Here is a 57,671-nt window from a genome sequence, read left to right on the forward strand (position 1 = left end):
CACACGCAACGCCCTGGTTTGCCGGTTGACGGCCGACCAAAAAGGCCGCATCAGCCTGAGCGCTCAACTGCAAAGCCCGCACAAAAACCAAAAGGTGTACCGCATTGACGACCACACGCTGGCCTTGGCCGTGCAAGTGCGCGACGGCGTGCTGCGCGGCGTGAGCTATTTGCGCGTAGATGCCAAGCGCGGCAAGGTGACAGTAACTGACAACCAGATCAAACTAGAAAACGCCGACGAAGCTACTCTCACCCTGACGGCCGCCACCAACTTCGAGAACTATCAGCAAGCCAATGCCCAGCCCGAGAAACGGGTCGAGCAGACGCTACGCAACGTCAGTGGCAAATCCTTCGCCGACCTCAAAACCGAACACATCCGCGACTATCAAGAGCTGTTCAATGGCTTTTCCGTGGACTTGGGGCACAGCCAAAACGAAAAGCTCCCCACCGATGCTCGGATCAAGCAGTTCAGCCCTGCCGCTGACCAGGCGCTGCTGGCGCTGTATATGCAGTACGGGCGCTACTTGCTGATTTCATCGTCGCGGGCGGGGGGGCAGGCTGCTAATTTGCAGGGCATTTGGAACGAGTCGTTGACGCCTTCATGGGGCAGCAAGTACACCACCAACATCAACCTGCAAATGAATTACTGGCCGGCCGAGGTTCTTGGGTTGTCGGCTTGCATGGCGCCGCTGATGCAGCTGATCGGCGAAACGGCGGCGGCCGGTAAAGTCACGGCCAAAGAACACTACAACGCCCGCGGGTGGGTGCTGCACCACAACACCGATTTGTGGCGCGGCACGTCGCCCATCAACGCCTCCAACCACGGAATTTGGGTGACAGGAGCGGCTTGGCTAAGCCAGCACCTTTGGGAGCATTACCAGTTCACGCACGACAAGGAATTTCTGCGTCAGCACTACCCTGTCATGAAAGAGGCGGCCACGTTCTTCCTGGATTTCTTGGTACCCGACCCGCGTACCGGCTGGTTGATCAGCACGCCGTCCAACTCGCCCGAGCACGGCGGCCTAGTGGCCGGCCCCACCATGGACCACCAGCTGATTCGGGAGTTGTTCAAGAACTGCAGCGCCGCCGCGCAGGTTCTCGACACCGATGCCGCTTTCCGGCAAACCTTCACTGAAAAAGCCAGCCAGATAGCCCCCAACCAAATCGGCAAGCACGGGCAACTACAAGAGTGGCTGGAAGACAAAGACGACCCCACTGATACGCACCGCCACGTTTCGCACGTGTGGGGCGTGTTTCCCGGCACCGATATCACTTGGGACACCAACCCCAAGCTGATGCAAGCGGCGCAAACCTCCCTGACGCAACGCGGCGACGAAGGCACCGGCTGGAGCTTGGCTTGGAAAGTCAACTTGTGGGCGCGCTTCAAAGATGGCAACCACGCCCTGCGGATACTGGAAAAGCTGCTCTCCCCGGCCGAAAACGCCACGGGCAGCGAACAGGGCGGCGTGTACAAAAACCTGTTCGATGCCCACCCGCCCTTCCAAATTGACGGCAACTTCGGTGGCGCGACTGGCATGGCCGAGATGCTACTGCAAAGCCACGCCGGCTACCTCGACCTGCTGCCCGCCCTCCCTACCGCCTGGCCCGACGGCACCATCCGCGGCCTGCACGCCCGTGGGGGCTTCGTGGTGGATATGCAGTGGCAGAAAGGCGCGTTGCAACAGCTGGAAATCAAATCAGAAGCGGGCCAAGAATGCGTGCTGCACTACGGCTTTAAGCAAGCGCGCTTCCCAACTAAAGCCGGCAAGACATACAAGTTGACTGCCGATTTGAAGTTGAAATAAAATGCTAGTAGCTAGTTCCTCAGCTGAATTTCGCGCATCAAGCGGCGTGCGTTAAGGGTGATTGTCCCATGCTACAACGATGACTAGTACTAGCTTCTAATTCTAGTTAACCACCCCGGCCTCCGGCCACCCCTGCTTGAAAAAGGAGGGGTGCTAAAACCTAGCTCTAACACATCTGCCATGCCCCGCCTTGCTCTGCCTTCCGTTCTGCTGTTGCTTTCCTGGCTGCTAACTGCCAATGCAGTAGTGGGGCAGTCGGGTCTGCGGGTGGCGGTGCCGCTGCTAGACAATTGGCGCACGGTAGCCGACGACAAAAACCAGCAGGCCTTCAACGGCTTCGAGAAGCCTAATTTCAACGACCAAAGCTGGCAAACCGTGGCGGTGCCCCACAATTGGGACGCCTACGAAGGCTACCGGCGGCTGCGCCACGGCAACCGCCACGGCTACGCCTGGTACCGCAAAACCTTCCCCGTGAAGGCCGCCCAACAGGACGCCCGGTATTTCCTGTTTTTCGAAGGCGTGGGCTCCTACGCGACGGTGTGGCTGAACGGCCGGCCGGTGGGCACGCACGCCGGTGGCCGCACCACCTTCACCCTGGACATAACCGAAGCCGTGCTGCTCGATGGCCGCCCCAACGTGCTGGCCGTCCGCGCCGACCATCCGGCTGGCATCCAGGATTTGCCGTGGGTGTGCGGCGGCTGCTCAGAGGAAAGGGGGTTTTCAGAAGGCTCGCAGCCGATGGGCATCTTCCGGCCGGTACAGTTAATCGTTACCAATCCGGTGCGGATCGAGCCGTTTGGCGTGCACATCTGGGCCGATTCCACCGTGTCGGCGCAGGCGGCGCAATTGCACGTGGATTCGGAAGTGCGCAACTACCATGGCAAGCCGCAGACCGTAACCGTGGTTAATCAACTGTTTGATCGGCAGGGCAAGAAAGTGGCCGAAATTAAATCCAAGCAGAAGCTGGCAGCCGGTAAAACAGTGCAGGTTCAACAGTTGCTGCCGACGCTCACGCAGCCGCATTTGTGGTCATTGGACGACCCCTATCTGTATCGGCTGGTGACGCAAGTGAGTGCGAAAGGAAAAGTGCTCGACGAGCTGGAAACGCCCTATGGAATTCGTTGGATTAGCTGGCCGATTGGCCCGGCTGCCGCCAAGCACAAGCAGTTTCTGTTGAATGGCAAGCCCGTTTTCATCAACGGCATTGCCGAATACGAACACTTGCTCGGCCAAAGCCACGCCTTCGGGGCCGAGCAGATCCGGACGCGGGTAGAGCAAATGAAAGCGGCCGGTTTCAACGCCTTCCGCGACGCGCACCAGCCCCACAACCTGCGCTACCAAGCCAATTGGGATTCGTTGGGCTTGCTATGGTGGCCGCAGTTGGCCGCCCACGTGTGGTATGATAACCCGGCGTTTCGCCAGAACTTCAAAACCCTGCTCGTTGATTGGGTGAAGGAGCGGCGCAACAGCCCATCCATCGTGCTGTGGGGGCTGGAAAACGAAAGCACGTTGCCCGAAGACTTCGCCCGCGAATGCACTGCCCTCATCCGCCAACTCGACCCCACGGCCTCGGCGCAGCGCAAAGTCACGACTTGCAACGGGGGCAAGGGCACCGATTGGGACGTGCCCCAAAACTGGACCGGCACTTACGGCGGCGACCCCAATACCTACGGCGCCGACGTGGAGCGGCAGGTGCTTATTGGCGAGTATGGCGCCTGGCGCACCCTCGATCTGCACTCCGAAGGCCCGCCCGTTTTCAACAGTGGCCCGTTCAGCGAAGACCGGTTCACGCAGCTTATGGAGCTGAAAGTACGCCTCGCGGAAGCGGCCAAAGACAAAACCGCCGGTCATTTCTTCTGGCTGTTCACTTCCCACGACAACCCCGGCCGGGTGCAAGGCGGGGAGGGGCAGCGCGAACTAGACCGCATCGGCCCGGTAAATTATAAGGGCTTGCTGACGCCCTGGGAAGAGCCAACGGACGCGTTCTACATGTTCCGCGCCAACTACGCTCCCAAGGACAAAGAGCCGATGGTCTACATTGCCTCGCACACCTGGCCCGACCGGTGGCTGAAACCGGGGCGCAAAGACAGCCTTGCCGTGTACTCGAACTGCGACGAAGTGGAGCTGTTCAACGACGTGAATGCCACCTCGCTCGGCCGCAAAACCCGCGCTGGCATCGGCACCCATTTCCAGTGGGATGGGGTGGACGTACGCTACAACGTGCTCTACGCCGTGGGCTACGTGGCTGGCAAGGCCGTGGCCCGCGACTACATCGTGCTCAACCACTTGCCTGAAGCGCCCGGCTTCAAGGCGTTTCTAGCCGAGGCGCAACCCATAACGGCGCCGCAGCCGGGCCACAACTACCTGTACCGCGTGAACTGCGGCGGGCCGGCGTACGTGGACCGTCACGGCAGCACCTGGCAGGCCGATCAGCCCCGCACCAACTCCCAAACGTGGGGTTCTGAATCGTGGACGCGGGACTTTCCCGGCTTGTCGCCGTTTTTCGCCAGCCAGCGCCGCACCCACGACCCCATCCGAGGCACCACCGACTGGCCGCTGTTTCAGAGCTTCCGCTACGGCCGCGAAAAACTGCGCTACGCCTTCCCGGTGCCCAACGGCGAATACGTGGTGGAACTGTACTTCGTGGAGCCCTGGCTCGGCACCGGCGGCGGGCTCGACTGCACCGGCTGGCGCTTGTTCGACGTGGCCGTTAACAACCAGACAGTACTTAAGGACCTGGACATCTGGAAGGAAGCGGGCCACGACCAAGCCCTGAAAAAGACGGTGAAAGTGCGCGTGACGGATGGGCAGCTCGTCGTGTCGTTTCCGCACGTAGCATCCGGGCAGGCCCTAATTGCCGGCATTGCCATTGCCAGCCCCGACGCCACTGCGAAGCCCGCGCCCGCCCCGCAGCCCGTTATCAGTGCCCTAACCATTGCCGACCAAGGCTCGGCGGCGCAATGGACAACCCAAACCTGGCTGGATACCGGCAATTTCCCCTATACCAACGACCAAGCCACCTTCAGCAGCTTGCCTTCCGCCTTGTACGGCGCCGAGTGGCTGCAGGCGCCGCTAAACCTAGCTTCCGCGAACAAACCCCGCGCTACCTTCCAAGTAACCACCGCGGCCGACGTGTACATCGGTCTGGATGCCAAGCAAAGCACCGCGCCCGCTTGGCTGCGCGAATACGAGAACACCAAAACCACGCTGGAAATCGACTACGCCGGTGGCCGCACGTTCCGCGTGTACCGCAAGCGGTTTCCGGCCGGCGCTACCGTCGCGCTCGGCCCCGATAGCCGCGCCGCTGCCCCGGACGCCTTGCCTTACCTGGTGGCCGTCAACCGCGCCTCCACCATCGAGCCGGCTTACGACCTGAAGCCCGTGACTGGCTACAAGCCGGCCACGGCTCGCCTCTCGGGCGCCGGCGTGGTGAAAGACGTGGTGCACGAAAAGGAAAGTATTACCTTCAAAGAGGCTGCTGGTGGGGCCGTGGAGTGGACCATCAGCGTAGGCGTTGCCGATACGTATTCTCTGACGTTGCGCTACGCCAACCAGCTAGCTAAGCCACTGAAAGGCAAGCTTTCCGTGGCCCTGGCCGATGGCACGGTGCTCAAGGAAGAAGAGGTGGAACTGGTGCCTTCCAAACCCGGCAAGTGGAACTACCTGGCTAGCTCCACCGGCTCGATGATCAACGCGGGCAGCTACAAGATCAAATTCAGCGGTACTGATGCCGCCGGGCTCAGCGTATCGGGGTTGGAAGTGCAATAAAACCCGGAAAAATCTAGGGAGGCGAAGATGCTACAATAGGAAGGGAAAATCATACACCAACCCTGTAGCAGGGGCAGGTAAATTTGCTATTGATACTGCTACTAATGGTTTCAGGCAAGGATTCTCCGCATTTCGACAATATTGTCTTATGAACAATCTGCGAGTTCTCGACCTGGCCATTATTGCGCTCTACTTGGTGGCTATGATAGCCGTGGGAGTGTATTTCGCCCGCAAAAACAAGAATCCCGAGCAATACTCCAGTGCCTCCGGCTCGATTCCGGGTTGGGCTATTGGCATGTCCATCTACGCTACTTTTCTGAGTAGCAACACCTTCTTGGGCGTGCCGGGCAAGGCATTCGGTACCAACTGGAACGCGTTTGTGTTCAGCGTCTCGATGCCGCTGGCGGCGTGGGTGGCGGCCCGCTACTTCGTGCCCTTCTACCGCAGCACCGGCGAGATTTCAGCTTATACGCACCTGGAAAAGCGTTTCGGGAGTTGGGCCCGCACCTACGCGGTGGTGTGTTTTCTGCTGACGCAGCTGGCGCGCATCGGTTCTATTTTCTTCGGTATTGCCCTCACGTTGCAGGCCCTGACGGGTTTTTCGATGGAGATGATTATGCTGATGACGGGCATCTGCATCATCGTGTACACGGTGCTCGGCGGCATTGAGGCCGTTATCTGGACCGAGGTGGTGCAGGGCGTTATCAAGACCTTCGGGGCGCTGCTGATTCTGTATCTGATTGTCGAGAATATGCCGGGCGGCGTGGCCAACATTGGCACCATCGGCCAGCAAAACGACAAGTTCAGCTTGGGTGGTTTCGCGCCCGACTTCACCCAATCCACGTTTTGGGTGGTGCTGCTTTACGGTTTCTTTATCAACCTCAACAATTTCGGGGTTGACCAGAACTACGTGCAGCGCTACCACACGGCAGCGTCGGCCAAGCAGGCCGCCAAATCCATTTGGCTGTGCGTGCTACTGTATCTGCCGGCTTCGCTGCTGTTCTTTGTTATCGGTACGGCGCTGTTTGCTTATTACCAAGTGCACCCCGAACTGATTGAGGCCGTGAAGCTGAAAGTGGCCGCCGAACGGTTGCCGCTCACCGCCACCGCGGCCCAAATCAGTCAGACGGCCGCGCAACTGCTCCCCACCGACTACGGCGACAAGGTGATGCCGCACTTCATGGTCACCAAGATTCCGCCGGGCTTCGTCGGGCTCATCGTGTCGGCCATCCTGTCGGCAGCCATGAGCACCATTAGCTCCGGGATGAATGCCTCGGCCACCGTCTTCACCGCCGACATCTACGAGCGGTACTTCAAGCCCAACCTCAGCGGCCGCCAGACGATGCGCATGCTGCACCTCGGCACGGTGGTGGTCGGACTGATGGGCATGGGCACCGGCATTGCCATGATTGGGGTGAAGAGCGTGCTGGACGTGTGGTGGGAACTGTCCGGGATTTTTGCGGCGGGCATGCTCGGGTTGTTTCTGCTGGCCGTCATTAGCCGCCAGACCCGCAACCACGAAGCCCTGACGGCCACCGCCATTGGCGTGCTGGTTATTCTTTGGATGACGTTTTCGCCCAGCCTGCCCGAGAGCTTTGGCCCGCTCCGTAACCCGTTGCACAAAAGCATGATTATCGTGGTCGGTACGCTGACCATCTTTTTAATTGGACTGCTGCTTTCCCGGCTCCGCAAAAGTCCGGTGGTAGCCAGCCGGCCCGAGGAAATCGAGCTGCCCGTCCACTAAGCGCCCACTTGCTAACCTGATAGGCCCTGCGCGGCCCCACTACCAGACAAGTCGTCTACCCCAACCATGGAAAAAACGCCGAAGGGATTTATCCCCGTTATGCTCATGCCCTTTCAAAACGACGGGCAAATCGATTATCCTGCGCTTACTCGCTTGACAGAGTTGTACTTAGAGGCCGGCGCCGCCGGTTTGTTCGCCAATTGTTTGTCCAGCGAAATGTTCGAGCTGAGCGCGCAGGAACGGCTTGAAACCATCCGCCACGTGGTGGATGTGGTGGGCGGCGCCGTGCCCGTAGTAGCTACCGGCACCTTCGCCGGCGCCCTCAACGAGCAAGCCGACTTCGTAAAGAAAGTATACGACGCCGGCACCGAAGCCGTCATCGTCATCACCGGCCTACTAGCCACCGAGCAAGAGTCGGACGCCGTGTTCGACGAGCGAATCTTCCGGCTCTTGGATTGGACGCCGGGTATTCCTATCGGTTTCTACGAGTGCCCCGAGCCCTACAAACGCGTGTTGTCGGCCAAGCAGCTCGGGCAATTTGTAGACACGGGCCGCGTAACCTACCACAAAGACACCTGCCTCGATATCGAGCAGGTGCGCGCCAAACTCGCTGCGGTGGAAGGCCATCCTTTCGGCCTTTACGACGCCTACATGGGCCACGCCGTGGAGTCGTTGCGAGCCGGCGCGGCGGGACTGTCCTGCATTCAAGGCAATTTCTTCCCCGAACTCATTGTGTGGCTCTGCAACAACTACGACAACCCCCACGCCGCAGCGGAAGTGGAGGCGGTACAGCAGTTCTTCGTCAAAAACATGGACGTGATGCACAACGTGTATCCCATTGTGGCCAAATACTCGCTCAAGCAGCGGGGCATGGATATTTCCACTTTTACCCGCCGTCGAGTAGGCACCTTCACCAGCTCGATTCGGCAGGGCGTGGAAGCTCTCTGCGGGGATTACAACATCCTAAGCAGAAGCCTGGAACTAGTGTAAAAGGGGCACTGGTGTGAGAGGAGAAAGGCCATTATGCTGAGCACCGCTCACGCATAATGGCCTTTTTTACGTTGCTGCGCTTAAGCCGCGGCCAGCTCTTTGTAGCTGTGCAGGTACTTCTTCTTGTACTCAAGCGGCGTCATTTTGGTGATTTTCTTGAAGTGCCGGTAGAAGTTGGACACGTTGTTGAAGCCGCATTCAAAACAGATTACCTCGGTAGGCAGCTTGTCCTCGATTAGCAAGCGGCAAGACTGACTGATGCGAATCTCGATGAGGAAGTCGTAGTAGGTTTTCTTGGTGATCAGCTTAAAGTACCGACAGAAAGAAGTCACGCTCAGGTTACTGATAGAGGCAATTTCTTCGAGCGTGATTTCTTTTTTGTAGTTGGACAGCGTGTAGTTGCACACCTTGTTGATGCGCTGCACATCCGATTCGTTGCTTTGCTTGAAGGCGTGGTGCTCGGAGGCAATCGTCTCGATTTCCGTCGTCTCCGACAGGATTTTGAGAATGGACAAAAAGATGATGATGCGGTCGAGGTCGGTGGCGTGCACGGCGGCCAGCATCAGCGGCGCTAGCCGGGTCTTGGCTTCCCCGCTCAGAATCAGGCCGCTTTTCGCTTTCTCGAACAGCTTGGGTATCAAGTAGGCTTCGGGCAAACCCAGCAAGTAACGGCCTAGGCACTCAGGTAGAAACTGAATTACCACAGCTTCCACTTCCAGCTCCGGATTGCACTGGAAATACTCTTCGTTGCAGCGCCAGGTATGGGGCAGGTTGGCACCTAATAGGATAATTTCGCCCGCCGAAAAGTTGCTGATGTTGTCGCCCACCAAGCGCACGCCTTCCCCCTTAATCACATAGTGCAGTTCAAGCTCCGGGTGATAATGCCAGATGGTACCAAAGTTGGGCTTCCGGTCGTGGCGGATGCTAAAGGAACTCTGGTTGTTAACTGGGATTTTGTGAAAGTGGGCTTTCATGGGAAGGAAGGGTAAAAGTGGAAGGTAGAGCGAGAAATAACCAGCTATAAAGCAGTCTTAGCAAGCAGCGTATTCTAGGATCTTATCTTGGAAGCAAATCCTTGGAGTTGATGCGAAAACAGGGGTGGAAGCGGGGAAGTAACCACTAATATATTTTACGCTATCGATTGCACTCTCCTGTAGTCTACTGCCTTAATCGGTTGTGATAGCTGGAATACTAGAATATCAAGGGCAAATCCAGCTCATCGCAAACCTTTGCGCAACTAGGCAAAAACGGGTTGAATTTTCAGCGCGACTGAGGGCATGATAACATCCTATACTAAGTAGCTAATAACCGCTAGAGACCCCGCCTCCGCGGCTAGCATATTTGTAGAAGAAGTCTTTCCTGCCGTTGCTGCGTCCTGGCCTTGCGAAAACAATCACGGAATTCGTGCCAGTGGCTTTTCAGTTGAGGCGCCGAGCAGCCACTAAAACGAGTTGCTCGGTGGGGAAGAGCTTGTGTAACTGCATCTTCTACCCTCTAACTAGCAGCAAGCGTGAACCTTGTTTCCTCGAAGAAAGTGTTGTTAATCGCCAGCGGTGATTTGCGACTCGCGGCCAACCAGAACTGCTGGGCAGCGCAATACGCCATGGAAGGCCAGTTGGGAGCCGCTATTGCCCGGCAAGGCTGGACGGTGAAGCGGGCCCACACCTACGACTTAGAAAAGCAACACGGCTTCATCGACTCGCAGAAGATGGGCATGGAGGTGTTCCGCAGCATCGACCCGCAGCAGCCGCTCATCGTGGCCGAAAGCGTGTGGCAGTATTCGCACCACGTGCTGGCCGGCCTCACCACCCACCAAGGCCCCATCCTGACGGTGGCCAACTGGAGCGGACAATGGCCCGGCCTGGTAGGCATGCTGAACCTGAACGGCTGCCTCACTAAAGCCGGCGTGGCTTACAGCACGCTGTGGAGCGAAGATTTCACCGATGCTTTCTTTGAAAACAGCTTGCAGCAATGGCTAACCGAAGGCCGCATCACCCACGACCACAGCCACGTCAAGAGCTTTTCCGGCGTGACGTTGCCTTCTGCCGACGAGCTGATTGGCCGCACGTTCGGCCAGAAATTCCGGCAAAACAAGGCCATCATGGGCGTATTCGACGAAGGGTGCATGGGCATGTACAACGCCATTGTGCCCGACGAGCTGCTGCACCCCACGGGCGTGTTCAAGGAGCGCCTCAGCCAGGCCACGCTCTACGCCGCCATGCGCGACGTAACCGACAGCGAAGCCCACACCGTGCTCGACTGGCTGCTAGCCAAGCGCATGAAATTTAATTGGGGCAGCAACGAAGCAACCCAACTCACCCGCGCCCAAACCCTGGAACAGTGCAAGATGTACATTGCCGCCGTGCGCATTGCCGCCGAGTTCGGCTGCGACACCATTGGCATCCAGTATCAGCAGGGCCTCAAGGATTTAACCGTAGCCAGCGACCTGGTAGAAGGCTTGCTCAACAACACCGAGCGGCCCCCCGTCTTCTTGAAAACTGGCGAGGAACTGTACCCCGGCCAGGCGCTGCCGCACTTCAACGAAGTGGATGAGTGCGCCGGCCTCGATGCGCTGCTTACCTACCGCTTGTGGAACGAGCTGGGCTTGTCGGGTGAGACGACGCTGCACGATTTGCGTTGGGGCCAGTCGTTTGACACCGGGGGGGGCGAGGAATTTGTGTGGGTGTTCCTGATTTCGGGCGCCGCGCCGCCGGCCCACTTTATTGGGGGCTACGAGGGCGCCGTTAGTGAGCGGCAGCCGCCCATGTATTTCCGCTTGGGTGGGGGTAGTTTGAAGGGTATTAGCCGGCCGGGTTCACTGGTTTGGAGCCGGATTTACGTGATGAACAACAAGTTGCACTGCGACTTGGGCGTGGGCGAAGCCGTAGCGCTGCCCCCGGCCGAAACCGAGCGCCGCTGGCAAGAAACCACGTCGGAGTGGCCCATTATGCACGCCGTCCTGCGGGGCGTGAGCCGCAACCAGATGATGGCCCGCCATAAAGCCAACCACATCCAAGTGGTGTACACGCCCTACGAAGCCAAGGCGCACCAGGCCTGCCGCATCAAGGCGGCGGCCCTCGCCGAACTCGGTGTGGAAGTGCACTTCTGCGGCGAAGTAGCCGGCATTACGGCCCCGATTATGCAGGCCCAAGCCGTGTTGCCCGGCTAAGCTTTTCGTTGACTTCCCACCTATTGACCCCTCCCGTTTCCAAATCCCCCCATGAAACCATTTATTCCCATTCTGGCGGCTTCCACGCTGCTAGTCAGCGCCGCCCAGGCGCAAACCCGCTCCATCACGGGCCAGGTGCTCGGTGGCGATAAAGCCGAAGCGCTACCCGGCGTGACGGTGCTGGTAAAAGGCACCACCAACGGCAGCAGCACCGATACGGAAGGCCGCTTTACGCTCCAGATACCCGACAAACAGGACGTCACGCTGGTCGTTTCTTACTTGGGCTATAAAAGTCAGGAACTGCTGGTAAAGCCCGACCAAACCCGGCTGGAAGTGCGCTTGTCGCCGGAGTCGGCGGCGCTCGACGACGTAGTGGTGATTGGCTACGGGTCGGTGCGCAAGCGCGACTTAACGGGGGCCGTCGTATCGGTGAAAGGGGAGGAGGTAACCAAGCTGCCCGTCACGACGGTGACGGAAGCATTGCAAGGCAAGATTCCGGGCGCGGATATCACCCGCAGTAACGGGTACGCGGGGCAAGGTTCTTCGATTCGTATTCGAGGCAACCGCTCTATTGCCAACCCTGGCTCTTCCAACAACGTGCTCTACATCGTGGACGGGGTGCAGAACGTCAACGCCTCCGACATCGACCCGAACGATGTGCAAAGCATCGAGGTGCTGAAAGATGCTTCCTCGACGGCCATTTACGGCTCGCGCGGGGCCAACGGTGTCGTGATTATCACCACCAAGCGCGGCAGCACCGGCAAGCCCAAAATCAACTTCAACGCCTACACCGGCGTAACCAAAGTGGCCGGCTACGGCGAGTACTTGAGCGGGCCGCAGTGGATAGATTTCCGCCGCGAGGCCTTCCGCGCCGCTGGCACCTGGAACAGCCCCGCCGACGACGCGGTGGCCTTCAACCCCGCGCAGCGCGAAGCCATTGCCAACGAGCAATACCTGAACTGGCCCGACCAAGTGCTGCACAACGGCATGCAGCAGAACTACCAAGTGGGCCTTACGGGCGGCTCCGAGAACACCAAGGTGTACTTTTCGCTGGGCTACTATGACGAGAAAGGCTTGCTCAAGCTAGACCGTTTCAAGCGCTACACCACCCGCGCCAACATCGACCAAACGGTGAACAAGTGGCTGAAAGTGGGCGTGCAGAGCCAGCTGGCGTACATCAACAACGACATCCGCCGCGACCCGCTCAACCTGGCTTCGCAGGCCATTCCGCTGGGGCGCGTGTACGACGACGAGGGCAAGCTCAACTACAACCTGCTGGGCGGCACCCAAATCAACCCGCTGGCCGACGAGCAGCCGGGAGCCTACCAGCGCAACAACAAAACCAACCGCCTCACCGCCGCGGCCTACGTGGAGCTGACGCCCCTCGAAGGATTGAGCTTGCGCTCCACCTTTGCGGCCAACTACTCCACCTCGGAGCTAGGCAACTTCTACGGTCGCAACACCATTGACGGGCGCGGGGCCAATTCGCAGTCTTCGATTACCAACAACCAAAGCCGCAACCTGAGTTGGGAAAACGTGCTGACGTACCGCAAGGACATCGGCGACCATTCGCTCACGCTTACCGGGGTAGCCAGCGACCTGATTTTCAATAATACCAACAGCTTTGCGCAAGGTCAAAACCAGGTGCTGCCTTCGCAATCGTTCTACAACCTGGGCGCCGCCAACCAGAACATATTCATAGGCTCAGGCTTTTCGCGCAACAATCTGGTGTCCTTTGCCGGCCGCATCAACTACAGTTGGAAAGGACGCTACCTGTTAACGTTTACCAACCGTGCCGACGGTTCTTCTAAGCTGGCGCCGGGCAACAAATGGGCCTACTTCCCCTCGGCGGCCATTGGCTGGCGCATCATCGAGGAGTCGTTTATGCAGAATGCCAAGTTCCTGACCGAGCTGAAGCTGCGCGGCAGCTACGGGGTGTCGGGCAACGATGGAATTGCGGCGTACGCCACCCAAAACTCGCTCACGAACACGCCCTTTGCCTTTACTGACGCCAACGCCACCCCCACCTACACGATTTCGCCGCTTATTGGCAACGCGGAGCTAGGTTGGGAGAAAACCTACACCACCGACATCGGGGTGGACTTCGGCATGTTCGACAACCGCCTGACCGGCACCGTCGACTACTACGACGCGCAGACCAAGGATCTGATCTTCCCGTACACGCAGCCCGCGTTTACGGGCGTGGCCACGGTCAACCGCAACATCGGCCGCACCCGCAACAAGGGCGTAGAGGTGTCGTTGACTTCGCAAAACCTGCGCGGCGACAACCTGACGTGGTCGACGACGCTGACCTACGCCCGCAACCGGGAAACCATTGTGGAGCTGCCCACCGGCGACGTCATTGCCACCGATTACCGCAACTCGCTGATCGTGGGCCAGCCGGCCCAGGTGTACTACGACTACAAGAAAATTGGCATCTGGCAGCTAGGCGAAGAAACCGAAGCCGCCTCCTACGGGACGCCCGGCCAATTCCTGCCCGGCGACATCAAGGTGGCCGACCTGTCAGGCCCGGATGGCGTACCCGATGGCAAAATCACGGCGGCCGACCGCACGGTTATTGGCTCGCGGGTGCCGAAGTGGACCGGTGGCCTAAGCAACGACGTGCGCTACAAAGGCTTCGATTTGAACGTGCTACTGGTGGCCCGCGTGGGGCAGTGGATCAGCTCCGACTACTACGCCAAGTTCAACCGGAGCGGCAACAACAACAACGCCATTGTAGACTACTGGACGCCCGAAAATCCCACCAACGACTACCCCCGTCCGCACTCCACCCGCGCGCTGAGCTACGTCACCACCCTCACCGAGCGCGAGGCTTCGTGGGCTAAAGTGCGCAACGTGACCTTGGGCTATACCCTGCCGAAGAGTTTGGTAAGCAAGGGCAAAATCGACAACGTGCGGGTGTACGTGTCGGGCCGCAACCTCTACACCTTCAGCAACCTCGATGATTTCGACCCCGAGGGAGAAGGTGTTGTGGACCAGCCGCTGAACCGCGCCTACGTGGTAGGCCTGAACGTGGGCTTCTAATTCGACCAGACCATCATGTACAAAAAAATCCGCCCCCTAACGTTTGCCGTGTTGGCGCTGGCTGCTTCCGCTTGCCAAGGGCAACTCGAAGAATTCAACCCGAGCGGTGCCACCGCCGAGGCCGTCTTTACCACCCCCGAAGGCTTTGAAACCGCCATCACCGGCGCCTACACCTACAACCGCACCATCTACGGCAAGGAGTCGGGCTACGCGCTGCTGGAAATGGGCACCGACATCTGGACCAATGCCGAAAGTAACGGTGCCACGGCCGTAGCCGGCGTCAGCCCGCAGCCGCCGTTGGTGAACTACCAGGGCCTGAACACCGACAACCTGTGGGTGAGAAACAACCTGTGGCAGCCCTGCTACGCCGGTATCAACCTAGTCAATCAGGCCCTGCAAACCATCAACACGGCCGGGCTGAGTACAGCGCGCCGCGCTTCGGCTGAGGCGGAGTTGCGCTTCATGCGCGCTTGGTACTACTACCATTTGGTGGAAAGCTTCGGGCCGGTGCCGCTGCGCCTCGAGCCCACCAGCGGCGTGGTGGCTACGGCCACCCGCGCTTCGGTGGAAGAAGTGTACGCTCAGATTCTAACTGATGTGGACTTTGCCGTAGCCAACCTGCCCGTAACGCTGGCGCAGTATCCGGCCCCGGCCACGGCCACCGACTACGGCCGCATCACGCGGCCCGCGGCCGAGGCCTTCGCGGCCAAAGCGTATCTGTCGAGCGGGCAGTACCAGAAAGCGGCCAACTTCGCCCGCAAGGTCACGACGGCCTATACCGGGCAGGGTATCCGGCTGGTAGCCAACTACGCCGACCTTTGGAACATCACCAACCAGCGCAACTCCGAGGTGCTGTGGGCGGTGAACTACTCCACCAATCTGACCTTCAACGCGGGCAGCAACACGGCGCACCAGTGGTTTTTGATGAAGTACGACGACCAGCCCGGCATGACGCGCGACGTAGCCAACGGCCTACCGGGTGTGCGCTACATGCCTACGCGCTTCCTACTCAACCTCTACAACGAGCAAAACGACGCCCGCTACGTAGGGTCGTTCAAGCAAGCCTGGATTGCCAACAATGCCGCCAACATTCCGCGCTGGTCGGCGGCCGAAGTAGCCCAAAATGCCGCCTTAGCGCCGCTGCTCAATCAGCCCAAATTCACGGTTGGCGACACCGCGGTGTTTACCACCAAGCGCAGCATCGATGATTTCCAGCAGCGCTACACCCGTCGCTACCGCTACAAGGTGTACGACATCGACGACCTCTACAACGCCAACGGCTCGTTGAAGGGTGAGCGGCGCTACTACCCCTCGTTGCGCAAGTTCGACGACCCCACCCGCGCCACTGCCACCGTAACGGAAAGCTCCCGCGACGCCTTCATGCTGCGCCTAGGCGACATCGTTCTCATCGGGGCCGAAGCGCAGGTTCGCCTCGGCAAAGCCGATTCGGCTGCTTACTACGTGAACCTGGTGCGCACCCGCGCCGCCCTGCCCGGCCGCACCAACGCCATGCAAGTAACCGCCAGCCAAATGACCCTGGACTTTGTGCTCGATGAGCGGGCCCGCGAGTTGGCCGGCGAGCAAGTGCGCTGGCTGGACCTAAAACGCACCGGCAAACTTGCCGAACGGGTCCGCCTCTACAACCCCGACGCCCGGACCAGCATTCAGGATTTCCACGCGCTACGCCCCATTCCGCAGAGCGACCTAGATGCCGTGACCAACAAGGCCGAGTTCCAGCAAAACCCGGGGTACTAAGTTCTGGCGGGCGCCTCATTTACCGTCCCCTACAGTAATGACTAGCACTAAGCACACATGAACAAGCGCCTTCTTTTCCTTTCCGTTCTTGCTTCTACCGCCGCCCGACCCGCGCTGGCGCAGTACCCCAAGATTCCGCCGGAAGTGCAGGCCAAGGCTGATGCCGCCCTGGTCGAAGCCGAGAAACGCTCGGACGAAGCCTGGAAAAAGGCCCTGCCCATCATCGAAGCCGAGGCCAAAGCCGGCAAGCCCTACGTGCCGTGGGCCGCGAAACCGTCGGATTTGCCGCAGTCGAGCCGGCTGGCGTTTCCGGGCGCCGAAGGCGGTGGTGCGCACGTGTTTGGCGGGCAGGGCGGTAAGGTGTACGTGGTGAAGAGCCTGGCCGACAGCGGCCCCGGTACCTTGCGTGAGGCGTTGGAACAGGGCGGAGCCCGCATCATCGTGTTCAATGTGGCGGGCATCATCAAGCTGCAAAGCCCCATCATCATCCGGGCGCCTTACGTAACCATAGCGGGCCAAACCGCGCCCGGCGACGGTATCTGCGTGGCTGGCGAATCCATCTGGATCAACACCCACGACGTGGTGGTGCGCTACCTGCGCTTCCGCCGCGGCGCCACCGACGTAGCGCGCCGCGACGACGGCTTGGGCGGCAACCCGGTGGGCAACATCATCATCGACCACGTGTCGGCGAGTTGGGGGCTGGATGAGAACATGTCCATCTATCGGCACGTCTACCACAACCCCGAAACCGGTAAGGCCGACAAGCTGCCGACGGTGAACGTGACCATTCAGAACTCGATTTTCTCGGAAGGGCTGGATACCTACAACCACGCGTTTGGCAGCACCATTGGTGGGCTTAACAGCTTGTTCACCCGCAACCTGTGGGCCAACAACATCGCCCGCAACCCCTCGGTGGGCATGTACGGCGACTTCAACTTCGCCAACAACGTGGTGTTCAACTGGTGGAACCGCTCGGCCGATGGCGGCGACAACCACTCGGAGTACAACTTCGTGAACAACTACTACAAGCCCGGCCCCATCACGCCCGCCGGGGAACCCATCAGCTACCGGATTCTAAAACCTGAATCCGGCCGCGACAAAGACGCCAAGAACCTGTTCGGCAAAGCCTACGTGGCCGGCAACGTGGTAGCCGGCAACGCGACAGTTACCCAAGACAATTGGGCTGGTGGCGTGCAGGTGGAAGGCGTGCCCGAAGCCGATAAAATTGTGGCTGCAATTAAAGCCGACAAGCCGTTCACGCTGCCCAACATGGGCACGGTGCTGTCCGCTCAGGAAGCCTACCAATACGTGCTGGCCAACGTTGGCTGCACCCTGCCCAAGCGCGACGCCGTGGATGCGCGCATCGTGGAGGACGTGCGCACCGGCAAAATCACATACGCCAAAAACGCGCAGCCCACCCCGCCAAGCCCCTACATCAAGCGCCGCCTGCCCGCCGATTCCTACAAGCAAGGCATCATCACGGACCCCGCGCAGGTAGGAGGGTACCCCGTGTACGCCGGCAAGCCCTACGCCGACGCCGACAACGACGGCATGCCCGATGCGTGGGAAAAAACGCACGGCCTGGACCCTAAAAACGCCGCCGATGCCACTCAGGACCGCGACAAAGACGGCTACGCCAACATCGAAGAATACCTCAACAGCGTGGTGCCGTTGCAAAACGTGCGGCCCGCTGCCGGCAAAGCAAAGTCATAGCTGAAACCAATTAAAAGGCCGTCATGCTCGATCTAGCGTCCGCCTGCCGAAGCATGACGGCTTTTTAAGCTTATTAGGAGCAATACCATCACGCAAATGCCCAAAAAGCCCCGCAATTTCTTCGTGCTTTTCCTGCTAGTATCGCTCACGGCGTGGGCGCCAGCCGTTGAGCCAACGGGCAAGTTGAAAGTAGCTTCCAACGGCCGGTACTTGGCCACCGAAGCCGGCAAGCCGTTCTTCTGGCTCGGCGACACCGGGTGGCTGCTCTTCAACAAGCTTAAGCGCGAAGAAGCGGAAACCTACCTCGAAGACCGGCGCAAAAAAGGCTTCAACGTCATTCAGGTGATGGTGCTGCACCAAGTGCCGAGCGCGAACGTGTACGGCGATTCGGCGTTGGTGCGCGGCAACGTAGCGCAGCCGCTGCTTACGCCCGGCAGCACCGCCGCCGACGCCGCGCAGTACGACTTTTGGGACCATGTCGATTACATCATCGACCTAGCCGCCAAGAAAGGGCTGTACATGGGCCTCGTGCCGGTGTGGGGTACCAACGTGAAGGCCGGCAAAGTCAATCAGCAGCAAGCCAAAACCTACGCCACTTTCCTGGCCGAGCGCTATAAGAACCGGCCCAACATCATCTGGCTAAACGGCGGCGACATTGCCGGCTCGGATTCGCTAAAGGTGTGGAACACGATTGGCAGCACGCTCAAAACCGTTGACCCCAACCACTTGGTGACGTACCACCCGCGCGGCCGCACGCAGTCGTCGGATTGGTTTCACCAGGCGGCGTGGCTGGATTTCAACATGTACCAGTCGGGCCACCGGCGCTACGAGCAGGACACCTCCCGCAACGAGAAAAAGCTCTACGGCGAAGACAACTGGCGCTACCAATTAGTAGACAACAAGCTAACGCCCACCAAGCCTAGTATCGACGGTGAACCCTCCTACGAGGGCATTCCGCAGGGCCTGCACGACATCACGCAGCCCCGCTGGAACGATGCCGATGTGCGCCGCTACGGCTATTGGTCGGTGTTTGCGGGCGCGTTTGGCTACACCTACGGGCAGAACTCGGTGATGCAGATGCACAGCTCGTTCGACAAAGGCAGCGCCTACGGCTCTTCGGAGTTGTGGTCGTCGGCCATCAACGCGCCGGGCGCGGCCCAAATGGTGCACCTCAAGAACCTGATGCTTTCCCGGCCCTTCTTCGAGCGGGTGCCCGACCAGTCGTTGATTGCCGGGGAAGTGGGGGAGAAGTACAACCGCCTGTTCGGTACCCGGGGCAAGAACTACGCTTTCGTGTACACCTACAACGGCCGCAACATCAAGGTGAACCACGGCAAAATCAGCGGGGCCAAGGTGAAAGCCTCCTGGTTTAGTCCACGCGACGGCAAAACCAGCCCCATCGGCACCTTCCCCAACAAAGGCACCCAAGACTTCAACCCGCCCGGCGAGACAAAGAACGGCAACGATTGGGTACTGATTCTGGATGCGGCGTAGCGTTTACTGAACCTATAAAACGGAAGAACGTCATGCAGAGGCGGAGCCGAAGCATGACGTGACAGTCTAGCGTTTCTGAGAAAATTCAATGATCAAACGTAAAGCCCTGCGCTTCCTTACTCCGCTGCTTGGGGTCGCCCTGCTGAGTGCGTGCTCGAAGGACGTGTATATGTTCACGTCGTTTCGGGAGCCGGCTACTGACGGGCTACGGCTGCTCTATAGCCACGACGGCTACAAGTGGACGGACATGGGCCGCTCGTTTCTGACGCCGCAAGTGGGGCCGAGCAAGCTGATGCGCGACCCGTCCATTGCTCGCGGGCCGGACGGCACTTACCACCTCGTGTGGACCTGCGGCTGGAAAGGCGACAAAGGTTTTGGCTACGCCAGTTCCAAGGATTTGGTGCACTGGTCGACGCAGCGTTTCATTGACGTGATGGGGCACGAACCGACTACCGTGAACGTGTGGGCACCCGAAATCTTCTACGACGCGCCCACCAAGCAGTACCTCGTCGTGTGGGCCTCCACCATCCCGTTCCGCTTCCCGAAAGGCATCGAAGAAGAAGACAACAACCACCGACTCTACTACACCACCACCAAGGATTTTCAGTCGTTTACGCCCGCCAAGCTCTTTACTGACCCCGGTTTCAGCTCGATTGACGCCGTGGTGGTGCAGCGGGCCGCCAAAGACTACGTGCTGGTAGTGAAAGACAACACCCGGCCCAACCGCAACATCAAAGTGGCCTTCGGGCCGAGTGCGCTCGGGCCGTTTCCGAACGTGTCGGAGCCGTTTACCGGCAACTTCACCGAAGGCCCGAGCGTGGTACGCCTCCCGCACGACGAGTGGCTGATCTACTACGACGCCTACAAGGAAAAGCGCTACGGCGTGATGAAGACTTCTGATTTTAAGTCGTTCACCGACGTGTCGGGGCAGACCAGCGTGCCGGAAGGGCACAAGCACGGTACCATCTTCGCGGTGCCGCGCAAAACTTTCAACACCTTGTTGCAGAGCGCCCCCGCCGGGGCAGCCGCCGCAACGCCAACGAGCGGAACTCATGAGTAAGCACATAGCACCTCTCGCGGCTACTGCGTTAACTGTGCTGGGCAGTCTTTCCGCCCGCGGCCAGGAAACCATCCGCTACACCGGCACCACGCTCAGCAACGTGGACTACCACCACGGGCAGCTGCGGCCGGCCATCGGGACGCACACCCGGCAGGTGCTGCGCGCCAACCGCGAGCAGCCGAGCGCCGCCAACGGGGAAGGGTGGACCTACAACCACGCCCCCATGCTGGCCTACTGGAACGGGCAATTTTACCTGCAATACCTCAGCAACCCGGTGGGGGAGCACGTGCCGCCGGGCCGCACGCTGCTGCTTACCTCCAAGGACGGTGAAACCTGGACCAACCCCACGGTGATTTTTCCGCCCTACAAAATTCCGGACGGCGTTACCAAACCCGACCAGCCCGGCAAAGTCGCCAAGGATTTGGTGGCCGTAATGCACCAGCGCGTGGGCTTCTACGTGTCCAAGAAAAACCGGCTGCTGACGCTCGGCTACTACGGCATTGCCCTCGACGCCAAAGACGACCCAAACGACGGCCAAGGCATCGGGCGGGTGGTGCGCGAGGTGCTGCCCAATGGCAAATTCGGCCCGATTTACTTTCTGCGAAACAACAAGACCTGGGACAAGTCGAAGTCCACGTATACGTTTTACACCAGCAGCAAAGACAAGGGTTTTGTAGCGGCCTGCGAGGAAATTCTGGCTTCGCCGCTGATGATGCAGCAGATGGTGGAAGAGCAGGACCGCGACGACCCATTGATTCCGCTCAAAAAGGAATACAAAGCCTTCAGTTACTACCACCTGCCCGACAACCGGGTGGTGGGCCTCTGGAAGCACGCCCTCACCACCATCAGCCCCGACGGCGGCAAAACCTGGCCCAATCCGGTTGTTCGGGCGCCGAAGTTTGTGAACAGCAACGCCAAGATTTGGGGCCAGCGCACCTCCGATGGGCGCTACGCCACGGTATACAATCCCTCGGAATTCCGTTGGCCGCTCGGCATTTCCACCAGTGAAAACGGGTTGGACTACACCGATTTGTGGCTGGTGCATGGCGAAATCAGCCCCATGCGCTACGGCGGCAACTACAAGTCGTACGGCCCGCAGTACGTGCGCGGCATTCAGGAAGGCGACGGCACGCCGCCCGACAAAAAGCTGTGGGTGACGTACAGCCTGAACAAGGAAGACATCTGGATTGCCTCGGTGCCCGTGCCGGTGCGCGCCAAAGCGGAAACGCAAGCCAACGAGGTATTTGCACAGCTGCCGGCCGGGCAGGAATTGGTGAACTGGAACACCTACAGCCTGGTGCAAGCGCCAGTGGAAATCGGTAAGCTGCCAGACGGCACGAAGGGTCTGGTGTTCAAGGACTCCGACAAGTTCGATTACGCTAAAGCGGAGCGCGTTATTCCTGAAGCCAAGAAAGTGGTAGCGGAGTTTTCGGTGGTGCCCGCCCAAAACGACAAGGGCTTGCTGCAAATCGAGTTTCAGGACGGCAAAGGCACGCCGGCCGTGCAGCTCACCTTCGATGCCGAGGGTAATTTCCGCCACAAAGCCGGGGCTCGCTTCAAGAACATCACCAAGTACCAAGCCGGCCAGCAGTACGACGTGCGCGTGTCGCTCGACGCCGATGCCCGGTCCTTCGCGGTGTCCATCAACGGCAAGCCCTCGGGTACCTACATCTTCTTCGCGCCAGTAGCTTCCTTCGAACGAATCATGTTCCGCACCGGCGAAGCTCGCCACTTCCCCACGCCCGACACCCCCGCCGACCAAACCTACGACCTACCCCAAGCCGGCGAATCAGACCCGTTAGCCACCTTCTACCTCAAGTCGCTGAAGACAAGCGTGCCAGAGGCCGCAACCGGCTCCGCCGCTAATTGACCCCACCCGATGCCCAAACTCCTACTTGCCCTCTTGCTCTGTCTAGCTGCTACTGGCCTCCGCGCGCAGGGCACCGAAACGATGTTCCTGTCTGGTACCGACAAAGACCACACGAAGAAGTGGAAGTTCTACTGCACAGCGGGGCGCAATTCCGGCAAGTGGACCACCATTCCGGTGCCCTCGAACTGGGAACTGCAAGGCTTTGGCAAGTACAACTACGGCCACGACAAAGACGCCGAGCGGGGCAAGGAAAAGGGTCTGTATAAATACGAGTTCAAGGTGCCCAAGAACTGGGACGGTAAGACCATCAACCTTGTGTTCGATGGCTCGATGTCGGATACCGAAGTGAAGATCAACGGGCAGTCGGCCGGGCCGATGCACCAAGGCTCCTACTACCGCTTCAAGTACGACATCACCAAGCTGCTGAAGCCCGGCAAAACCAACCTGCTCGAAGCCACCGTAGCCAAGCATTCCGCCAACGAATCCGTCAACGATGCCGAGCGGCGCGGCGACTTCTGGCTGTTCGGCGGCATCTTCCGGCCGGTGTTTCTGGAGGCGCTGCCCACCACCCACATCAACCGCGTAGCCGTAGACGCTAAGGCCGATGGCAGCTTCCGGGCCGACGTGTACACCCAGGGCACCGCCGCCGATGAGGTAGTAGGTCAGCTCTACACGCTGGATGGGCAAAAAGCCGGCGCCGAATTCCGCAGCGCCGTAGCGGCTGGCGGTGCGGCTACGCGCCTGCAAACCACGCTAACCCAAGCTAAACTCTGGACCCCGGAGTCGCCCAACCTGTACCGGGTGGCCTTCACGCTGCGCAAAGGTGGGCAGCCGGTACACACCGTGGATAAGCGCATCGGTTTCCGGACAGTGGAACTGCGCGAGCGGGACGGTATCTACGTCAACGGCGCCAAAATCAAGTTCAAGGGCGTGTGCCGGCACTCGTTCTGGCCGACCTCGGGCCGCACCACCAGCAAGGCGCTCAGCATCCTGGACGTGAACCTGATGAAGGACATGAACATGAACGCCGTGCGCATGTCGCACTACCCGCCCGACGACCATTTCCTGGCCGCCTGCGACTCGCTGGGCCTCATGGTGCTTGATGAAGTGGCCGGCTGGCACGGCAACTACGACACGCCCACCGGCACCAAGCTCACTGAGGAAATGGTGCGCAAAGACGAAACCCACCCCAGCATTGTGGTGTGGGTGAACGGCAACGAAGGCGGCCACAACTTCGACTTCGACCCCGTGCTTGACCGGATGGACCTGCAAAAGCGCCCCGTTATTCACGCCTGGCAGGTGTTCCGCGGCACCGATACCCAGCACTACATCAACTACGACTACGGCAACGGCACCCACTTGCAAGGCCACAACGTGGTGTTCCCGACTGAGTTCCTGCACGGCCTCTACGACGGCGGCCACGGTGCCGGCCTCGAAGACTACTGGGAGCAGATGTGGGCGCACCCCCGCTCGGCGGGCGGTTTCCTCTGGGACTTCTCCGACGCCGGCGTAGTCCGCACCGACAAGGGCGGCATCCTCGACACCGACGGCAACCATGGCGCCGACGGCATCCTGGGGCCATACCGCGAGAAGGAGGGCAGCTACTTCACCATCAAGGAAGTGTGGAGCCCCGTGTTCTTCGAGCGCCGCGAAATCACGCCGGCTTTCGATGGCTCGTTCCGGGTGCAGAACCGCTTCCACTACACCAACCTCAACCAGTGCAAGTTCACCTGGAAGCTGGCGCAGCTGCCCGGCCCCGGCAGCAAAGCCGCACCCGTTACCAAAACCGGTACCGTAGCCGCTCCATCCGTGACGCCGAACGGCACCTACGGCACCCTCAAGCTCGATCTGCCCACCGACTGGCAGCAGCACGACGTGCTCTACATCACGGCCCAGGACCCCGCTGGCCGCGAAATTTACACCTGGAGCTGGCCCATTGCCCGCCCCGACGCCGTAGCGAAACAGCTGATTCGGATGGACGGCCCCAGCGCCGCCCGCCTCACCGAAACCGATTCGCTGTACACCGTATCCGCCAACGGCGTGGAGCTGACGTTCGGCCGTAAATCGGGGGTGTTGCGCACCGTGCGCAATGCCAAAGGCGTTATTCCGCTCACCAACGGCCCCGTGCTGGCCGAGGGCGAAACTATGTTTGAAGGCCTCACCCAGCGCCAGGACGGCCAGAACGTGGTTGTCGAAGCCAAGTTCGCCAAGAAGAGCCGCTACCAGTCGTTGCAGTGGACGGTGTACCCCTCAGGCTGGGTGCGCATGAGCGCCAAGTACTTCCCCAAAGACTACGATTTCGCGCTGGCCGGCCTGAGCTTCACCTACCCCGAAAAAGAGGTAAAAGGCGCTCAGTGGCGCGGCGACGGTCCCTACCGCGTGTGGAAAGACCGGATAAAGGGCACCAACCTCGGCGTCTGGACCAAAGGCTACAACGACACCAGCACCGGCGAAATGGAAGGCACCCGTGGCCCCGAGTACCCTGAGTTCAAGGGCTACTACTCCAACTTCTACTGGCTCACGCTCCAAACCACCGGCCAGCCCTTCACGGTAGTCTGCGACCAGGAAGACGTGTACCTGCGCCTGTTCACGCCGCGCTTCTCGGCCACGCCCTACAACACGGCCCCGGCTTTCCCGAGCGGCAGCATCTCCTTCATGCACGGCATCACGCCCATCGGCACCAAGTCGCAGAAAGCCGAGAACATGGGCCCGATGGGCAAAACCAACATGTACTACGACTACAGCAAAGACCCTTCGTACGCCAAGGAAATCACCCTCTACTTCGACTTCACTGGTCAGCAAGCTACTCCTGCGGCAGTAGGCAAGCGTTAGAAGGTTAGGATTTAGAATATAGCAGCGGGTAGTAAGCCGATAAGGTTTACTACCCGCTGTTTGTGTGCTGAAGGTAGAAGGTCGTTATTGAGGGACAGTTATAAACCTCCGAACTATCAAGATGGCCAAAAAGCAAGAAGATCTTAAGAACGAATCGGTTAGAAACTATTCTTTCCTAAAAGAGATGTACGAAGACTCGTATTTCCCTAGTACGCTGGTAGACAAAGGCAAAGCCATCTTGGTAGGCTTGTGCTTCAAAATCGAACAAGAACAGCCCAAGTCGTTGGATGAATTGTACGAACTCACTCACGTTGCTACCGACAAGTTCAACGACTTGCAGGAAGATTTCGAGGAAGCCGATAGCGAAATAGAAACAGGCGCAAGAGAGGCTATTGCTGAGGATTTTGCCTTCGTAGCCAAGGCCTATGATTTTGAGGTTGATATAGAAGAGTTGATAGCAACCAGGGAGTGGTAAATTCGATTGCTTGACTACAATTTAGGATACTGAAAATATGAGTAAACAAATGACAAGTGACTTGAGAATAGAATCAGTTATAGCAGCGGTTGCTGATCATAACAGAAATGCTATAGAGCATATAGATAGTAGACTTGAAGGTTTTTTAAAGATATTTAATGAAGCCTTTCCTATAGAAGATGATTTTCTAAGGGGGAGGGTGGAAGCCATAACCTGGAGTTTATTTAGTTCAATATTATCTCTGTACGCAAATCAGAATAATGGCGCAGTGCTTGTTGAATTATATTCATTGATTGAGAAATTTTCAATAAGAGATTTTCCTGGTAAAATCACTGATGATAAAGAAAAGAAAGGAGTAATTGCAAGTTTGATAGAAAGAAAAAATTTAACAGATATTGCTCCATTATATAATACATTAGGAATTTGGGATAGTGACGATATAGCGTTTATTGGAAAAATATCTAAAATAAGAAATGGTATAGCCCATAAGAATGAAAAGTTGATTTCAAAATCTATTAATAATGGCAAAGAAGTTCATTACCTAGATATAGATTCAATGGTCAACAAACATGATGCTTGTAATTATATTATTAACTCAATTAAAATTTTTGTAAAACTTAGTAATGATAAATAGGCCAGGACATATACTATTCCGTACATGCTAAGCTTCTCACCATGCCCAAATCCTAAAGCATCTTGCTAAGATCGTAGAATGAACTAGCCGAAAAATTGGTGAACTATGGGACGCCAAAAGTGCTCTGCACAACCCCGCGTCCCACGCCTGCCAATCGGTAGGCATTCCTGCTCCTGAAAACGGCGGGAACCGGGGGTGAGGCCCTGCCCCATGAACACGAACCGCCTGCTCGCCTTTCTTTGTACGATCTTGCTACTCACGGCCTTCCGGGAACCCCGGCCCGCCGCCGTGCAACTCCAGCGCCTGCGTTGTGAGCTGCTCACCAACCCCGAAGGCATCGACGTAACCGCGCCGCGCCTGAGCTGGGAGGTTGGCAGCCCGGAGCGCAACCTGGAACAAACCGCCTACCAGGTGCTGGTAGCCTCCACGCCCGAGAAGCTGGCCGCCGACGAAGGCGACCTGTGGAACTCGGGCAAGGTGAATTCGGGGCAGTCGGTGCACGTGGCGTATGCGGGCGCGCCGCTGCGGAGCCGGGCGCAGTGCTACTGGAAAGTACGCACCTGGACCAACCAGGGCGAAACCGCCTGGAGCACGCCGGCCCGGTGGAGCGTGGGCTTGCTGAACTACCTCGACTGGAAAGGCCGCTGGATTGGCTTCGACCGGGCGTTTGCCTGGGACAAAGAGGAAAGCCACGCCCGGCTGTCGGCGCGCTACTTCCGCAAGGAATTCAAAACCGAAAAGCCCATCAAGCAAGCCACGGCCTACATTATAGGGCTGGGGCTGTATGAACTGTACGTGAACGGGCAGCGGGTAGGGGAGCAGGTGCTGGCGCCCGGTCCCACCGACTACACCAAGGGCGTGAAGTACAACACCTACGACGTGACGCCGCTGCTCAAGCAGGGCCCCAACGCGCTGGGTACCGTGCTCGGCAACGGTCGGTTCTACGCCATGCGCCAGAACTACAAGCCCTACAAAATCAAGACCTTCGGCTACCCCAAGCTGCTCATGCAACTGGAAGTAACCTACGCCGACGGCACCCGCGACGTCATCAAAACCGACGATACCTGGCAGGGCACCGCCGACGGCCCCATCCGCACCAACAACGAGTACGACGGCGAGGAATACGACGCCACCAAGGAAATGCCCAGTTGGAGCACCGCCGGTTTCGACGCCAAAAAGTGGCTGAAGGCCGAGCTGGTGCAGGAGCCCGGCGGCGCGTTTGAGGCGCAGATGAACGAGAACATGAAGGTGATGGAAACCATCAAGCCGGTGTCCATCAAGCCCCTGGGCGGCGGCAAGTATATCCTGGATATGGGCCAGAACATGGTGGGCTGGCTCCGGCTGCGCACCAGCGGCCCGAAAGGCCAGAAGGTAACCTTGCGCTTCGCCGAAACTTTGCAGAAAAGCGGCGAGCTGTACGTGGCCAATCTGCGCGACGCCCGCGTAACCGACGTGTACACGCTCAAAGGCGGCGGGCGCGAAACCTGGGAGCCTACCTTCGTTTTCCACGGCTTCCGCTACGCGGAAATCAGCAACTGGCCCGGCGCCACGCCCACCGTAGCCGATTTCGACGGCCGCATCGTGTACGACGACATTGCCACCACCGGCGAGTTCACCACCTCCGACGCCACCATCAACCAGGTGTATAAGAACGCCTACTGGGGCATCCGCGGCAACTACAAAGGCATGCCCATTGACTGCCCGCAACGCAACGAGCGGCAGCCCTGGCTCGGCGACCGGACCACCGGGGCCTACGGCGAGAGTTTCGTGTTCGACAACGCCCGCCTCTACGCCAAGTGGCTCACCGATATCGAGCAGGCCCAAAAAGCCGACGGCAGCATCCCCGACGTGGCCCCCGCGTTCTGGCGCTACTACGGCGACAACGTAACTTGGCCCGGCACCTACCTCACCATTGCCGACATGCTCTACCGGCAGTACGGCGACGCCGCCCCGCTCACCCGCCACTACGAGTCCATGAAGCGCTGGCTGACCTACATGCGTCAGAACTACTCGGAAAACGGCCTCATCACCAAAGACAAGTACGGCGACTGGTGCGTGCCGCCTGAGTCGAAAGAGCTGATTCACTCCAAAGACCCCGCTCGCAACACCGACGGCGCACTCATTGCCAGCAGCACTTACTACCACATGCTGGGTTTGATGCAGGGCTTTGCCAAGGTGCTCGACAAGCCGCAGGACGCGCAGGAGTATGCTAAGCTGGCCGCCGACCTGAAAACCGCCTTCAACCAGAAATTCCTGAACAAGGAAACCTGCCAGTACAGCAACGGCACCGTGACGGCCAACCTGTTGCCGCTGGCCTACGGCCTGGTGCCCGAGGAAGACCAGGGCAAGGTGTTCCAGAACATTGCCGACAAGATTCTGGTGGAAAACAAGGGCCACATCAGCACCGGCGTAATCGGGACGCAGTGGCTGATGCGCGGCCTCACCGAGCACGGCCGCCCCGATATTGCCCTGCGCCTGGCCACCAACCGCGACTATCCGAGCTGGGGCTACATGGCCGCCAACGGCGCCACCACTATTTGGGAGCTGTGGAACGGCAACACCGCCGACCCCGCCATGAACTCCCAAAACCACGTGATGCTGCTCGGCGACCTACTGGTTTGGTACTACGAAAACCTGGCCGGCATCAAGTCCGCCCCCGACGCTCCCGGCTTCCAGCGCCTGGAAATGAAGCCCACGCCCACCCCCGGCCTTACGTCGGTACAGGCCTCGTACCACTCGGTGCGCGGCCTGGTAAAAAGCAGCTGGAAACAAGATGCTAAGCGCTTCACCTGGAACATCGCCGTGCCCGGCAACACCAAGGCCCTGGTTTACATCCCCGCCAAAAACGCGAAAGACGTGCAGGAAGGTGGCAAGAAAGCCAGCAGCGCCACCGGCGTGAAGTTCGTGCGCCAGGAAAGCGACCGGGCCGTGTTCGAGGTTGGGTCGGGTGACTACGCCTTCGAAGTGAAATAGAAACTGAATCAAAAAGAACGTCATGCAGAGGCACAGCCGAAGCATCTCGCCCACCAAACTAACTCCTGACGTGAGCGGCAAAGAGGTTGAGATGCTTCGACAAGCAAACGCCAGATCAAGCATGATAATACTGTTCCAACGTCAGCACGCGGGATGCTTCGGCTGCGCCTCTGCATGACAGACGATTTATCAATGAAACATACCCTCGCCCTTTTACTCGCCACTTGCCTGACTGCTGGCTGCTCGGTGGCGCAGACTCCGGCTGCCAAGCCTCAGCCCAACCCCTGGCAGCGTGCCGTGACCACCAATGAGTTCATCTTGGAGAAGATGCCCTTCCCAGAAAGCCACGCCGCTACCCTGGCCGAAACACCTGCGGGCCTCGTAGCCTCATGGTTTGGCGGCACCAAGGAGCGCAACCCCGACGTGGGTATTTGGGTGAGCCGGATGGAAAACGGCAAGTGGACCGCGCCGGTGGAAGTAGCCAACGGCGTGGTAAACGAAACCCTGCGCTACCCGACCTGGAACCCGGTGCTCTACCAAGTGCCTGGCGGCGAGCTGCTGCTGTTCTACAAAATCGGGCCGAAGCCATCGGACTGGAAAGGGTGGATGCGCACCTCCAAGGATAACGGCCGGACGTGGTCGGCGGCGCAGGCCTTGCCGGAAGGCTACATTGGGCCGGTAAAGAACAAGCCGGTGCTGCTCTCGAACGGTACCCTGCTCAGCCCCACCAGCACCGAGGGCAACGACGGCTGGCGCGTGCACCTGGAAGCTACCACCGACTTCGGCAAAACCTGGAGCATGATCGGGCCGATTGCCAACGGCGAAACCAAAGGCGCCATTCAGCCCAGCATCCTCAAGCACAAAGATGGCAAGCTCCAGTTGCTCTGCCGCAGCCGCGACCGGGCCATCCTGGAATCGTGGTCGTCGGACCAAGGCAAAACCTGGACCCCGCTGGCCAAAACCACCCTCCCCGGCAACAACTCCGGCACCGACGCCGTGACCTTACAGGACGGGCGCCAATTGCTGGTCTATAACCACGTGCTGCCGCCCGGCACCCTGGCCAAGGGCCCGCGCACCCCGCTGAACGTCTCGATTTCCAAGGACGGCAAGGAATGGTACGCGGCGGCCATCCTGGAAGACTCGCCCATCAGCCAGTATTCCTACCCCTCGGTGATTCAAACCAAGGACGGCAAGGTGCATTTCGTGTACACCTGGCGCCGCAAGAGCATTAAGCACGCCGTGCTCGACCTGAAAAAGGTGAAGCTGGTGAAAATTGAAAACGGCCAGTGGCCCGCCCTGAAAGGCTACAAAGCCCCATCCGCCACGGCCGAGATTACACAGGATTAACAGCGCGTCAAAAAGCCTGTCAGTCTCAAAAAGAATGTCATGCAGAGGCGCAGCCGAAGCATCTCGCTCGAATCGTTGAGTTGGCTTTGGCAACGTCAGCAGGCGAGATGCTTCGGCTGCGCCTCTGCATGACGTTCTACATTTCGTTTCAAGCACCACTCCACCCATGCTCCGAACCCTCCGCATCCTTCTTGCTTTCCTGCTGCTGACCACCACGGCCTGGGCTCAGAACTCCGACGATCAGTACCGGGAGCCGCTGCAAACGGTGCTCGACCAGATTCAGCAACGCTACGGCGTGAAAATCAGGCCCGATGCGGCCATGGTGAAAGACAAGTGGGTGACGTACGCCGAGTGGCGTTTTCGGCCGGATGTAGAGGAAACGTTGAAAAACGTGCTGGCGCCGTTTGATCTGCAAGTCACCAAAACCGGCGACAAAGCCTACAAGCTCAAGACCTTCCAGTACCACCTGAAAACGCCTGAGGAAGGCGCCGCGCAATTGACCTACCTCGCCAGCCAGTACCACGATGCGGCCACCTGGGAAAAGCGCAAAGCAGAGTTGCGCAGCTGCATGTGGCAGGCACTTCGGCTCTCACCCATGCCAACCAAGCCCGCCAGCAAGCCCATCATCACCAACAAGCGGCAGTTTGACGGCTACACCGTAGAAAACGTGGCGCTGGAAACCCTGCCCGGCCTCTATATGACCGGCTCGGTGTACAAGCCGCTGAAAGTGAAAGGTAAAGTGCCAGTCATCATCAGCCCGGATGGGCACTTTGGCGACGGGCGCTACCGGGCCGATGCGCAAAAGCGCTGCGCTACGCTGGCCCGCATGGGGGCTATGGTGTACAGCTACGATTTGTTTGCCTGGGGCGAGTCGTTGCTGCAATTCAAGGGTGAAGACCACCGCCGCAGCCTCGCCATGACGGTACAGGCCCTGAACGGCGAGCGTGCCCTCGACTATTTGCTGTCGTTGAAAAACGCCGACAAAACCCGCGTGGCCATCACCGGCGGCTCGGGCGGCGGCAGCCAAACCATGCTGCTTACCGCCCTCGATGACCGGATCAAAGTAAGCGTGCCCGTGGTGATGCTTTCCACTTACCATAGTGGCGGTTGTCCGTGCGAAAGTGGCCAGCCGGTGCACCTCTGCGGCAGTGGCACCAACAACGCCGAACTGGCCGCCATGGCCGCTCCACGTCCCCAACTCGCCATCACCGACGGCGGCGACTGGACCGCCCAAACCCCCCAAGTCGCCTATCCTTACCTCCAGAAACTCTACGGCTACTACGGCAAAACCGACCTCGTGCAGAACGCCCACTTCCCGAAAGAAGGCCATGACTACGGTGCCAACAAGCGCCAAGCCATGTACAAGTTCCTGGCCCAGCACCTTGCCCTGAACCTGTCCGCCGCCGAAGACGCCAACGGCAAGCTGGACGAGTCGAAGGTGACGATAGAGAAGGAAGAAGCCCAGAAAGTATTCGGTCCGAAAGGCGAGCTGCTGCCCGCCAACGCCATCCACAGCTTCGAGGCATTGCAAGCCCTATTCAACAAAACCTCACCTGTCATCCCTACGGCAGAGGCGAAAAACTAGGATTAGACTTCTAGTTCGACACCTCAATAGAAGAGGAGCGAGTGAAAATATGGTTAGCGGTCATGCTGAGCTTGTCAAAGCATCTCTCCCGCTGACTATTGATTGGTAATTCAGCGAAGCAGTAGAGATGCTTCGACAAGCGGACATTAGATAGAGCATGACAGACGGTATCCTTCGGAAAACCTTATTCATATTCCTCAACCTGCTGGCAGCCAACACCCAAGCGGCTGACATCTGGGTGGCGCCGAATGGCTCGGACCGCAACTCCGGTACTGCCGACAAGCCGCTGGCCACGCTGAACATGGCGCTGCGCCAGGCCCGCGACCTGCGCCGCTTGCACGATGCTTCGGTAAATAACGGCGTGCACATCTGGGTAAAGGGTGGCGAATACTGGCTAATGGAACCATGGTTTTTTCGCCCCGAAGACTCTGGTACAGCCGAAAGTCCGACGATAGTAGAGGCGGCGCCCGGTGAGCAGCCAGTGCTGAGCGGTGGCGTGTCGGTGAAGGGCTGGCGCAAGCTGACTGCTGCGCCGGCCGGGCTGCCTAAGGCGGCGCAGGGGCAGGTGTGGGTCGCCGATGCACGGTTGGTAGGTGGCCGGAAGCTGGATTTTCGCCAGTTGTGGGTGAACGGACGCAAAGCCACTCGTGCCCGCACCCCCAACAACGACAACCTGCCCCGCCTGCTCACCTGGGACACCGACAAGCGCGAAACCACGATACCCGCTACCGCTTTGAGCGGCGTGAAGCAGCCTGGCCAGCTGGAAATGGTGCTGCACCAGATGTGGGCCGTGAACGTGCTACGCGTGAAAACCTTAACCGTGCAAGCCGACAAAGCCCGCGTGACGTTCCAAGAGCCCGAAAGCCGCATCCAATTCGAGCATCCCTGGCCCCGGCCCATCATCAACGGCAAAAACGGCAGCTCGGCCTTCTACCTCACCAACGCCATCGAACTGCTCGACCAGCCCGGCGAGTGGTACTACGACGCCATCCGCGGGCAGGTACTGTATTGGCCCCGCGCCGGCGAAAACCTGAGCACCGCCCAAGTGGTAGCGCCGGCGCTGGAAACCGTGCTACGCGTGGAAGGCACCCTCGACCAGCCAGTAAGCCACGTGCAATTCAAAGGCCTGACCTTTGCCTACACCACTTGGCTGCGGCCCTCGCACCAAGGCCACGTACCGTTGCAGGCCGGCATGTATCTGCTGGATGGCTACTCACTGGCCAAGCCCGGCACACCTGATAAGGCTGGCCTCGAAAACCAGGCGTGGATTGGTCGGCCGCCTGCGGGGGTGGAACTGCAAGGCGCGGACCACACGCGCTTCGAGCGGTGCCAGTTCCTGCATATGGGCGCCACAGCGCTGGACTATCAAAGCGGCACCCACGACGATGTAGTTGCTGGCTGCACCTTCCGCGACGTGGCCGTGAACGGCATTCAAGTGGGCAAGTTCTCCGACGAAAGCGTGGAAACGCACCTGCCCTACAACCCCAAAGACGAGCGGGAAATTTGCGCCAACGAGCTGCTGGAAAACAACTTCCTGACCGACTGCGGCAACGAAGATTGGGGTGCCGTGGGCATTGCCGCCGGCTTTGTGCGCAACACCACCATCCGCCACAACGAAATCAGTAAGGTGCCCTACACCGGCATCAGTGTGGGCTGGGGCTGGACCAAAACCGCCAACTGCATGCGCGACAACCGTGTGACAGCCAACTACATCCACCACTACGCCCAACACACCTACGACGTGGCCGGCGTCTACACGCTGTCGGCGCAGCCGGGCACCACCATCACCGAAAACCGGGTGGAGGATATTGCCCATGCGCCCTACGTACACGACCCCGACCACTGGTTTTACCTCTACCTCGATGAGGGTTCCTCAAACATCACGGTGCAGGACAACTGGTGCCCCGCCGAGAAGTTCCTAGCCAATGCCAACGGCCCCGGCAACGTCTGGAAAAACAACGGCCCGATGGTATCCGACGCCATCAAGCAAGCCGCCGGCCTAGAGCCGAAGTACCGAGCATTGCGCACTGGAACCGTACCGACCGAAGCCAAGAAAAAGTAAAGTCTTATGACAAAAGAACGTCATGCAGAGGCGGAGCCGAAGCATCTCGCGTGCTGAGGTTGCAGGGCTAAATCAACGATTCGAGCGAGATGCTTCGGCTCCGCCTCTGCATGACGTTCTTCTATAGAAAACTATCACCCCACCTGATGCTAGAAACCCACTTCCTAAAGCGCTTCACCACAACAGCCGCCGTGTTGGCTCTGCTCACCGCCAATACCATCCAGGCCCAGCAAGCCACTAAGGCCACCTGGATTTGGTACCCCGGCGACTATGAAATCTGGCTGAGCAATCAGATGCAGAACCGTCGCACCGAGCGGGGTACGTTCTTTCCGCCGTTCTGGCGGCTTGATAGCCACTATCCGCTTATCGATTTTCACCAGGATTTCGAGTTGAAGGCGGCCGAGGAAGTGGAGTTGCGCGCTGAGGGCCAGTACAACGTGAAGCTCGACGGCAAACTGCTGTCTGGCTCACCTACGCGCCTGACGGTGCCGGCAGGCAAGCACCGGCTCAACATCAAAGTCTACAACCAAGCCCACGTGCCGACGGTGTTCGTGCGCGGCAAAACCATCGGGACGGACAGTAACTGGCTGGTGACCTACGAGGACAAGGAGTGGATTGACGCGTCGGGCAAGGTGTCGGACCAATCGGGTACGACGTGGCTGACGGCTGGCAGCTGGAACTTCAATGAGGCGCAGGCGCTACCTTCCACCTTCAAGCTCAAGACCGAGCCGCAACGGGCCGCCAGCGTTACGCGCACAGCGGGCGGCGGCATGCTAGTGGATTTCGGGCGCGAAACCTTCGGGTACGTGCAGCTGCACGGGTTGCAAGGCAAGGGGCAAACCACGCTGTATTTCGGCGAATCCAAGGAAGAGGCGCTGAGCACCGAGGGCTGTGAAACGCTGGAGCGCATGGACGTGAACCAGCCGCAGAAAGGCGAGAAGCTGACTTCGCTGTCGAAGGCGTTTCGGTTTGTGAACATCCAGCCGGAGGCGGGCGTGACGCTGGATTCGGTGTCGATGTTGTATGAGTACGCGCCGGTGGTGGAGCGGGGCCAGTTTCGGTGCTCCGACGACCAGCTGAACAAGATCTGGGACGTGGCGGCCTACACCATGCACTTGAACACGCGGGAGTTTTTCATCGACGGTATAAAGCGCGACCGGTGGGTATGGTCGGGCGACGCCTACCAGAGCTACCTGATGAACTACTACCTGTACTTCGACACGCCGGCGGTGAACCGCACTACCTTCGCGCTGCGTGGCAAAGACCCCGTGACCAGCCACGTCAACACCATTATGGACTACACGTTTTACTGGTTCATCGGCATCTACGACGCCTACCAGTACACCGGCGACAAAACCGTGGTGACGCAGCTCTACCCGCGCATGCAAAGCCTGATGGACTACTGCCTCTCGCGCCGCAACAAAGACGGCCTGATGGAGGGCCTGGCCGGCGACTGGGTGTTCATCGACTGGGCCGACGGCCTGAGCAAAAAGGGTGAAGTGAGCTTCGAGCAGTTGCTCTTGTGCCGCAGCCTGGAAAGCATGGCCCTGTGCGCCAACCTCGTAAACGACCAGGCCGGCGCGCAGAAATACCAGCAGCTCGCCACCGACCTCAAAGCGAAAATCTTCGCCACTTACTGGAACCAGAGCAAAGGCGCGCTGGTGCACAGCCGCGTGAACGGCCAGCCCACCGACAACGTGACACGCTACGCCAATATGTTCGCCATCTTCTTCGACTACCTCAACAACGAGCAGGAGCAGCAGGTGAAGAAGTCGGTGCTGCTGAACCCGCAGGTAGCTAAAATCACCACGCCCTACATGCGTTTCTATGAGCTGGAAGCCCTCTGCGCGCTGGGCGAGCAGCCCTACGTGCTCAAGGAAATGAAGAGCTATTGGGGTGGCATGCTCAATGAAGGCGCTACGTCTTTCTGGGAAGAATACGACCCCGCCAAGAAGGGCACCGAGCACCTGAGCATGTACGGCCGGCCTTTCGGCAAGAGCCTGTGCCACGCCTGGGGTGCCAGCCCGATTTACCTGCTGGGCAAGTATTACCTCGGCGTGAAGCCCCTCTCGGCAGGCTATGCCACCTACGAAGTGGTGCCCAACCTCGGCGGCCTGCAATGGATGGAAGGCACGGTACCCACGCCCCAAGGCGACATTGCGGTGCGCGCTACGCCTAAGCAGTTGAAAGTGAAGGGTGCTGTTGGTACTGGCACGTTGCGTTTCCAGAGCAAGACCAAGCCGAGCTGCAAAGGCGCGAAAATCCGGGCGAAAGGCAACGGGCAGTATGAGTTGCAGTTGGAAAAAGGCCGCGAGTACGTGGTGATTTATCAGGCGGTGTAATGAAGGCGCTACCTCGTGTATCCACTCGTTTGCTGGTAACCCTTCTGTTAGTGTTGTTTCAGGGCCTAGGCGCTCAGGCACAGACAAGTGAAAAAGCGTCGATAGTTGAGATTATCGGTGCTGGCAAAACGCCTTTGGCAGCAGAAAACCTGGTGGCGCTGTGCCGCAAGCACCAGGTGCCGGCCACTGGTGTGTACTACTGGCAAAACCACCTAGTGGCTTACGGTAAGACGGAGAATATTCGGGCGCTGCACAAGAACCTCGCGGCTATTTATGCGGGTAGCACCGTCAAGCTCTACAACGCGCCATTCTACAAATTCGACCGGCAGCGCTGCCCCGACAAAACCACCGCCCGGCAGTGGGACAACATCCTGCTGACCTGCAACCTGGTGGAGGACAAAACCAAGCAGCAGGAGTACATGCAGTACCACGCCACCCAGTTCAAACAGTGGCCCGAAGTAGCCACCGGCTTCTGCAACGCCAGCTTCCAGCAGCTATTAGTGTTCCGCCAGGGCCGCCAGCTGATGCTGGTTATCAGCATCCCGAAAGGCGCCAGCCTAGACGAACTGAACCCGCGCACCACCTTGAACAACCCGCGCGTGGACGACTGGAACGCCCTGATGAAGCAGTACCAAACCGGCCTACCCGGCACCAAGCCCGGCGAGGCCTGGGTGTTCTTGCAGCCCGTTGCGCCGGCAGTGAGGCAACTAGCACCCATCAAAAAGTAAATAGAACGTCATGCAGAGGCGTTAGCCGAAGCATCTCGCGTGCTGAAGTTGCAACGGTAATCATACATAAGCACGCGAGATGCTTCGGCTAGCGCCTCTGCATGACACTCAGTTGAGATAAACCAAATAGATACTACTTCTTATGTTGAACCTAGGAATATTGGGCCTGGGCGAAGGCCGCAGCACCATGTCGGCCGCGCTGAATAGCCCCAACTTGACGCTCAAAACCATCTGCGACCGAAACGAGGAATTGTGCCGCCAGCGGGTCGATGAGTTTCAGTTTATGGGCCAGGTCACGGCGCAGTACCAAGACATGCTCGACGATCCGGAAATCGATGCCATTGCCATCTACACGCCCGACCACCTGCACGCCGAGCACGTGGCGCAGGCGTTGCGCGCCGGTAAGCACGTCGTCTGCACCAAGCCGTTTATCGACGACCTATCCAAGGCCAACGAGTTGTTGGCGCTGGCTGAGCAATCGGGTAAAAAGGTCTTTATCGGCCAAAGTTCCCGGTTTTTCGAGCCCATGAAGCGCCAGCGCGCCGACTACGAAGCCGGCCTGATTGGTGAGCTAATCAGCATCGAGAGCTACTACCACGCCGACCACCGCTGGTTTCTGGCCAAAGGCTGGTCCTTAGAAAACAGCTTCAAGTGGCTCTACGGTGGCCTCAGTCACCCCGTGGATTTCATCCGGTGGTACTTGCCCAACATCGAGGAAGTAATGGGCTACGGCATACTCAGTTCCAACGGGCGCGAAGGCGGCCTCAAGAACCCCGACACCATGCACTTCATCTTCAAAGCCACCGACGGCCGCGTGGCCCGCGTGAGCGGCTGCTACACCGGCCCCGTGCAGCCCGTGCAGCGCGACTCAGAAATGAGCTGCATCCTGCGCGGCACCGAGGGCGCCAGCCAAGGCGACTACATGGACCTGCGGTACGCCATTACCGATAAAACGGGGGAGGAGCGCCTCATCACCTGGGAGCACAAGCTCAAGCACTACTTCCGCTTCGAAGGCAAGAGCCACCACGCCGGCGAGTACCAAAACTACCTCGACTACTTCGCCGATTCCATCAACCAGAACTTCACCGCCTACCCTGATATCCGCGAAGGCATCGGCACCGTGGCACTGCTCCAAGCCATGGACCGCGCCCTCACCACCGGCCAGCCGGTGAAAGTGCAGAATATTCTAAAGGAAAACGGGCTGTAAAGAATATAGAAACACCCAAGAACAACCCGAATGGCCGTCATGCAGAGGCGCAGCCGAAGCATCTCGCGTGCTGACTCCAGCAAACTACTCACACTTTTATGAGCTACTGCGTCTACCTGCTGACAAACCCTGCTCGCACCGTCCTATACACTGGCGTTACAAATGACTTGGAGCGCCGACTGTACGAGCACTCCCAAGGGTTAGGAAACGCGGGCAAGTTCACCGGTCGATACCAGTGCAATCTGCTGGTGTACTTTGAAATATGCCCGGATGCTCGGCAGGCTATTGTTCGTGAGAAAGAAATAAAGGGTTGGAGCCGGGCTAAGAAAGAAGCCTTGATTACAGCATTTAATCCGGACTGGAACCCTATCGATTTACGCACTTGGACTGAGTGAATTGACCCAACGTCAGCACGCGAGATGCTTCGGCTGCGCCTCTGCATGACAGACGATTTGCTGTTCCTAATTACATCCCACCCAAATCCCACATTCCCCACCGCATGGGCAACAATCTACTCGGCCGGCTTACCATCTGGGACTACGCTATTGTGGCGGCGTACCTTGTTATCCTGTTCGCTATTGGCTACCGAGCCAGCTTCTCGAAAAAAGCGAAAACTGAGGAATCGTTGTTTCTGGCGAACAAGTCGCTGGGGTGGGCCAGCATTGGGTTCAACATGTGGGGCACCAACGTGGGGCCTTCTATGCTGCTGGCGTTTGCTAGTATCGGGTACAGCACGGGCATTGTGGCGGTGAATTTCGAGTGGTACGCCTTTGTGTTTCTGTTTCTGCTGGCGGTGGTGTTTGCGCCGCGTTATTTGGCCGCCAATGTGAGTACCATGCCCGGCTTCATGGGTCGGCAGTTCGGCGACTCGACGCAAAATATCCTGGCCTGGTACGCCCTGATCAAGATTCTGATTTCGTGGCTGTCGTTGGGCTTGTTCTCGGGCGGGGTGCTGGTGCGCCAGATTCTGGGTATTCCGATGTGGCAATCGGTGATTGTACTGGTGCTGTTTGCGGGCTTTTTCACGTTTGCCGGTGGCTTGAAGGCCATTGCCAAGGTGAACGTGTTTCAGATGCTGCTACTCATCGGCGTTTCACTCACACTGACGGTTATTGGGGTGATGAAAGTGGGCGGCCTGAGTAAGTTGTGGCACAGCGTACCGAGCCACTACTGGAACCTGGTGCAGCCCGCTTCCGACCCGAAATACCCGTGGTACGCCATTCTGCTGGGCTACCCGGTGTCGGCGGTGGCGTTTTTCTGTACCGATCAGGCCATGGTGCAGTCGGTGCTGGGGGCCAAGAGCCTGGAACAGGGGCAGTTGGGCGTGAACTTCATCGGATGGCTGAAAATCCTGTCGTTGCCGCTGTTCATCCTCACCGGTGTCATCTGCTATGTGCTGTTCCCCAACCTCGCCAGCCCCGACCAAGCCTACATGACGATGGTGACCACCCTGTTTCCGGCCGGTATGAAAGGCTTGGTTATCGTGGTGCTGATTGCAGTGCTGGTGGGCACTATCAGCTCGTCACTCAATGCCCTGAGCACCGTGTTTGTCATGGACGTGTACGCCCGCAACATCAACCCCCAAGCCACCGAAAAGGACGTGGTGCGCGTAGGTCGCCTGACAGTGCTAGTGGGTTGCGCCTTCGCCGTACTCGTGGCCCTGGCCATCGACTCAGTGAAAGGCCTCAACCTATTCGACGTATTTCAGGCGGTACTCGGGTTCATTGCGCCGCCGCTGGCCGTGGTGTTCCTGCTCACGGTGTTCTGGCAGCGTACCACCCAGCGGGCCGTAAACGGCATTCTGTCGGTAGGCTCGGCGTTTAGTTTGGGCGTGGGCGTGGTGTATTTGTGGGTGCTGCCGCCCAGTGAGTACAGCTTCTGGCCGCACTATCTGGTACTGTCGTTTCTCATCTTCGCCGTGCTGTTCGTGGCCGCCGTGCTGGTTTCCCTCACCGACCCCGCCGGCCAGGCCGCCCGCCAGGCCGTGGACTACGGCGTGCTGGCCAAGCCTACCCCGCGGGTGCGCCTGCTGTGGGCCTCGCTGGCCGTGGTGATGGTGGGGCTGTACATCGTGTTCAATGGGCACTAGATTGCCGCAATACCTGAGTAAACCCTTCCTATAGCCCTCTGAACCCAAAAACCCCAGCCACCTTATGTAAGGCAGCTGGGGTTTTCACTGAAAACGCAGTTGAGAGAACTGCCCGGCGTGGTTATACCAGTGTGCTCAGAGCTTCGCGGCTGTAGCCCTTCATTTCGTCTGAGCGGCCTTGCTGGATTTTCTCCACCCAGTTTGGGTCCACAATCAGCTGGCGGCCCACGGCCACAAGGTCAAATTCGTTGCGGTCAAGACGACGCAGCAGCTCATCAAGTGAGCGTGGCTCGGAGGCTTCGCCGGCGAAACCAGCCAGGAATTCGCCCGACAACCCCACCGAACCCACGGTGATAGTGGTTTTGCCAGTGAGCTTTTTCACCCAGCCAGCGAAGTTCAAATCCGAGCCTTCGTTCTCGAACTCGGGCTCCCAGAAACGGCGTTGCGAGCAGTGGAAAATATCCACGCCAGCATCGGCCAGGGGCCGGAGCCACGCTTCCATTTCTTGGGGCGAATGGGCCAGTTTTACGTCGTAGTCCTGCTGTTTCCACTGCGAGAGACGCAGGCTGATAACGAAGTCTTCGCCTACTTGGCGGCGCACTTCCTCCACCAGTTCCACGGCAATGCGGCTGCGGGCGGTTAGTTCGTCGCCGCCGTAGCTGTCGGTGCGCTGGTTGAGGCCGGCCCAGAAAAACTGGTCGATGAGGTAGCCGTGGGCGCCGTGCAGCTCCAGGCAGTCGAAGCCTAGGCGCTTGGCATCGGCGGCCGCCCGACCGAAAGCGGCAATGGTGTCGGTGATGTCGTTTTCAGTCATAACCTTGCCGGTAGCTTGGCCAGGCTTTAGCAGCCCCGACGGCCCTTCAAAGGCTTCCGACGGTTTCCAGCCCGAGCCGTTCTCGCTCATCACGCCCATGTGCCAAAGCTGCGGGCCCATTTTGCCGCCGCCGGCGTGCACTTCATCGATAACGTGCTGCCAGCCGGCTAGTGCCTGCTCGCCGTAGAAATGCGGAATGTTAGGATCATTAGATGAGGCTGGGCGCTCTACCACGGTGCCTTCCGACAGAATCAGGCCCACTTGGCCCTCAGCGCGGCGGCGGTAATAAGCGGCTACATCGGGGCCGGGCACGCCGTTGGGGGAGAAGGAACGCGTCATGGGAGCCATGACGATGCGGTTCTTGAGTTGTAAAGACTTTAGCGCAAATGGCGCGAACAAGGCGTTGGTTGACATATACTCGGTTTGTTGAAACAAGAACCGCTACAACCACTAAGCCTACCTGTTTGATTTTTCAACCCAAGAGTATTACTGGAAAAGCCGTTGTTTTCTGCCAGTACTCAGAGCTTAATTGGCCTGTATCAATCCATCAGAATGTCTTTGCGCCTCGACTCCGGCGTGACGCTGATAATCTGGGCTTTACCGTCTTTTATTTCGGCCTCGATGGTGGTTTGATAGGGGGCGTGGAGCTTGAAATGCACGTCCCAGTCGCGGGGCCAGGCGGGGAGTAAGAAGATGCGGCGGCCGTCGGTTTGCAGCAGCATTTCTTGCAAGCCAATCATACCGGAGCCGCCCCAGTTGTGGTCAGGTGTCCAGTCGTAGCCCGGACCCCAGAAGGCAGGGAAACGGCGGCCAGAATCTTGCATTTTCTTCACCGTCAGTTCAGCGGCTTCATCGGTGAGGCCGAGGCGGGCGGCGAAGATGTTGTGCTGCTTCCAGCCCACGTGGCTGCGGAATTTCTGCACGTCGGGGTCGTAGTGGTAGGTGTTGACGGCCGTGGCTAGGTCGGGCTTGCCCAAGCCATAGATTCCCCAGGGAAACACGGGGTACAGCTGCGGGCTTTCGGTGTTATTGGCCCGTTCCCACAGTTTGGCCGGCGCCAGCAGCTTGTGGCCTTCGACCTCCCGTAGGCTGATTTCCGGAATACGGCCCAGCATGGCGGTCCACTGCTGGCGCTGCTCGGCGTTGCCGTAGGTGCTGGGCAAGGCCAGCAGGCGGGTTAGCACGGTGCGCAGGCCGGCAATGGTGGCAGTGGAATTGTAGGCCATCTTGTACGTCTCGGCTCCCGAGCCGGGGTAGAGGACGAGGTGGCCTTCGCCGTCGAGGGCTTTGGCGCCGCGCTGGCGGGCGAGGTATTGGTAGTGCTGGTCGAAGAAGGTGAGGCAGCTTTCGATGAAAAGTAGGTAGGGCGTGGCGTTCTGGCCGGCGTACTGCTCGGCGTCGAGCATCATCAAACAGAATTCCAGTACGGTGTCCCACTCGTATTCCAGCCACGCATTGTGCTCCAGTCCTTTGTCGAAGTCGGCGGGGCGTTTCCAGTTGTATTCGGCGGGGTTCGGTAGGCCGAAGTTTTCAAGCTGCTCGGTGAAGCAGGCGCCGGGGTGGTTCCAGTAGGTTTGGGTGCGTAGCTCGGCGTTGCGCAGGAGGCGCAGGTAGAAGTCGAACTGTGGCTTGAGTAGAGCCGCGTCGCCGCTTTTCAGCAGGGGCCAGTACACGAGGCGCTGGTTTTGGGCGGTGTGGGTGCCGCCACCCCAGTTGCGAAAGTCGGGCGTGAATTTGAGGGTGGAGTCGGTCAGGGCCGGGTCGTAGGTGAACAGGCCGCCATTGAACTTGGTGGGGTACTGCCCGAAAGCGTTGCAGCCCAGCATGTAGCGCATTAGCTGGTAGTTGCGGCCGGCCTGCCACTCGGGCGCGTTGGCGGCCGCTTTGCCGGGCTGAATGTGAATGAAGCTGCGGCCCCAGAACTCGCGCCACCAAGCCAAGGTGCGCGTGCGGTCCGCTTTCTGGTTCTGCCGGGCCGCCTTCTGAATCTGCTGTAGCTCCTGCTGCCACTGCGCCACCGTTGGGGCGACGGTCGTGTGCAACGCCAGCGTGAACGAATGGGAGCGGGCCGGTTGGCGGCTTTTCAGCGCCCAACCCCGGTAGGGCGTGCGCAGATACTGGCCGTCGGTGGTACCGGCCGGCACCATGTTCGGTCCTTGGAGTGCCCCACCGAAAATCAGATTCTGCAACGGGTTGTACAACTGCGTTTTCACTGTGGCTAAGCCTTGCTGCTGCACCGTTACATCGAAGACGGTTTGCGGGCGGTTTTGGTGAAAAAACTCCACGGTTTGGCCCCTAATGCTGATGCTGTCGTGTCGGGTTTTGACCTCGCCCTGGGGTGCCCATTTGTAGGAATTCTGGTTGTTTTCCTTGCCCTTTAGCACTCGGTCCTGAAAGCGCCAGCTTTCGTAGCTGGCTGTGGCCGTCAGCTTCTGGGTGCTGCTCACTTCCACATGCACCACCGGCCGGAATACATCCACCCAAATGTGCACCTGCGCCGACTGCTTGCCGGCCGTACCGGTTAATGTTACGTCGCCGGTTTGCAGGTTGAGTTGCTGCTTGAACGTCCCGCCTTTAAACGGGTTCGGACTCAGTCGCAACCGCACTCGGCCCAGTTTCAGCAGGCTGTTGTTTTCATCGAAAGTGCCGCTACGGGCCACGTAAAACAGCACGTCGTCGCCCTCACTCCACACGTTCAGCCCAATGTCGCCGCCCCCACAAGGCATCGATTCGCCGCTGTTTTTGCTCGAACTGGTCCAGGTGATGTTGTTGGTGGCTAGCTCAGGGCTTTGGGCAGTGGCAAGGAAGGGGAGGAGTGACAGGATTGTGCAGACGAGAGGCCTCACCCCCCGGCCCCCTCTCCGAAAAAGGAGAGGGGGAGCCTGACGCAAGAATCGTTGAACGCACCCCCTCTCCTTTTTCGGAGAGGGGGCCGGGGGGTGAGGAGCTCCGTTGACCATTCTCATTGTGCCCAATCGTCGGTGCGGAACGAGGATACGGGTAGGCCCTCGGTGCTGAACAGGGTGGCTCGCGTGAAGTCCTGGAAGGCATAGCGCACGGCTATGGGTGTTTTCACTGCGTCGGACGAGACGGTGATGCTGCTGCCGTTGATGGTGGCTTTGGCGGGGTAGAACTTCTGGTCGGCGCCGGCTACTTCGAAGCCGGTTAGCTCCTGGCCGAAGCTGGTCATGCCGTTGGGCGAGTTCTTGAAGCGGACGGCTACCGAATTGTCCTTCACCGTCATCGACTCGTAGGTTGGGCTCATGGCGCCGAAGCCTTTGCGCCCGTAGGTTTGGGCCAGGGCTAGCAAGGCCAAGCGGGTGCCGCCGGGCTCTTTGCGCATGGGGTGAATGGACGTTTCCTCGCCAATATCCAGCATGACGGCCATAGCGGTGTTGGGGACTTGGTCCTGCAACTTGCGTTGCGTATCCCGGATGAAAGCCGAGTTGTACTTGCCGCCTTTGTTGGTGGAGGTGCGGGTGTAGTCGAAGGGCGCAATCTGGGCGTAGTAGAATGGGAAGTCGCCCATGCCCCACTTCGTGCGCCACTGCTTCACCATGGCGGTAAACAGTTTGGCGTACTCGTCGGGCCGGTCGTAGTTGGATTCGCCCTGGTACCAGATGGCTCCTTTAATGCCGTAGCCTTCAATAGGGTGCAGCATGCCATTATACAGCGTGGTAGGGGTACGGCTGACTAACTTGATGGTGTCGCCTTTGGCTGGAATCTTCACCCCAGCAAACTGCCGCAGGTTCTCGGCATCCATCCACGCTTCGATGTAGGAACCGCTGTAGCTGCAGTGAATCAGGCCCACCGGTACCTGCAGTTGTTCCTGAAGCAGCCGCCCAAAATAGTAGCCGGTGGCGCTGAAATTGGATACGGCCTCCGGTTCAGCTAGGCGCCACGGCGAGGGTTTGCTGTTCTCCTGAGGCTCCGTCACTGAGGAGCGGGGCACGGTATAGAGGCGAAGCTGGTCGTTTTTCGAATGTAGTATAGCCTCGTTGGAACCCAGTATGGGTTGGCCCTTGAAGCCTTTCATAGGCATTTCCATGTTCGATTGGCCACCGCACAACCACACTTCTCCCACCAGCACGTTCTTCAGCTTAACGGGCGTACCGTCGCTGATAGTCAGCTCGTAAGGTCCGCCGGCCGTTGGAGTCTTCACCTTCAGCCGCCACTTGCCGGCCGCGTCCACTTTGGCGGTGTACTTCTGCTTGCTCCAGCTTGGTGTCACTGTTACGGTGTTGCCCGCCTTAGCCCAACCCCACACCGCGCATTCAGCCTGCTGCTGAAACACCATATTGTCGGTGAAAATGGAAGGCAGCTTGACTTCAGCCCGAAGTAGGAGTGGCGTAAGAAAGAGAAGTATCGTGCTGACGAGGGGCCTCACCCCCCGGCCCCCTCTCCGAAAAGGAGAGGAGGTGCCACGGCGGCACAGTGTAATTGCAACAAGTGGATTTTCTGCTTTCATCAAATCAGCTTCTTTAATCATCAAATAATCGTCAGGCTCCCCCTCTCCTTTTTGGAGAGGGGGCCGGGGGGTGAGGCCCCTCGTCAGAGCTTACCGGCTCACTGGTAGCCATACTTGCATGTCACCTAAGCCGCGGTTGCCCCAGGCGTAGTAGGGAACGAGCTTGAAGGGCACGGGCGTGGTTTGAGGTTTGGTGATGGGGTGGTAGAGCTTGCCTTTCCACGCCGAGTTGTCCACGAACTCGCCCTGGCCTTCCAGCCAGACGATATCGGAGCCGGCTACTGTTGTGTGGCGCGGGGTAAGGGTGGCGCTGGAGGGTATGAGCAAGCCGCTCAGCGGTTTGCCGGCGGGTAGGTCGGCGGCTTCGAGGCAGTACACCACGGGGCCACGCTTTACGGCTACTTGGTTGCGGTTTTCCTCTACCAGCGGGTTGGTTTCCACGAGCTGCGCGGGCATGGGCAGATTCAGCTCCACCTTGTCGCCGGCTTTCCAGCGGCGATTCACCTCGGCATACGTGCCCGGCTTGAGAGTCACCGATTCAGGCTTGCCGTTTACGAGCAGCGTGGCGCCTTCGCACCAGCCCGGCACCCGCAGAAACAGCGAAAACGGCTTCTTCGGGGCCTGACTTAGCGTCAGTTTCACGGCGCCGTCCCAGGGGTAGTTGGTTTCCTCGGTGAGCTTGACCGGGGAGCCATCCTTGAGCTTCGTGTTCAAGTTGTTGCCGCCATATAGGTTCAGCCACAAGCCCTTATCCGATACGCTGTAGAGGTAGTTGTTGACCTCCGAAATGGTGCGTACCACGTTGGGCGGGCAGCAGTTGGAGAGGCTGATATAGTCCACCCGCTCCTTCGACCACCGCTGCGAAAACGGCAGCGCCGCCGAGTACGCCAGCGGGTTGGTGTACAGAAACCTTTGCCCATCCAAGCTGATGCCCGACAACACGCTGTTGTAGAGGGCCGTTTCCAGCACGTCGGCGTACTTGGCGTCGGCGGTTACTTGCAGCATCCGCCAGTTCCAGAGCACGTTGCCGATATTGGCGCAGGTTTCGCCGTGGGCCGTGTGGTTGGGCAGCTGATAGTCGCGGCCGTAAGCCTGGTGGATTTTCTGCACCGTATCGGGCTTGTAGGCCGTGCCGTCCGGCGATACGCCGTCGTAGAGCGCGCCACAGGCCCCGGTTACATACATTTTGTGCTGGGTCACGTCGTCCCACATCCGGTCCAGGGTCGTGAGCAGGGTTTTGTCGCCGGTTTCGGCGTACACGTCGGCCGCGCCCGCAAAGAGGTAATTGGCCCGCACGGCGTGGCCGCCGGCTTTCTGCATCTGCCGAAACGGAATCCGGTCCTGGTTGTCGTCGGTGCCGATTTCGGCGGCCAAGCCCCGAATGTTGATCAGGCTTTGGGCCAGTTCCAGGTAGCGTGGGTCGCGGGTGGTGCGGTACATTTCCACCACGCCCATGTAATGCGAAGGGCAGATGGCATTGCGGGCCAACTCGGGCGAGGCCCTTTGGTAGAAGTTATAGAGGTAATCCGTTGACTTCTTAGCAAGGTCCAGCATAGAGGTCTTGCCGGTGGCGCGGTAGTGCACGCAGGCCGCCGTCATTAAGTGGCCCAGGTTGTAGGTTTCGAAGTTCAGCCGGTCCTTGAAGGCCGCCTTCAGCCCAGGATTGTTCAGCTCGGCGATGGTGCTGTGCGTGCTGATGTAGCCGTCGGACCGCTGCACTTTGGCAATTAGCGCAATGGCTTCGTCAAGCTGCTTATCGAGCTTGGGGTCGTGAGTGACGGCGTAGGAAGCGGCCAGGGCTTCCAGCAGCTTGAAAAAGTCACCGTCGTGAAAGGGTGGGCCTTTGTGCTCGCCTTTCTCCAAGCCGGCGGCAATTTCGAAGTTCTTGTACGCGTGGTTTCGGTCGGAGTGGTACAGTTCCCACATGGTCGGAATCATCGACTTCTGGCACACATCGAACCGCTCGGCCCAGAAGCCGGTGGTCCAGGTCGCGCTGCCCATGTCCACGCTGCTGAGCTTGGCGTGGGTGCTGGCGGAAGTGTTGGTCAGTGCCTTTTGCTGGGCCGCAGCCGGCTGGCCAACCGATGCGCCGAACAGCAGTCCCGCAGCAAGAAATTTATAGGTGGGAAAGGTCATGGTAGTGAGTAGATATGAACGTCATGCAGAGCACAGCGAAGCATCTCGCCTGCTGTTGCTAGAGTAGTAATCTTGAGTCAGCACGCGAGATGCTTCGCTGTGCTCTGCATGACGTTCTATTCTTGTAAAGGCTATTTTGAACGTGTTGATTCAGATGAAATGCCGATGGTCACTGGGCCTAGGAGGCCGGCGGGTAGCAGGGGTTTGGTGGCGGCGGGGGATGGGGCGGGCGTCCAGGTAGGGCGCTGGTCGGCGGGGAGGGCTTGGTCGCCGGTGAGGCGGTTGGCCCAGGTGTTGGTCACGAGGATGCGGAGCTGGTTGTCGCCTTTGCGCACGGCGTCGGTGATGTCGAGGCGGTAGGGAGCAGTCCAGGCGGTGCCGATGGGTTTGCCGTTGAGCTGGACCTCTGCTAGGTTGGCCACCTGGCCCAGTTCCAGCCATACGCGCTGCTGGGGGCGCTTCTTAGCTTTCCAGCGGAAGATGCGGGTGTACTCGGCGGTGCCGGAATAGTGGCGGATGGCGTCGTCGGAATGCTGGCTCCAGTCGGTGAGTTGGCTGAACGTGACGGGTTGGGCGGGGCCACGTTGCTTGGCATCGAAGCTGACTTGCCACGGCCCCGCTACGGTTTGCACCGGCTTTACCGTCGTCCAGTTGGAACCTGCTGAAACGGTAGTTTGCGCGGTTGGCTCCCGGAACACCACGAACACTGACCCGTTGCGGTCCAGATGCAGCGGCAGGCGCGTCCGGCCGTTTTCACCAAGCCAATTACGCGCTGGTTGCATTTCGCCGGTCACAGCATCCCAAAGCTCTGGTTGGCGCCCTGCCACCCGCAACGACAAGTCGATGGTGCGGGCGGAGTCGAGCTGGTTGGAAATGAAGTAGATGTCGAATCCCTCCCCGGCACGGTGCGTCCAGGCAACGCCGCGGGCTTGTTGGCCATTGGCAGTGTTAGCTACCACGTCGCGCGTCAATCCCAGCGCCTCAAACGAGGTAGCCATGTAGGGGCCTTGCACCACCCGGCCTTGTCCGAAAGACAGCGGCGCTACGGCAGCGGAAGCCGTGGGGCCATTCGTGGCGGGCAGCTGCGCCGTGAGTTGCTGAATGGCTTGGTCGGCGGCCGGGAAGTTGCGCAGCTCCGGCGAGTGGGTGGGGCGGCGGTTGAGTAGCACAGTGGCCCCAGCTTGCACCAGCTCCCGCAGGCGTTGGGCCACGGCCGGCGACATAGCGGTGCTGTCGGGGTTCATCTTCTGCGCACCCGGCACCACCAGCAAGCCGTAGCTGGCTCCGCCGGGCAGCACAATGCGGCCGTTTTCCACCTTCGCCAGACGCAGCAGCGCATCTTTGTTGAATGAGTCGTACTTGTAGCCGTGCAGCGGGTCCACTAACATATCGGCGGTTTCCATGTTGGCCGACGCCGACACTTTTTCCGGCTGCTCGCGCATGGGCAGGCCCACGTTGGCGAGGCGCTTTTGTTCCGCTTGCACGGCTTGCGGCCCAAAAATGCCCGGCAGGTCGGAGACCAGCTTGTTGGGCAGAATGGCGCGGCGCGGGGTTTCCTCGCCGGTGAAAACCGCCACGTCGGTTACGGGGTAGCCGAGTTGCAGTAGGGCTTGGCAGCGGCGGGCGTAGTCCACCCAGGCGCGGCCGGGCTTCCACCAGGTTTGGTCGCGCTGGAAGAACAGGCCGATGCCGCTCAGCGTCATGCCCGGCTTGCGGTCTAGCCAGGGGTTGTGCACGAATACGTGGTACACCATCCTATTGACGCACAGCGCGTAGTTGCGGTCCTGTAGGGCTTTCAGCATGCCGGGGTGCTCGTCCCAAGCCAGTTTTAGCTCCGTAAACGCCTCGGCCTGGACGATGTTCTTGCCGTAGATATGCGCGCCTGAAATGGCGTCGAGCATGTCGTTGGGCTTGTCGTGGGTGGGGCTGCGCAGCCAGAACTCGCCCATCGGCACGTCGGCGTGCTGGTAGTGCAGTAGGCCGTCACTCACCATCGTAGGGGCAATGGCCTCGGCCGAAAACGTGCAGCCTTTGGCGTGTGCTTGCTCTTTCAGGGTCACGTAGAACTTGTCGTTCACCAGCTCGGCAATGGTCTGGCGCACGTCAAACAGCACCCGCTCCGACACGTCGGCACTTTGCAGCGGCACCCCGGCCAGCACCGGCAGGTAGGGCAGCAAGTTGTAGCCGCGGCGCTGCTGGAACTCAGTGGCAAAGTTGGCGGACCAATTCTGGGAGCCGCACTCCCAGCTGTCCACATGAAACATCTTCAGTACCCGAGCCGCCAGCTCCGGCCCGCCCTGGCGGATGGCCTCGCCAAACCAGCTGTCGAATTGCAGCTTGACAGCCGTGGGGTTGAACTTGTCGCACTCCAAGCCTCGTGCGCCGCCACCGGTGGTATTGATTTGGCCCGTGGAGCCGTGCCCGACGCGCAGCACCGTCCAGTTGCCGGGCGGTACGGTCCACGTCAGGCGGCCGTTGGCGTCCATCTTGCCGGTCAGGTTGACGACCTTGTTGAGCGGCACACACAGCGAATCGGGCAGTTGCTGGGCGGTGGTGCGCGGGCTCACGCGCCACACTTCGCCGTTTTTGCCTTCATAGTGGTTGATGCGCGCCTCGCCCGACAACCGGATTTCCGTCACCTTCAACGACTGTTTCCACTTGGCCGCATCGAGGTCCTCAGCGCCCGGTTCCGAGCCGGCCGGGTCATACACAAACCGGAAAAACCGCGCCGTAGTGGCTGGAATGGCGTGCGTCACGGCGCTGCTGTCCTGCCAGCCGCTGCGGGGCGGCGTGAGTTGTAGAATGGGCCGGAAAGTGCGGCCGTCGGTGCTGGCTTCCACCCGTAGGCGGTTGGCCTGGTAGTTATAGCCCGTTGACCGGATGCGGATGGAGCGACAAGTAAACGGCTGGGCGTAGGCGTATTGAATCCAGCCCGGCTCACTGGTTCTGAAGCCTTCCTTGTTGCCTGGTACAGCTAGTAGTTCTGACTTGGTGCCTGCTATGCTACTCGTAACCTGTGGTTTAGCGGTAGTGGCCGTAGCGCCCACAGGAGTAGGGTAGGCGTACACCGCAATGTCGCGGTAGTAGTTCTGCACGGTGGTGGCTTTCGACAGCACCTGGCTGATGCGCCGGCCGCCCTGCACCTGGGTTTGGGTGTACACCACCTTCTGCATCGACAGCTCCGGCGTAATCCAGGGGCCGCCGGCCAGCGCAAACCCGTCGCTGACGTGCATGGCGAGTTTCAGGTTGAGACGGTCGGCTTCGGTCATGGCGTGCTTCACCATCTGCCACCAGCGCGGCGAAAGCTGCACGGCCGGCGGCGTAATAGCCGGTGGATTTTCCACGCCCTTGATGGGCATGAGGTAGGCGCCGCCGATGCCGGCCTCGCGCATGGCTTCCAGGTCGGCGGTGATGCCCTCGTTCGTTACGGCGGCGTTCATCCAATACCAGAACACCCACGGCTTGGCGGCCTCAGGCGGGTTCTGGAAGGCGGCTTGCAAGTCAACGGCTGGCGCTTGCTGGGCGCACACCGGAGCCAGCAATCCGCCGCAAAACGGCAACGCGAGCAGTAGGAGGGCCTTAGGAAGCAAGCGGGTTTTCATGTTGTTCTGGAGTGTGACCTCACCCCCCCGGCCCCCTCTCCTCGGGAGAGGGGGAGCCTGACGAGAATAAGGTGTGAGGGGTGGGATTATTCAGGATAAAAGCTGACAGCTAATAGCCAGCAGCTAACAGCTAACAGCTATAAGATAGCTACACCAACTTTCCTTTTATCCGGTAGCCGTACAGCCCAAACAGCAGCACGACCAAGTAGCAGACCAGCGGGATGAGGTAGCCAACCTGGATATTGTCGCCGCGCAGGTCGATGAGGGAACCCATCAGGTAGGGCATGATGGCGCCGCCTACAATCGACATCACCAGCCACGACGAGCCGGGTTTGGTGTCGTCGCCGAGGCCGGCAATGCCCAGGGCGAAGATGGTGGGGAACATGATGCTCATGAAGAAGCCAAGCCCGCCCAGCGCGTAGATGACGTAGGCACCGTCGCCGAACACCGCCACCGCGCACAAAGCCATAGCAATGATGGCGTAAATCGACAGGAGCCGCTGGGAGGCAATGTACTTCAGCAAGGCCGTGCCAATAAAGCGCCCCACCATGAACAGCAGTCCGTACAAGGCCAGATAATTGCCAGCCGTTATTTCATCGACGCCCGCGCCCTGCTTGGCCATCCGGATAAAAAAGCTGGTCACGCACACCTGCGCCCCCACATAGAAAAACTGAGCTACCACGGCCCAGGTCAGGTGCCGGTGCTTTAGTACGGCAAAGAAGCCGCCGCCCTCCGAGGGTTCGGCTTCGACGGCCTTCACTTCGGGCAGCTTGCTGAAAAAGAACAGCACCGCCACGGCCACCAGTACCCCGCCCAGTATCATGTACGGCAGCTTTACGGCAGCGGCTTCGTGGTTGAGGTAGGCCGTGCGCACCGCGTCGGTCATGGCGGCCAGCTGCTCCTTGCTGTACTCCTTGCCCGATAAAATCATCCGAGTGCCAATAAGTGGCGCCACGAATACGGCCAGCCCGTTGAACGAAGCGGCCAGGTTCAGCCGGCTCGTTGAGGATTCGGGCGGGCCGAGGACGGCGGCGTAGGGGTTGGCAGCCGTTTCCAGTGTAGTCAGGCCGCAGCCGATGATGAACAACGCGGTCAGGAACAAACCGTAGGAACGAGCATCGGCGGCGGGCACGAACAGGAAGGCCCCGCCCGCAAAGGCCAGCAAGCCCAGAATGATGGTTGCCTTGTAGCCCAGCCGCTTCAGCAAGATTCCGGCCGGAATGGCCATCAGGAAATAGGCCAGAAACACGGCCGTATCTACCAGCGTTGATTGACGGTTGTTGAGCTGGCAGGCTTTCTGGAGGTGCGGAATCAGGATGGAATCCAGGCTATGCGCCATGCCCCACAGAAAGAACACGCCCACCACCAATATGAACGGAAACAGGTAATTCCGGTTCTGGTCGGTGGCGACGGCAACGGGGGCAGCAGTGGTGGGTAGGGCCATGGGCGAGATAGGTAGGATTCGTTAGGTAAGTGAATTTTGGGCGTCATTCCGAGCTTGCCGAGGAATCTCGCGTGCTGACGTTGTAGTTAGTAATCTAGCACCAGCACGCGAAATTCTTCGACCAACTCAGAATGACGTTCTGGATAGTTCTAAGCTCGCAGCTTCACCACCAGCAGATGGTCGCAGGCCAGCACCACTTCGCCGTGCTCGTTGATGACTTCCACGTGTTCGGTCACGGTGCCATAGCCGGGCTTCTTGCCTTCCTCTTTGTTGGAAATCGTGACTTCCGAATGGATGGTGTTGCCGATGAACACGGGCTTCACGAACCGCAGCCGGTCGTAGCCCTTGGAAAACGCCTCGGGGTTGATTTCGGAAGCCGTGAGGCCGATACCGATGCTGAAAATCATGGTGCCGTGCGCAATGCGCTGGCCGAAGGGCTGGGTTTTGCACCACTCGGCATCCAAGTGGTGAGGGAAAAAGTCGCCGGTGTGCCCGGCGTGTACCACGAAGTCCGTCTCAGTGATGGTGCGGCCAAGGGTCACGCGCTTCTCGCCAAGGGTGTAGTCTTCGAAGAAGGTGGATTTGAAGTACATGGATTGGTTGTTGATTGCTTGTTGCTGATTGTTACCCAGGATAGGCCGTCATTCCGAGCTAGCGAGGAATCTCGCGTGCTGAGGTTGTGGTGGTCATCCTGAGTCAGCACGCGAGATGCGTCGCGGCGCTCTGCATGACGGTCTAGTTTAGAGCGTTACATTCTCGCGTGTGCTACCAACCTGTACCCCACCGGTGTCGCTGGAGGTGTAGGCGGCTTCCACTACGGCCATGGTTTTTATCACGTCTTCCACGCTGGTAGGCAGGGTGTCGATTTCGCCGTTTTTGTACTGCATCAGGGTACCCATCGTGCCCATGAAAGCGTCTGGAAACCAGGAGCCTTCCAGGTCCGCGGTGTGCCAGGTGGGTTGTTCCCCGTCGCGTAGCAGGCAGTATTCAAACTTATCAGGGACGCCGTGGGGGTAGTTCATCAGGAGGCCCATGCGGGCTTTGATGGCGCCTTTCGTGCCTTCCCACTTGATGAAGCTCTCCTGGTTTTCGGGGCCGAAGGAGTGGTCGTGGTTGGTGTTGATGACGGCGTGCATCGTGTCGCCGTAGTCGAAGAGGATGGTGGAGCGCGACGACGACAGCGCCTTGGCCGGGTGCTTCAGGGTTTTGGCCAGTACGCTTTTTGGGTCGCCGAGGAAGCTGCGAATCAGGTCGATGTAGTGGATGCTGTGGTACTGGATTTCCAGGCGCGGGTGCACCATCACGTGCGGAAACAGCTCCCACGGCGTTTCCAGCGTCACGCGCACTTCCATGTCGTACAGCTCGCCAATGAGGCCCTGCCCAATCATTTCGCGGGCGGCACTTACGTAGGGCGCAAACCGCAGCTGGCAATTGATGGCGGCCATCAGGTTTTTGCGGCGGCACACCTCCAGTATCTCCTGGCTCTGCCAGAAATAGTCACCCATCGGCTTCTGAATCAGCACCCCGCAGCCATCAGGCAACTGGTTGAGCGTTTCCACAAACTGCTCGGGCATGATGGTGATGTCGTAGACGGCGTTGGCAGGCGCGTGGGCCACGGCCTCGGCCACCGAGTCGTAGACGTGCGGAATGCCCCAGGCCGCGGCCAGCTTCTCGGCGCGGGCGCGAGTACGGTTGGTGATGCCCACCACCTCGAAACCCGCCTTGCGGTAGGCCGGCAAGTGCGCATCGCCCACAATGCCGCCCGCGCCCACGATGACGATGGGCAACGGCTGCTGGGGCAGCACCGGCAGGTAGGGAATCGGCGTGTCCTGTATCTTAAACATGGTCGAGTAGGTTGAGTTGGCGTTGGCCCTCGGCAAGCAGCTCCGCCACGGGCGTGTTGGAATTGATAGCCTGCAATACCACCTCATCAATAATGGCGGCAATGGCGGCCCAATTCGCTCTCTGCGGCAAGCTGTTAGCTTGTTGATGCAGCATTTCCAGCTTGTGGTAGTAAGGCACCAAGGCATTGATTTCCGCATCGTGCCACGTGGAAATGCGGCAGCCGATACCGCCTTCCAGTGTCAGGAGCTTGTCGTTGGGCGCGCTGACGGCGAAGCGGATAAAATCGTAGGCAACGTCTTTGTGGCGGCTGCCTGCGCCAATGGCGTACAGCCAGTACACATTCAGGGAAGTGGACTGCCCGCCCGCGCCCCGCGGAATGCTGGTGATATCCACCTTGCCTTTGACGGCGGAAGTTTCGTCCACCTCACACACCGCGGCAAAGCCAAACCAGTTGATAGTCATGGCCGCCTCGCCCCGCGCAAACGCCTGCCCCGCCGCCACCGATTCGTAGCTCCCCGACTCGGGGTGTACGGCCGTGGTATCGTTGAGCAGTGCGCGGTAGTAGGTCAGGCCGTCGAGGGCTGCTTGGGAGTTGATGGTCACGCGGCCCGCTTCATCCACAAGTTGGCCGCCGCGGGTCCAGAGGTGCAAACAGAAGTCGAACACCGTGTTGTGCCCATCGGGGTAGCAGGCCGCCACGAGGCCGTATAGGTTGTCAGCGGGCCGGTGGAAGAACTGTGCAACGGTCTGCAACTCTTCCCACGTTTCGGGCACCTGCAACGGGCGGCCGTGTTGCTGCTGGAAGGCGGCTTGCTCGTGTGGGCTGTCGAAGAGGTCTTTGCGGTAAATCAGGCACTCGGGGCCGTCATGAAACGGCAGCCCCACCACCGCGTCGCCGTACTGCTGCATGGTGCGCAGCGAGGCGCTCCAGCCGTGCGGGAAATCAGCCGGCGGATTTTCGTTGATGTACGGGGTCAAGTTTTCGAGCGCGCCGCTGCTGTGTGCTTCCAGCAGCCAGTCGGTGTTGATGTGGGCCACGTCCCAGTTGCCGCGTAGCAACCCCTTGTCGGTCAGTAAGCTGTGGTGCAGTTCGTGCAAATCCATCGGCACCATTTCCACGGCTAGTTGGCAGCCGGAGTACCGGCAGTAGCTGGTCCATAGCTTCGCCAGGGCACTTTCGAAGGGGCCGAACTTGCGGACCGCAATGCGGAAAGTGGACGTATCAGACGCCATAGCGGAATGCAGTTAGGTTGGCTATTTCCTGAAGGATGGCTTCATTGTCTTGCCCTAGTTTGGGTGAGCCTTTCGAAGAGGTCAGCAGCTGGCCATCGAGGCGGATGGGGCAGCGGGTGGTCTGGTACTGGTAGCCGTCCACCATGCGCACGTCCTGCACCATGTCGAGGGCTTTGAAGCCTTCGTGGGCCATCAACTTGTCCCAGCTCAGCACGTTGGCGCACCAGATGTCGGCGGGTTCCAGGATGGCTAGCCAGGCTTCGGTGGTGTCGGTTTGCAGGTGTTGCGCCAGCGTGGCCTTGATTTCGTCGCGCTGGGCGAAGGCCTGTGCCGGCTCGGGGTAGGCCAGTAGGGCATCACACCCCAGCAGCTTGCTCAGCACCGGAATCGAGCCCATAGCCAATGCCAGGTAGCCGTTTTGGGTCTGGTAGATGCCGTAGGGCGCGCCGAGGTAAGCGTGGGCGTTGTTGTGCTGGGTGCGCTGGGGCAGTTGGCCGCCGTCGTTGAAGAAGGTGGTGATGATTTCGAACTGGAAATCAAACGCCGATTCCAGCATGCTCACCTGCACCAGCCCGCCTTCACCGCTGCTACTGCGCCGTACCAAACAGGCCAACAGACCCTGCGCCAGATGTGCGCCGGCTAGCATGTCCACAATGGATAAGCCCATCGGGACCGGGCCGCTGTCGGCATTGCCGCTCAGCCACGTCAGGCCCGAAACGGATTGCAGCAGCAGGTCCTGGCCGGGCTTGTCGCGCCAGGGGCCTTCGGAGCCGTAGCCGGATATTTCGCCGTATACCACGTTGGGGTTCAGGGCTTTCACGCTGGCGTAGTCGAAGCCAAGGCGCTCCATCACGCCGGGGCGGTAGTTGTGCATCACCACGTTGGCCTGCCGTACCAACTCGCGCACCTGCTCCCGGTCTAGCTCGTTTTTGAGGTCGGCGGTGAAGCTTTCCTTGTTGCGGTTGATGGCATGGAACACCGACGATTCCCCGTTCATAATGACGTTCGAGGTGTACAGGTGCCGGCAGATGTCGCCGGTTTCGGGCCGCTCAATCTTGATAACCCGCGCCCCTAAGTCGGCCAGCCGTAAAGCGGCGGAAGGACCGGAGAGGAACTGGCTGAAATCAACGACCAAGTAGCCTTCCAAGGGCTTATACTGACTTGGAACATTGGGAGCAGACTCGGGGAGAAAAGTAGAAGCAGACGCTAATACCTGCGAATCCAATTGGAACTCCTGCTGGATAGTCTCGGTGTGCTGGCCGGGGCGTGGGGCGGCTTTGGTAGAGTACAGCTTCTCACCATCGATGCGGATGGGGCAGCGGGTGGTGGGTAGCTGCTGGCCGGTGGGTAGCTCCACGAGTTGCTGCATGCCGAGGGCCTGGTAGCCGGGGCTGGTAGCGGCCTGCTGGTAGTTGAGCACTTCGGCGCACCAAATGCCCTGTG

The 57,671-nt window shown here is 59.5% G+C and carries 34 protein-coding genes (2 of these 34 running past the window's edge); 23 read left to right on the forward strand and 11 right to left on the reverse strand.

The window, feature by feature from the left end:
* The 4 genes from MTX78_RS05025 to MTX78_RS05040 all read left to right on the forward strand — a co-directional run.
* Positions 1-1,804, forward strand: partial view of a glycoside hydrolase family 95 protein gene (locus MTX78_RS05025; protein ID WP_243800469.1) — the 3' portion only. 944 nt of this gene lie to the left of the window's left edge; 1,804 of the gene's 2,748 nt are visible here — the last part of the coding sequence; the start codon falls outside the window, past its left edge; its stop codon occupies positions 1,802-1,804.
* A gap of 180 nt (positions 1,805-1,984) precedes the next feature.
* Positions 1,985-5,572: a malectin domain-containing carbohydrate-binding protein gene (locus MTX78_RS05030; protein ID WP_243800471.1), complete on the forward strand. Its 3,588-nt coding sequence runs from the start codon at positions 1,985-1,987 to the stop codon at positions 5,570-5,572.
* A 148-nt stretch (positions 5,573-5,720) separates the two neighbouring features.
* The gene (locus tag MTX78_RS05035) at positions 5,721-7,316 is read left to right on the forward strand and encodes a sodium:solute symporter (protein ID WP_243800473.1); all 1,596 of its coding nucleotides are present in this window, start codon (positions 5,721-5,723) and stop codon (positions 7,314-7,316) included.
* A gap of 66 nt (positions 7,317-7,382) precedes the next feature.
* Positions 7,383-8,306: a dihydrodipicolinate synthase family protein gene (locus MTX78_RS05040; protein WP_243800475.1), complete on the forward strand. Its 924-nt coding sequence runs from the start codon at positions 7,383-7,385 to the stop codon at positions 8,304-8,306.
* Positions 8,307-8,386: 80 nt separating this feature from the next.
* Here MTX78_RS05040 and MTX78_RS05045 read toward each other — a convergent pair whose 3' ends face one another.
* Complete coding sequence (locus MTX78_RS05045; RefSeq protein WP_243800477.1) at positions 8,387-9,280, reverse strand: AraC family transcriptional regulator; 894 nt, start codon at positions 9,278-9,280, stop codon at positions 8,387-8,389.
* Positions 9,281-9,840: 560 nt separating this feature from the next.
* Between MTX78_RS05045 and MTX78_RS05050 the strand changes: the two genes are divergently transcribed.
* The 19 genes from MTX78_RS05050 (at position 9,841) to MTX78_RS05140 (ending at position 40,686) form a co-directional block, all read left to right on the forward strand.
* Positions 9,841-11,475 carry a fucose isomerase gene (locus tag MTX78_RS05050; protein WP_243800479.1) on the forward strand — a complete coding sequence of 545 codons (1,635 nt, stop codon included), beginning with the start codon at positions 9,841-9,843 and terminating at the stop codon, positions 11,473-11,475.
* 51 nt (positions 11,476-11,526) lie between these two features.
* A complete protein-coding gene (locus MTX78_RS05055) occupies positions 11,527-14,520 on the forward strand; it encodes a SusC/RagA family TonB-linked outer membrane protein (RefSeq protein WP_243800481.1) in 2,994 nt (997 codons plus the stop codon).
* 15 nt (positions 14,521-14,535) lie between these two features.
* A complete protein-coding gene (locus MTX78_RS05060; RefSeq protein WP_243800482.1) occupies positions 14,536-16,275 on the forward strand; it encodes a RagB/SusD family nutrient uptake outer membrane protein in 1,740 nt (579 codons plus the stop codon).
* A gap of 57 nt (positions 16,276-16,332) precedes the next feature.
* Entirely contained in the window at positions 16,333-17,988 is a 1,656-nt protein-coding gene (locus MTX78_RS05065; protein ID WP_243800484.1) for a pectate lyase family protein, read from the forward strand.
* 96 nt (positions 17,989-18,084) lie between these two features.
* Complete coding sequence (locus tag MTX78_RS05070; RefSeq protein ID WP_243800486.1) at positions 18,085-19,482, forward strand: glycoside hydrolase family 140 protein; 1,398 nt, start codon at positions 18,085-18,087, stop codon at positions 19,480-19,482.
* Between the two features lie 88 nt (positions 19,483-19,570).
* A complete protein-coding gene (locus tag MTX78_RS05075; RefSeq protein WP_243800488.1) occupies positions 19,571-20,542 on the forward strand; it encodes a glycoside hydrolase family 43 protein in 972 nt (323 codons plus the stop codon).
* The gene (locus MTX78_RS05080) at positions 20,535-22,412 is read left to right on the forward strand and encodes an exo-alpha-sialidase (protein WP_243800490.1); all 1,878 of its coding nucleotides are present in this window, start codon (positions 20,535-20,537) and stop codon (positions 22,410-22,412) included. Before MTX78_RS05075 ends, MTX78_RS05080 begins: the two co-directional genes overlap by 8 nt.
* A 9-nt stretch (positions 22,413-22,421) precedes the next feature.
* Positions 22,422-25,244, forward strand: coding sequence for a glycoside hydrolase family 2 protein (locus MTX78_RS05085; protein WP_243800492.1), 2,823 nt, complete (start codon positions 22,422-22,424; stop codon positions 25,242-25,244).
* Positions 25,245-25,365: 121 nt separating this feature from the next.
* The gene (locus tag MTX78_RS05090) at positions 25,366-25,719 is read left to right on the forward strand and encodes a DUF5713 family protein (RefSeq protein ID WP_243800494.1); all 354 of its coding nucleotides are present in this window, start codon (positions 25,366-25,368) and stop codon (positions 25,717-25,719) included.
* A gap of 37 nt (positions 25,720-25,756) precedes the next feature.
* Complete coding sequence (locus tag MTX78_RS05095; RefSeq protein WP_243800495.1) at positions 25,757-26,353, forward strand: hypothetical protein; 597 nt, start codon at positions 25,757-25,759, stop codon at positions 26,351-26,353.
* Positions 26,354-26,563: 210 nt separating this feature from the next.
* Positions 26,564-29,326, forward strand: coding sequence for an alpha-L-rhamnosidase (locus MTX78_RS05100; RefSeq protein ID WP_243800497.1), 2,763 nt, complete (start codon positions 26,564-26,566; stop codon positions 29,324-29,326).
* Between the two features lie 192 nt (positions 29,327-29,518).
* Positions 29,519-30,673: a sialidase family protein gene (locus MTX78_RS05105; RefSeq protein ID WP_243800499.1), complete on the forward strand. Its 1,155-nt coding sequence runs from the start codon at positions 29,519-29,521 to the stop codon at positions 30,671-30,673.
* Positions 30,674-30,839: 166 nt separating this feature from the next.
* On the forward strand, positions 30,840-32,258 hold the full coding sequence (locus MTX78_RS05110) for an alpha/beta hydrolase family protein (RefSeq protein WP_243800501.1): 1,419 nt from the start codon (positions 30,840-30,842) through the stop codon (positions 32,256-32,258).
* A gap of 157 nt (positions 32,259-32,415) precedes the next feature.
* Complete coding sequence (locus MTX78_RS05115; RefSeq protein WP_243800502.1) at positions 32,416-34,320, forward strand: right-handed parallel beta-helix repeat-containing protein; 1,905 nt, start codon at positions 32,416-32,418, stop codon at positions 34,318-34,320.
* A 146-nt stretch (positions 34,321-34,466) separates the two neighbouring features.
* Entirely contained in the window at positions 34,467-36,662 is a 2,196-nt protein-coding gene (locus MTX78_RS05120; protein WP_243800504.1) for an alpha-L-rhamnosidase-related protein, read from the forward strand.
* Between the two features lie 29 nt (positions 36,663-36,691).
* Positions 36,692-37,390: an L-rhamnose mutarotase gene (locus MTX78_RS05125; protein WP_243800506.1), complete on the forward strand. Its 699-nt coding sequence runs from the start codon at positions 36,692-36,694 to the stop codon at positions 37,388-37,390.
* Between the two features lie 142 nt (positions 37,391-37,532).
* On the forward strand, positions 37,533-38,597 hold the full coding sequence (locus MTX78_RS05130) for a Gfo/Idh/MocA family protein (RefSeq protein WP_243800507.1): 1,065 nt from the start codon (positions 37,533-37,535) through the stop codon (positions 38,595-38,597).
* A 98-nt stretch (positions 38,598-38,695) separates the two neighbouring features.
* Entirely contained in the window at positions 38,696-38,992 is a 297-nt protein-coding gene (locus MTX78_RS05135; protein ID WP_243800509.1) for a GIY-YIG nuclease family protein, read from the forward strand.
* A 104-nt stretch (positions 38,993-39,096) separates the two neighbouring features.
* Positions 39,097-40,686, forward strand: a complete 1,590-nt coding sequence (locus MTX78_RS05140; RefSeq protein ID WP_243800510.1) for a sodium:solute symporter family transporter — start codon at positions 39,097-39,099, stop codon at positions 40,684-40,686.
* A gap of 121 nt (positions 40,687-40,807) precedes the next feature.
* On the opposite strand, the gene MTX78_RS05145 is transcribed toward MTX78_RS05140, so the two are convergent.
* From MTX78_RS05145 to MTX78_RS05190, 10 genes are all read right to left on the reverse strand, one after another.
* Positions 40,808-41,914: an NADH:flavin oxidoreductase gene (locus tag MTX78_RS05145; protein WP_243800512.1), complete on the reverse strand. Its 1,107-nt coding sequence runs from the start codon at positions 41,912-41,914 to the stop codon at positions 40,808-40,810.
* 125 nt (positions 41,915-42,039) lie between these two features.
* Positions 42,040-44,346, reverse strand: coding sequence for a DUF5703 domain-containing protein (locus MTX78_RS05150; RefSeq protein WP_243800514.1), 2,307 nt, complete (start codon positions 44,344-44,346; stop codon positions 42,040-42,042).
* A 116-nt stretch (positions 44,347-44,462) separates the two neighbouring features.
* On the reverse strand, positions 44,463-45,989 hold the full coding sequence (locus MTX78_RS05155; protein ID WP_243802810.1) for a sialate O-acetylesterase: 1,527 nt from the start codon (positions 45,987-45,989) through the stop codon (positions 44,463-44,465).
* Between the two features lie 69 nt (positions 45,990-46,058).
* Positions 46,059-48,104 carry an aceric acid hydrolase gene (locus tag MTX78_RS05160; protein ID WP_243800515.1) on the reverse strand — a complete coding sequence of 682 codons (2,046 nt, stop codon included), beginning with the start codon at positions 48,102-48,104 and terminating at the stop codon, positions 46,059-46,061.
* 131 nt (positions 48,105-48,235) lie between these two features.
* Positions 48,236-51,706: a glycosyl hydrolase gene (locus tag MTX78_RS05165; protein WP_243800517.1), complete on the reverse strand. Its 3,471-nt coding sequence runs from the start codon at positions 51,704-51,706 to the stop codon at positions 48,236-48,238.
* A gap of 148 nt (positions 51,707-51,854) precedes the next feature.
* Positions 51,855-53,150 (reverse strand): L-fucose:H+ symporter permease, encoded by a 1,296-nt coding sequence (gene fucP, locus MTX78_RS05170; protein ID WP_243800519.1) that lies wholly within the window; start codon positions 53,148-53,150, stop codon positions 51,855-51,857.
* Positions 53,151-53,299: 149 nt separating this feature from the next.
* Positions 53,300-53,743: a MaoC/PaaZ C-terminal domain-containing protein gene (locus MTX78_RS05175; RefSeq protein WP_022822769.1), complete on the reverse strand. Its 444-nt coding sequence runs from the start codon at positions 53,741-53,743 to the stop codon at positions 53,300-53,302.
* Between the two features lie 147 nt (positions 53,744-53,890).
* Positions 53,891-54,994, reverse strand: a complete 1,104-nt coding sequence (locus tag MTX78_RS05180; protein WP_243800521.1) for a Gfo/Idh/MocA family protein — start codon at positions 54,992-54,994, stop codon at positions 53,891-53,893.
* Entirely contained in the window at positions 54,987-56,228 is a 1,242-nt protein-coding gene (locus tag MTX78_RS05185) for an ABC transporter substrate-binding protein (protein WP_243800523.1), read from the reverse strand. The genes MTX78_RS05180 and MTX78_RS05185 overlap by 8 nt, the downstream gene beginning before the upstream one ends.
* A protein-coding gene (locus tag MTX78_RS05190; RefSeq protein ID WP_243800524.1) for a CaiB/BaiF CoA transferase family protein crosses the window boundary here: on the reverse strand, positions 56,218-57,671 show its 3' portion. The gene runs 925 nt beyond the window's last position; the window shows 1,454 of its 2,379 coding nt (coding positions 926-2,379); the start codon falls outside the window, past its right edge — the gene reads right to left on this strand; its stop codon occupies positions 56,218-56,220. Before MTX78_RS05190 ends, MTX78_RS05185 begins: the two co-directional genes overlap by 11 nt.

It is taken from the genome of Hymenobacter tibetensis (assembly GCF_022827545.1).
Classification (GTDB): domain Bacteria; phylum Bacteroidota; class Bacteroidia; order Cytophagales; family Hymenobacteraceae; genus Hymenobacter; species Hymenobacter tibetensis.

Coding starts and splice junctions, on each gene's coding strand:
- MTX78_RS05180 (WP_243800521.1), bottom strand. CDS start 54,994: ATGTTTAAGATACAGGACACGCCGATTCCCTACCTGCCGGTGCTGCCC.
- MTX78_RS05160 (WP_243800515.1), bottom strand. CDS start 48,104: ATGACCTTTCCCACCTATAAATTTCTTGCTGCGGGACTGCTGTTCGGC.
- MTX78_RS05100 (WP_243800497.1), top strand. CDS start 26,564: ATGAACACGAACCGCCTGCTCGCCTTTCTTTGTACGATCTTGCTACTC.
- MTX78_RS05040 (WP_243800475.1), top strand. CDS start 7,383: ATGGAAAAAACGCCGAAGGGATTTATCCCCGTTATGCTCATGCCCTTT.
- MTX78_RS05070 (WP_243800486.1), top strand. CDS start 18,085: ATGCCCAAAAAGCCCCGCAATTTCTTCGTGCTTTTCCTGCTAGTATCG.
- MTX78_RS05130 (WP_243800507.1), top strand. CDS start 37,533: ATGTTGAACCTAGGAATATTGGGCCTGGGCGAAGGCCGCAGCACCATG.
- MTX78_RS05060 (WP_243800482.1), top strand. CDS start 14,536: ATGTACAAAAAAATCCGCCCCCTAACGTTTGCCGTGTTGGCGCTGGCT.
- MTX78_RS05080 (WP_243800490.1), top strand. CDS start 20,535: ATGAGTAAGCACATAGCACCTCTCGCGGCTACTGCGTTAACTGTGCTG.
- MTX78_RS05155 (WP_243802810.1), bottom strand. CDS start 45,989: ATGATTAAAGAAGCTGATTTGATGAAAGCAGAAAATCCACTTGTTGCA.
- MTX78_RS05135 (WP_243800509.1), top strand. CDS start 38,696: ATGAGCTACTGCGTCTACCTGCTGACAAACCCTGCTCGCACCGTCCTA.
- MTX78_RS05090 (WP_243800494.1), top strand. CDS start 25,366: ATGGCCAAAAAGCAAGAAGATCTTAAGAACGAATCGGTTAGAAACTAT.
- MTX78_RS05115 (WP_243800502.1), top strand. CDS start 32,416: ATGACAGACGGTATCCTTCGGAAAACCTTATTCATATTCCTCAACCTG.
- MTX78_RS05045 (WP_243800477.1), bottom strand. CDS start 9,280: ATGAAAGCCCACTTTCACAAAATCCCAGTTAACAACCAGAGTTCCTTT.
- MTX78_RS05110 (WP_243800501.1), top strand. CDS start 30,840: ATGCTCCGAACCCTCCGCATCCTTCTTGCTTTCCTGCTGCTGACCACC.
- MTX78_RS05065 (WP_243800484.1), top strand. CDS start 16,333: ATGAACAAGCGCCTTCTTTTCCTTTCCGTTCTTGCTTCTACCGCCGCC.
- MTX78_RS05030 (WP_243800471.1), top strand. CDS start 1,985: ATGCCCCGCCTTGCTCTGCCTTCCGTTCTGCTGTTGCTTTCCTGGCTG.
- MTX78_RS05105 (WP_243800499.1), top strand. CDS start 29,519: ATGAAACATACCCTCGCCCTTTTACTCGCCACTTGCCTGACTGCTGGC.
- MTX78_RS05175 (WP_022822769.1), bottom strand. CDS start 53,743: ATGTACTTCAAATCCACCTTCTTCGAAGACTACACCCTTGGCGAGAAG.
- MTX78_RS05085 (WP_243800492.1), top strand. CDS start 22,422: ATGCCCAAACTCCTACTTGCCCTCTTGCTCTGTCTAGCTGCTACTGGC.
- MTX78_RS05095 (WP_243800495.1), top strand. CDS start 25,757: ATGAGTAAACAAATGACAAGTGACTTGAGAATAGAATCAGTTATAGCA.
- MTX78_RS05075 (WP_243800488.1), top strand. CDS start 19,571: ATGATCAAACGTAAAGCCCTGCGCTTCCTTACTCCGCTGCTTGGGGTC.
- MTX78_RS05165 (WP_243800517.1), bottom strand. CDS start 51,706: ATGAAAACCCGCTTGCTTCCTAAGGCCCTCCTACTGCTCGCGTTGCCG.
- MTX78_RS05055 (WP_243800481.1), top strand. CDS start 11,527: ATGAAACCATTTATTCCCATTCTGGCGGCTTCCACGCTGCTAGTCAGC.
- MTX78_RS05035 (WP_243800473.1), top strand. CDS start 5,721: ATGAACAATCTGCGAGTTCTCGACCTGGCCATTATTGCGCTCTACTTG.
- MTX78_RS05185 (WP_243800523.1), bottom strand. CDS start 56,228: ATGGCGTCTGATACGTCCACTTTCCGCATTGCGGTCCGCAAGTTCGGC.
- MTX78_RS05145 (WP_243800512.1), bottom strand. CDS start 41,914: ATGTCAACCAACGCCTTGTTCGCGCCATTTGCGCTAAAGTCTTTACAA.
- MTX78_RS05140 (WP_243800510.1), top strand. CDS start 39,097: ATGGGCAACAATCTACTCGGCCGGCTTACCATCTGGGACTACGCTATT.
- MTX78_RS05120 (WP_243800504.1), top strand. CDS start 34,467: ATGCTAGAAACCCACTTCCTAAAGCGCTTCACCACAACAGCCGCCGTG.
- fucP (WP_243800519.1), bottom strand. CDS start 53,150: ATGGCCCTACCCACCACTGCTGCCCCCGTTGCCGTCGCCACCGACCAG.